Origin of the sequence: Variovorax sucrosi (assembly GCF_051216635.1) — a bacterium.
In the GTDB taxonomy this organism is placed as follows: domain Bacteria; phylum Pseudomonadota; class Gammaproteobacteria; order Burkholderiales; family Burkholderiaceae_C; genus Variovorax.
Window position 1 is genome coordinate 1 of the sequence record NZ_JBPJZU010000010.1, and the last position, 56,605, is coordinate 56,605.

Genomic DNA, 56,605 nt, shown 5'->3' on the forward strand with positions numbered 1-56,605 from the left:
TGGCCGTCAGCTGGGCACTGGCGAACATCGGCAGGGAAGCGAGGGCGACCACGGCCAAGGCCCGGGCGGTTGTACGGTGCATCATCGATTTGGCTCCTGTGCAGGATAGGAATGAAAGGGGGAACCCGTTCAAAGCAGGGAGCGTGCCAAACTGCACGGGTGTGCGGTACGAAGGGTGGATGGACTGCGGCTGTCACGACTTGAAACGTCATCAAAATGGGCGCAGGCGACGGCGCGCACCAATCTGAGCGTTGTCGTGCCAAACGTACAAGATCGCACCGATTTGGTGAGGGGGAGAAAAAATGAGTCTTTCTTTGGTGCAGAGCCGTGCCTTGCTCGGACTGGAGGCGGCCGCTGTCACGGTCGAGGTGCATCTGGCCAATGGCCTGCCCAGCTTCACCCTGGTCGGGCTGGCCGATGTGGAGGTCAAGGAGGCGCGCGAGCGCGTCCGCTCGGCGATTCACAACGCCGGGCTCGAATTTCCCAACAACAAGCGCATCACCGTCAACCTCGCGCCGGCCGATCTGCCAAAGGATTCCGGACGCTTCGACCTGCCGATCGCCCTGGGCATCCTCGCCGCCAGCGGCCAGATCGACCCCGACCGCCTGGCGGGTCACGAGTTTGCAGGTGAGCTTTCACTCTCCGGCCATCTGCGGCCAGTGCGCGGTGCGCTGGCGATGGCGCTCGCGCTGCACACCCGCGGCGTGGCGACGCGGCTGGTGCTGCCGGCCGACAGCGCCCAGGAGGCGGCGCTGGTGCCCGATGCGGTGGTCTATGGCGCCCTGCACCTGCTCGACGTGGTCGGTCAGTTCCTGCACCAACCGGCAGGTGCGCCCGAAGCGCCGCCGGCGGCAGGCTGGGCCCGTGTGGCGCCGGGCTCGGCCGCGGCCGCCGAGCCCTACGCCGACCTGGCCGACGTGAAGGGCCACGCCGGCATCAAGCGCGCGCTGGAGATCGCGGCCGCCGGCCAGCACGGGCTGCTGATGGTCGGCCCGCCGGGCTCGGGCAAGTCGATGCTGGCCCAGCGCTTTGCCGGGCTGCTGCCGCCGATGACCGTCGAGGAGGCGCTCCAAAGCGCGGCCATCGCCAGCCTCGGCGGGCGCTTCACGCTCGACACCTGGATGCGCCGCCCGACGGCGGCGCCCCACCACACGGCCAGCGCGGTGGCGCTCGTGGGCGGTGGCTCGCCGCCGCGTCCGGGCGAGATCTCGCTGGCGCACCAGGGGGTGCTCTTCCTCGACGAATTCCCCGAGTTCGCCCGCGCCGCCCTCGAAGCCCTGCGCGAACCACTCGAGACTGGCACGATCACCATCTCGCGCGCGGCGCGCCGGGCCGAGTTCCCCGCGCGTTTTCAGCTCATCGCGGCCATGAACCCGTGCCCCTGCGGCCACCTGGGCTCGGCGCTCAAGGCCTGCCGCTGCACTCCCGAACAGGTCGCCCGCTACCAGGGCAAGCTCAGTGGCCCGCTGCTCGACCGCATCGACCTGCATGTGGAAGTGCCTGCCATCGCGCCGCGGCAGCTGCTCGACGCGGCGCCGGGCGAGTCGACCGCGCTCATCCGCGAGCGGGTCGTGGCGGCCCGGGGCCGCGCCATCGCCCGCCAAGGCACGCCGAACCAGGCGCTGGCGGGCGCGGCCATCGACCGCCACGCCGCCCTGGAGCCGGCCGCCCTCGCCTTCCTGCACACGGCCGCGTCGCGGCTGGGCTGGTCGGCGCGCAGCACCCACCGTGCGCTCAAGGTGGCCCGCACCATTGCCGACCTCGGCGATGCAGAAACGGTGCAGACGGCGCACGTGGCCGAGGCGGTGCAATACCGGCGCGCCCTGCGCTGAACCGCACCGCACTGGCCTCTGCCACTGTTGGCCTTTCCGCAAACACTGCGTTCAAAACGGCAGGCGCCGGCGACGTGCGGCCGCGACACCATGGCGGTCAGGGCGGCGCATCCGGTGCCGCCTCCATCCACACAAGGAAAACCCCATGACACCATCGCCCGATCGCAAGATCGCCTTCATCACCGGCGGCAACCGCGGCATCGGCTTCGAGACGGCCCGCCAGCTCGGTGCCCTCGGCATCCTGCCGGTGATCGGTGCGCGCAGCGTCGCGACCGGGCGCGATGCGGTCGGGCGACTGCGCGAAGAAGGCATCGAAGCCGAGTCGATCGTCTTCGACGTCACCGACGACGCCGACCACCGGCGCGCCTTCGAGGTCTTCCAGAAGAAGGCCGGCCGTCTCGACATCCTGATCAACAACGCCGGGGTCTACCTGGAAGGCGACGCCGGCGCCGCGCCGCGCTACCTGCCCTCCACCGTGCCCGACAAGGTGCTGCGCGCCACCTTCGACGCCAACTTCTTCGCGCCCATCGCGGTCACCCAGGCGCTGCTGCCGCTGCTGCGCCTGGCGCCGGCCGGCCGCATCGTCAACCTGTCGAGCATCCTCGGCTCGCTGACGCTGCACGGCGACCCCACCTCGCCGATCTACGACGCCAAGGTGACCGCCTACAACGCGTCGAAGACCGCTCTGAACGCCTACACCGTGCACCTGGCCTACGAGCTGAAAGGCAGCAGCACCAAGGTCAATTCGGCCCACCCCGGCTGGGTGCAGACCGCCATGGGCGGCAGCAGTGCACCGATGAACGTGGTCGACGGCGCCAAGACCAGCGTGCAGCTCGCGACGCTGCCGGCCGACGGCCCGAGCGGCGGCTTCTTCCACCTGGGCGAGCCGCTGCCCTGGTGAGAGCGTTCTGGGCTACAGCAGCCCGCGGTGCGCGAGGTTGCGCATCAGCGCGGTGATGCCGAAGCGCCAGCGCGGCGCCTGGTGGGCGTGCACCACGCGGTTGACCAACGCGCCGAGTTCCGGTGCCCAGATGCGCACCTGGTCGCCCACGACGTGGGTGAACCCCTGGCCGGGGCCATGGCGATCTTGCGTGGGCGCGAACATGGTGCCGAGGAAGAGCATCAGGCCGTCGGGGTAATCGTGGTGCTGGTTGATGGCCTGGCCCACCAGATCGAGCGGATCGCGGCTGATCTTCGCGAGCGAGCTCGAGCCTTCGAGCGTGAAGCCTTCGGGGCCGGTGACCTGCAGGCCGACCGTGATGCGGCGCACGTCGTCGATGCCGAAGTCGGCGTCGAACAGGCGGATGAAGGGGCCGATGGCGCACGAGGCGTTGTTGTCCTTGGCCTTGCCCAGCAGCAGCGCGCTGCGGCCTTCGAAGTCGCGCAGGTTCACGTCATTGCCCAGCGCAGCGCCCAGCGTCTGGCCGCGGCTATTGACGGCCAGCACCACCTCGGGCTCCGGGTTGTTCCACACCGAGCCCGAATGAATGCCCACGTCGGCGCCCGTGCCCACCGCCGACAGCACCGGCGCCTTGGTGAAGATCTCGGCGTCGGGGCCGATGCCGACCTCCAGGTACTGCGACCACGCGCCCTGCGCGATCAGCACCTCCTTCACCCGCGCTGCCTCGGGCGAGCCCGGCACGATGTCCGCGAGGTTGTCGCCCAGCACGTCGCCGATGGCCTTGCGCGTGGCCTCGGCCCGCGACGCATCGCCGCGCGCCTGTTCCTCGATCACGCGCTCCAGCAGGCTGGCGACGAAGGTCACGCCGCTGGCCTTCACCGCCTGCAGGTCGCAGGGCGCGAGCAACCAGGGCTGCGTCGTGTCGCGCGCCGTCTCGTCGCTGTTGGCCAGGGTCCCGTCGAGCGATGCGATGCGATGCGCGATGCCGTCCTGCAGCGCCGCGCGCACGGCGGCGGCGGGCGCGTCGCCTTCGAGCAGCTGGCTCATGGTGGGTGCGACCCGCGACAGGTCGTGCAGGTGGTCGCCATGCACCGCAACCAGCACCGGGCCGACGTCCGGCTGCCAGAGGCGGCCGACCAGCGTGGCCTGGGCGGCATCGTGCGGAAGAGAGGAAGAGGCACGGAGGGAGAGGGGCATGGTGTTGTCTCGGCTTTGAATTCTGAAGGGCGCGCCAGCCGCGAAAGGCCGCGCGCCGCAACGATAACGCGCCCGGCCGCCGCGTGCGTGCCGCGGGGATTCCGCACCGGCCTGATCTGGCTCAGGAAGCCCTGAGTCATCTTGTGCGCACAATGGGAGTCTTCGCGCTCATTCGCGCCCTCGCGGCGCCGCCCGTCCCATGCTCGGTTTCCTGCCCCCTGTCGTCCGTGGCGTCATCGCCTTTCTGCTGCTGGTGATCAACACCTTGTTCTGGTGCAGCCTGGTGTTCGTGCTGGCCTTGGTGAAGCTGGTGCTGCCCTTCGCCGCCGTGCGCCGGGGCATCGACCCGGTGCTCAACGGCGTGGCCACCGCCTGGATCGCCTGCAACAGCGGCTGGATGCGCCTCACGCAGCGGACCGTGTGGGACGTGCAGGGCGTCGATGCGCTGACCTACCGCGGCTGGTACCTGGTGAACGCCAACCACCAGTCGTGGGTCGACATCTTCGTGCTCCAGCACACGATGAACCGCCGCATTCCGATGCTGAAGTTTTTTCTCAAGCAGCAGCTCATCTACGTGCCGGTGATCGGCCTGGCCTGGTGGGCGCTCGACTTCCCCTTCATGGCGCGCCATTCGAAGGCCGACCTGCGCAAGAACCCCGCACTGCGTGGCCAGGACCGCGAGACCACGCGCCGCGCCTGCGAGAAGTTCGCCCTGGTGCCCACCAGCGTGATGAACTTCGCCGAGGGCACGCGCTTCACCGCTGCCAAGCACAAGGCGCAGGGCTCGCCCTACCGCCACCTGCTCAAGCCCAAGTCCGGCGCGCTCGCGCTCGCGCTCGAAGCGATGGGCGCCAAGTTCCAGTCGCTGATCGACGTGACGATCGTCTACCCCGACGGCGTGCCGAGCTTCTGGGACTTTCTCTGCGGCCGCACGACGCGCGTGGTCGTGCGGGCGCGCGAAGTGGCGATCCCGGCCGAATTCGCGCAGGGCGACTACGTGGCGGACTCGGTCTTCCGCGGCCAGTTCCACCGCTGGCTGGCCGCTATCTGGGCCGCCAAGGATGCGGAGATCGAGGGGCTTCTAGCGTCGGCCGGGGTGGCACCCGAAGCCGTGAAGACGAAGGCCTAGCCTCCGCCGCCGACCTCAAGCCTCGTCGCGCCGATCGATCGCTTGCCTCACCAAGGACGCCATCCTTGCAGCGTTCTCGGTCCCCTCGGCGACCAGCCCGGTGACGGTGCCCAACCTGTCCTGCAGGGCTTCATCCTGGCTGACCTTGAGCTTGCCGACCAGACGGTCGATCGGAATCTCGATGCCCACCACGGCACGCGCCAACTTGTCGATGAAGTCCGCTGGCGCATCCGTGACCTTCCACGGTAACACCCGCGAGGATTCATTGAATGCGGTGAGCCGGACCAACATCTCGTAGACCCAATCTCGGTCGTCGATGGCCCGAGCCACACCGTGTGCATGCACAACGCCGTAGTTCCAGGTCGGAACCACCTTGCCATCCTCGAGTTTGCTCGGATACCACGCCGGCGTGATGTACGACTGCGGACCTTGAAACATGACGACCGACGGCGCCGAATCCGGAAGCTGCTTCCACACCGGATTGGCCCGTGAGACGTGACCAAGAAGCGTCCCGGACGGGCCACGCGACCTGTCCAGCAGAAAGGGAATGTGATTGGCGAGAAGGCCGCCATCGCTGGGGGTGACCCAGGCGCCCAACGGGTGGGCTTCCATCAATGCATACGCTTCATCGATGTCCGGCATCGCATGGTTTGGGGGTATGTACATGAGAGAACTCCCGTGGTGTGAGTGAGCCGTCGACACGGTGCGCAAGTGCATGACCCGACGATTGCATTTTGTCTTGTCGGCACGTTGCCGATATCGAATCGCTCCCCCTTCAGCGCTCGGCTGCGGCTTCGGCCCGCAGCCGCGCCACATCCTTCGCCAGCGCCGGCCAGGGCGCGGCCTGCGGCGCGAAGCGCGCGCGCATGTAGCCGGCGAGCTCGACGATCTGCGCGTCGTCCAGCGCATCGCCGAAGGCCGGCATGAAGCCGATGTCCTTCGTGGCCGGCTCGCGCACGCCGTCGAGGATGGTGCGCAGCAGGTTGTCGGGCCGGTCGCTCGTGAGGTTGGTGTTGAGCGCGAGCGGCGTGTTCACGCCCAGCAGCGTCGGCCCGTCGCCGTCGTGGTGGCAGGCGGCGCAGGCGTTGTCGAACAGGCGCTGCGGGGCGCCGAGCAGGCGGCCCTTGTTGACGGCGGCCATCTGCACCGCCTGCACGGCTTGCGCGGCCAGCGCCTGCGCGTCCGGCACCGTCGGGTTGAAGGACGCGAGGTAGGTGCTCATCGCGCGGATGTCGGCGTCGGGCACCTGCTGCAGTTCGCGCACCACCTCGGCCATCGGCCCGCCAGCGGTGCCGTGCGACGGCGCATAGCCGTTGCGCAGGTAGCGATAGAGCGCGTTGGCATCCCACGGCACGGCGGACTTCGACAGCGCCGTGAGCGCGGGCGCCTCCCAGCCGTCGACCATTGCGCCCGAGAGGAAGGCGCTGCCGCCCTGCTCCGCCCCCAGCGCGTTGCGCGGCGTGTGGCAGGCGCCGCAATGGCCCAGGCCGTTGACCAGGTAGGCGCCTCGGTTCCACTCGGCGCTCTGCGTGGCGACGGGCGTGTACGGCGCGGGGTCGTGGAACAGCGCGTTCCAGCCGGCCATCAGCGGGCGCACATTGAACGGGAATTTCAGCGCCGACTGCGGCGTCTCGGCCTGCACGGCCGGCAGCGCCATGAAGTACGCGTACAGCGCCTGCAGGTCGTCGTCGCTGGTCTTGGCGAAGGCGGTGTACGGGAAGGCCGGGTACAGGTGATGGCCATCGCGCGAGACGCCTTCGCGCATCGCGCGCTGGAAGGCGCTGAACGACCAGCGGCCCAGGCCGGTCTCAGGGTCGGGCGTGAGGTTGGTCGTGTACAGGGTGCCGAAGGGCGTGTCCATCGCACGGCCGCCGGCGTTGGGTGTGCCGCCTTCCGCCGTATGGCACACCGCACAGTCGCCCATCGCGGCGAGCACGCGGCCGCGCTCGATGGTCGTCGCGCTGTAGACCGGCGCGGTGAGCGACACCGGCGCGATGGCGGAGCGCCAGCCGAGCAGGCCGACCACCACGCCGATGCCGCCGACGAGCAAGGCGCTCGCCGTGCCCCACACGCTTTTGCGCTTCGGCCAGGGCGCTCCAGCCGGCGCCCGCGCGGGCTGCGCGATCGGCACGGCATCGAGGCGCGGCGTGTCGGTGTTCACGTCGCCAGTCGGCGCCGGCAGCGGATTCAGCGCCGCCAGCACCACTTCGGGCGTGAACGGCGGCGAACGGAAGCGCACCCCCGTCGCATCGAAGATCGCGTTCGCAATCGCCGCCGTGCCCGGTACCGACGACGACTCGCCCGCCCCCAGCGGCGCCTCGCCCTGCCGCGGCATGTGCATCACCTCGATCACCGGCACCTGGCGGAAGTTGATGATCGGGTAGCTGCCCCATTCGCGGTTCGCCACCACGCCCGATGCCGGTCGGCCCACCGCGACCTCGCCGGCCGGCGCACCACCCGCCTGCTGCGGCGCGAAGCGCACTTCTTCCATCAGCGCGCGGCTGGTGGTCTGGATCACGTTGCCGTGGATCTGGTGCTCGACGCCCGCGGGGTTGACCATCATCCCCGCGTCGTGGCCGACCACCACGCGGCGCACGTGCACCTCGCCGGTCTTGCGGTTCACCTCGACATCGGCCACCCACGCGGCCCATGCGGCGCCGAAGCCGGGCCACTTGCTGTGCACGTAGCGCGCGTAAGCGAAGCCCTGGCCGAAGAGGATGTCACCTCCCTCTCCAAGGCCGCCATCGGCGTTCTCCTGCGGCCCGGTCCGCATGCGCCAGCCGGCCTTTTGGGCGGTCGCCTGCACCAGTTCGGCGGCGCGCTCGTCGTGCAGATGGCGCAGGCGGAACTGCACCGGGTCGACGCCCGCCGCAGTGGCGAGTTCGTCGATGTACGACTCGTGCGCGAAGGAACTCGGCAGCGCCGACACGCCGCGCAACCACGAGGCGCGCACGATCGGCGCCATGTCGTTGACCTTCACGCGCAGGTTGTCGACCGTGTACGGCGGGCGCGCGGTGCGGTCGCCCATCTCGTAGGCCTGCGCCACCGGTTCGACCGCGCGCGTGAGCAGCAGCGCCAGCGTGGGTGCGCCGTTCGACGGGTACGAGGTCTCGAAGTCGTAGGCGGCGATGCCACCGTTGGCGTCGAGCCCACCGTTGACGTCCATCAATTGCGCGGCGCCCTTGGGCTCCCACGCGTGCTCCTGTTCGCGCGTGAGCTGCACGCGCACCGGCGCACCGACCGCACGCGCCAGCAGCGCCGCATCGGCGGCCACGTCGTCGGCGCCGTTGCGGCCGTAGCAGCCGGCAGCTTCCATGCGGACGACATCGACCTGCACATCCTGCAGATCCATCAGTTGGGCGAGGTCGGCGCGCAGCACGTGCGGGCTTTGCGAACCGGCCCACACCCGCAGCGCAAAACCGTCCGCAGCGTCGGGCTGCCAATCGGCCAGCGCACACGACGGCCCGATCGACGCATGCATTTGATAAGGCCACACGTAGGTGCGCCGCATCGGCTGCGCCGCGCGCGCGATGGCGCCGTCGACATCGCCGTCGTCGATCAACAGGCGCTGGGTCGACGGGTTGTCGCGCAGCGCCTGTTCCACGTCCGACAGGTCGGGCATGCCGGGCCAGGCCTTCCAGGTCACGCGCAATTCGCGCATGGCCTGCTCGGCGTGCTCCTCGCGTTCGGCCACGATGCCGACGAAGTCGCGCAGCACCACCACGGCGCGCACCCCCGGGATGTGCGCGATGGACGACTCGTCCACCGACTCCAGCGTGTTGCCGATGAAGTCGCCATGGTCCGCGCCCGCGTACGGCGGACGCACCACACGGCCGTGCAGCATGCCGGGCACACGCATGTCGTGCACGAAGACGAGTTCTCCTGCGAGCTTGGCCGGGATGTCGACGCGGGGCTGGCGCGTGCCGACGACGCGGTAGTCGGCAGGATTCTTCAGCGCCGCGTCGGGTGCGAGCTCGAGCACGGTGCGCTGGCCCGCGACCAGTTGTGCGTACGTCACCTGGCGCGACACGTCATCGGCCACGCGCACGATGCCGTGGCGCACCTCGAGCGAAGCTATCGGCGCGCCGAGCCGCTCGGCCGCGCGCTCCAGCAGCCAGGCACGCGCCTGTGCCGCGGCCAGCCGCAGCGGCTGCGCGTGGATCTGGATCGATGCACTCGCAATGGTGCCCCCCTGGTTGGGCACGCGCGCGGTGTCCCCGAGCATCACGCGGATGCAGGGCATGCCCAGGTCGAGTTCCTCCGCAACGATCTGCGACAGCGCGGTCTGCAGGCCGGTGCCCAGGTCGACGTGGCCGTTCAGCGCTGAGGCACTGCCGTCGTCCCACACCGCAATCAGGATCTCGTCGCCCTCGGCCGGGTTGCCCGACACTGCAATCGGCTGGCCCGGCGACGGCGGCGGTGCGGGTGGGGTCGACCGGGCGACGAGCAGAACACCCTCGGCCGAGAGGAACTCGGCGCGCGTGCGAGGCGCGTCGGCGCGGCGCGAACTCGTCATGCGTCGGCGGCCAGCCGCGAGGCCGCCAGTTGCACCGCGCGAACGATCTCGACATGCGTTCCGCATCGGCACAGGTTGCCGGACAGTTCAGCGCGGATGCGTTCTTCGCTCGGATGCGGTTCGCGCGCGAGCAAGGCCGCCGCCTGCATCACCATGCCGTTGAGGCAGTAGCCGCACTGCGCCGCCTGGGCTTCCTCGAACGCGGCCTGCACGGGATGCCACTGCGCCCGCATGCCAAGCCCTTCGAGCGTCGTGATGGCGCGCCCCGCCACACCATGCGCCGGGATCACGCAGCTGCGCGCCGCGACACCATCGACCCATACCGTGCAGGCACCGCACTGGCCGAGTCCGCAGCCGTACTTCGGCCCGTTCAGACCGAGCGCATTGCGCAGCACATGGAGCAGCGTCGCCTCGCGCGAGGCATCGACGACGACGACCTGCGCGTTGACGGTCAGCGAGAGTCCAGGCATCTCGGGATCAGAACCTCACGCCGACGCCGGACAGCGTCATGCGCTGAGGATGTCCGCCGACTGGATGCGCTTCACGCCTCTGGCCGCCATCTGCTTCCATGCGGCCGCGAGCGAGCCGTTGAGGTCGATGCCGCGCGTGGCGTCCTCGATCACGTAGGCCTCGAAGCCGGCCTTGCGCGCGTCCATGGCGGTCCACGCGACGCAGAAGTCGGTGGCCAGGCCGGTGATGTACACCGTCTTGATGCCGCGCGCCTTCAGGTAGCCGGCCAGGCCGGTCACCGTCTTGTGGTCGGCTTCCTCGAAGGCCGAGTAGCTGTCGACGCCCTGGTTGTAGCCCTTGCGGATGATGAGCTGCGCGGTCGGCAGCTTCAGGTCCTTGTGCAGCGCCGCGTCGTCGGTGCCCTGCACGCAGTGGTCGGGCCACAGCACCTGCGTGCCGTACTTGAGCGTGGTGGTCTCGAAGGGCTTCTTGCCGGGGTAGGCTGTTGCGAAGGACGCGTGGCCGGGCGTGTGCCAGTCCTGCGTGACCACCACGTTCTGGAACGCGCCGGCCAGCTTGTTGATCACCGGCACCACCTCGGCACCGCCTTTCACCGGCAGCGTGCCGCCTTCGATGAAGCAGTTCTGCACATCCACCACGATCAGCGCGGCATTCGCGGCCGGCTTGCGCTTGCCCGCGGCGAAGAGCTGCGGCGACAACGCAGCAAGCCCGAGGGCGGCACCGGCGTGAAGGAAGGTTCTGCGTTGCATGACGGAGCTCCTGGCGAAGGTTGGGGAAGACCGATGATCAGACGCTGAGATAGGCGCGACGCACGTCGTCGTTGGCAGCGAGCTCGGCCATCGTCGCCTGGTAGCGGATCTGGCCCTTCTCAAGCACATAGGCCCGGTCGGACACCAGCTCAGCGAAGTGCATGTTCTGCTCCGACAGCAGGATGCTCACGCCCTGCGCCTTGAGCTCGAGGATCATGTTGGCCATCTGCTCGACGATGACCGGGGCCACACCTTCGGACGGTTCGTCGAGCAGCACGAGGTAGGGGTTGCCCATCAGCGTGCGCGCGACGGTCAGCATCTGCTGTTCGCCGCCGCTCATGCGGCCACCTGGCCGGTTCGGCATCTCGCCAAGATTGGGGAACAGCTTGAACAGGCGCTCCGGCGTCCACAGCGGCGCCTCGCTGCCGTCGGCCCAGCGGCGCGGCGGCTGCTTGCCGACTTCGAGGTTCTCCATGACCGTGAGGTCCGTGAACACGCGGCGGTCTTCGGGCACGAAGCCCAGGCCCATCTTCGCGGCGTGGTGCGGTTCGCTCTTCGAGATGTCGTGCCCGAGGAAGCTCACCGCGCCCTTGCGCTTGGTCAGCATGCCGATCAGCGCCTTCAGCGTGGTCGACTTGCCGGCGCCGTTGCGGCCCATCAGCGCAACGACTTCGCCGCGGCGCACCTCGAGGTCGACGTCGTACAGGATCTGCGCGGCGCCGTACCAGGCGCACAGCGACTTGGCGGTCAGCAGTGTCTCGTGTGTGCTCATACCCCGGCTCCCACGGCCGCGTTCACTTCCGCGGCCTTCTCTGCAATCTTCTCGAAGGTCTTGCCGCTGCCGAAGTACACCTCCTGCACCTTCGGATGGTCGCGGATCTCCAGCGGCTTGCCCTGCGCGATGAGGCGCCCACGGGCCAGTACGATCATGCGGTCGGCATAGGCGAACACCACGTCCATGCTGTGCTCGGTAAACAGCACGGCCATACCGCGCTGGATCACCAAATCCTTGGTCAGCGCCATGAGCGAATTGCGCTCCTTCGGCGCCATGCCGGCAGTGGGCTCGTCCATCAGCAGCAGCTTGGGTTCGTTGGCCATGGCGATGGCCAGCTCGACCCGCTTCACGTCGCCGTAGGCGAGTTCGCTGCAGGGCCGATCGGCCTGGGCCTTCATGCCGACCTGGTCGAGCAGCGCCAGCGCGTCGTCGCGCCGATGGTCGGCCGCGCGGCGCCACATCGAGAACAGCTTGCCGTCGTGCGACAGCAGCGCCATCTGCACGTTCTCGACCACGGTGAGCGACGCGAAGGTTTCGGCGATCTGGAAGGTGCGGCCCACGCCCAGGCGCCAGATCTCGCGCGGCTTGCGGCCGACGAGCTCGACGCCGTTGAGCTTGATGGACCCCTGGTCGGCCTTGAGCTGGCCGTTGACCATGTTGAAGGTGGTCGACTTGCCGGCGCCGTTGGGGCCGATCAGCGCCAGCAGTTCGCCGGGCGCGAGGTCGAAGCTGATGCCGTCGACGGCCTTCACGCCGCCGAAGGACTTGCCGAGGTTCTCGACCTTCAAAAGAGGTGTCGCGCTCATGCCTTGACCTCCTGCACATCCGCCACTGGCGGCTTGCGTTTGAGCTTGTCGAACAGCTGCTTGGCGAAGCCCGCGATGCCCTGCGGGAACAGCAGCACCAGCAGCAGGATGATCGCACCGAGCATCGCGCGCCAATAGTCGGTGTTGCGCGCCACCGTGTCGTGCAGCCAGCTGAAGGTGACGGCACCGACCACCGGGCCGGCCAGCGTCTGGATGCCGCCGAGCAGCACCATCACGAGGCCGTCGACCGACTTGTCGACGCTCAGGCTCTCCGGCGAGATGCTGCCCTTCGAGAACGCGTAGAGCGAGCCCGCGAGGCCGGCCGCCGCGCCGGCGATGACGAAGGCGGTCCACTGCATGCGCTTGACGTCGATGCCGATCGCATCGGCACGCAGCACCGAGTCGCGGCCCGCACGCAGCGCATAGCCGAAAGGCGAGAACAGCACGCGGCGCAGCAACAGGATGCCGGCCGCGACCAGCACCAGCGTGAGCCAGTAGTAGGCGCGCTTGTCCGAGAGCCATTCCGACGGCCAGACGCCGGTGAGGCCGTTGCTGCCGCCGGTGAACGAATCCCATTGGTAGACGATGGCCCAGGTGATCTGCGCGAACGCCAGCGTGAGCATCGCGAGGTACACGCCCGACAACCGCACCGCGAACCAGCCGTAGACCAGCGCGCCGATGGCGGCGACCAGCGGCGCGACGACGAGTGCGGCTTCCATCGGCAAGCCGCTGGAGCGCACCAGCAACGCGGCGCCGTACGCGCCAAGACCGAAGTACGCCGCATGGCCGAACGAATGCATGCCGGCCGGCCCCATGATGAAGTGCAGGCTGGCCGCGAAGAGCGCCGCAATCAGCAGGTCGATCATCAGCACCGTCGTGTACGGCGAGCTGGCGGTCAGCACCGGCATCGCCATCAGCACCAGGCCGAGCGCACCCACCAGCCACAGGTAGGCCTTGCTCGCGCGGCGCAGCGGTTCTTCGGGCATGCCAACGTAACGGCTCGGCGCCTGCGGGCGACCGAACAGGCCCCACGGGCGCCACACCAGCACGATCGCCATCACGACGAAGTCGGTCACCAGCGTGAGCTTGGAAAAGGAAATGCTCAGGCCGAACACGTCGACGACACCGAGCCAGATGCAGATCGCCTTGATCTGCGACAGCAGCAACGCGGCCACGTAGGCGCCGGGGATGGAGCCCATGCCACCGACCACGACCACGACGAATGCGGCGCCGATGGTGTTGAGGTCGAGTGCCAGCGTGGCCGGTTCACGCGGCAACTGCAGCGCGCCGCCGAGGCCGGCCAGCATCGCACCGAGCGCGAACACCGCCGTGAAGAGCCACGCCTGGTTCACGCCCAGCGCGCTGACCATTTCGCGGTCCTGCGTAGCGGCGCGCACCAGCGTTCCGAAGCGGGTGCGCGTGAGCAGCAGCCACATGAGGAAGAGCACCACCGGCCCGACGACGATGAGGAACAGGTCGTAGGTCGGGAACTGCCGGCCGAGGATTTCGACCGAGCCCGAGAGGCCGGGCGCGCGGGGGCCGAGCAGTTCGTCGGGCCCCCAGAAATAGAGCACCGCGTCCTTGATGACGAGGACGAGGGCGAAGGTCGCCAAGAGCTGGAACAGCTCCGGCGATTTGTAGATGCGGCGCAGCAGCACCATCTCGATCAGCGCGCCGAGCACGCCGACCGACAGCGCCGCGATCACCAGCGCGGGCCAGAAGCCCAGGCCCGTGCCGAGCTTCTCGACCAGCGTGTAGGCGACATAGATGCCGACCATGAAGAAGGAGCCGTGCGCAAAGTTGACGATGCGCGTGACGCCGAAGATCAGCGACAGGCCCGCCCCCACGAGGAACAGCGAAGAAGCCGACGACAGCCCGGTCAGGAACTGCAGCAGCAAGGACGAGAGACTCATGGGTGCAAGCGTTCCGGAAAAGGGTCAGTCGGCTGCGCGCGACTTCTTGACGTCGGCGGCGCTCGGCTGGAACTTGGCGCCGTCGAAGTAGGTGTAGTCGACCATCACGCCCTTGCCGTTGTCGTTCTTCGTCTTGCCGACGAAGGCGCCCATGGTGGACTGATGGTCTTCGGGGCGGTAGGTGATCTTGCCGAACGGCGTGTCGACCACCAGGCCCTTGAAGGCCGCGACCATCTTGGCTGTTTCCGTGCTCTTGGCCTTGGTGGCGCCGGCGGCGACCGACTTGATCATGCTGTAGCCGACCACCGAGCCGAGGCGCGGATAGTCCTTGTACTTCCCGTGGTACGCCAGGAAGAAGGCCTTGTGCTCGGGGGTCTGCACGCCGTACCACGGGTAGCCGGTCACGATCCAGCCGTTGGGCGTTTCGTCCTTGAGCGGGTCGAGGTACTCGGGCTCCCCGGTCAGCACGCTCACCACCGCGCGGTCCTTGAAGAGGCCGCGCGTGTTGCCTTCGCGCACAAACTTCGACAGGTCGGCACCGAACAGCACGTTGAAGATCGCATCGGGCTTGGCATCGGCCAGCGCCTGCGCCACGGCACCGGCATCGACCTTGCCCAGCGGCGGCGCCTGTTCGGCAACGAACTCGACATCGGGCTGCGCGGCCTTCAGCAGCGTCTTGAAGGCGGCCACGGCCGACTGGCCGTATTCGTAGTTGGGGTACACGAAGGCCCAACGCTTCTTCTTCAGCTTCACGGCTTCAGGCACCAGCATCGCGGCCTGCATGTAGGTGCCGGGGCGCAGGCGGAAGGTGTATTCGTTGCCGCCCTGCCAGGTCATCTTGTCGGTGAGTGGTTCGCCGGCCAGGAAGAAGACCTTCTTCTGCTTGGCGAAGTCGGCCACGGCCAGGCCGGTGTTCGACAGGAAGGTGCCGGTCAGCACGTCGATCTTCTCGCGAGCCACCAGCTCTTCAGCCACGCGCACCGCGTCGCCGGGGTTGGCGTTGTCGTCACGCGTGATGAGCTCGACCTTCTTGCCGTTGATGCCGCCCTTGGCATTGATTTCTTCGACGGCCAGTTCCATCCCCTTCTTGTAGGGCTCGAGGAAGGCGGGCTGTGCCTTGTAGCTGTTGACTTCGCCGATCTTGATCACGCCCTGCGCATGCGCGGGAACGAGGGCGGTGGCGAGCGTGGCGACGGCCGCCGCGCTGAAGACATGACGCAATGGGTTCATGGGGAAACTCCTGGAGAGGTCGAACAGAAAAAACACAAGGTGGCAGAGGCGGTCATGGTGCGGTCAGCGCAGACCGTCTTCGCCCTTGATCTCGGAATGCTGGAGGCCACCGATGCGCGGCAGCGGGCGGCCGCTGTCGGTCACGGCGACGGCCACGACGATCTCGTTGGCGCGCGGCGCGTCGGACACGCGGGCTTCGATGGCGTCGAAATGGCTGCGCACGAAGGCGGCGTCCTTGTGGCCCAGCGGCACGTCGATGGCGGTGCCCAGCGTGCCGCGCTTCTTGGCCGACGGCACCAGCGCGGCGCCCTTCTCGACCGCCGCGCGCAGCGGCGCGCCCAGCTTGGGATGCAGGATGGCGGCGGCATGCTCGAGCTCGCCGGCCTCGCCGACGATGGCCGCCTTGCCGTAGCTCTGCGCATCGCCCGGCGCGATGCCGAGTGCCGCGACCGCCTTCTGGCCCAGCAGCGCGCCCAACTCCTCGCCGATGGCGATGAGTTCGTCGAGCGATTCGCTGTAGCGGCCGGCGTAGGGGTTCTCGATGACGGCGATGGCCACGGCACGGCGTGTGGGCGGCGTGATGTCCCGGCCCATTTCCTTGCGGGTCTCGTCGACCTGCACGATCAACTTGCGAATGTTGGCAGTCATTGGCTCACCCCCAGGTCGCTGCGCACTTCGTGTCGCGACTCCCACCCCCTACCGGGGGCAACACCAGTGGCCTGGCAAAGCCAGTTCCACGGTGTTTCTGGATTTGAAACGTTGGCGTTCGTTTGCATGGTGTTGTTCATCGGAGTCCGTCCCACTTGGAAATGTTTTCAGCGAGCAGCCCGCCGACGCGGGCGTGCACGCGGTAGCCGGTGCTCATCGCGAGGATGAAGACGATCTCATCGGCGGCCGGCGCGCCGGGCACGCGCACCTCGATGGCGTCGAACTGGCCGCGCACGTAGCTGGCGTTGATGTTGGTCAGCGGCACGTCGAGCGCGGCACCGGGCGGGCCGACCTTCTTGGTCGACGGCACGATCGACAGCGCGTTGGCTGGCTGGCCCGTCTTCTCCTCGGCCTTGCCGGCGGTGTAGGCGCCGCGGTCACCCTTCCAGCCGAGCAGCTCGCGCATCGCGTAGCCGCCGGGCACATGCCACAGCGCGCCGTGCTCCAGCTCGCCGGCCGCGCCGACGATGGCGCCCTTGCCGTAGGTGGCGATCTGATCGAGCGGCACGTCCATGGCGGCGTGCAGCCGGTGCGCCATGTCGACGCCCACCGGGTCGAGCAAGGCCATCATCGGCAGGATGTCGGGCTCGTAGCGGCCCGCGAAAGGGTTGGTCATCACCACGCCGATGGCGCCACGCACCAACGGCGTTGCGGCGCGGGGGCCGAACTCGTGGTGGATGTGCTCGACATGGGTGAAGACGCGGCGGATATCGATCATGGAATGAGGCTCGCCATTCGTTAAGCAAATACTGAACCAACTGCATCCCGCGGGCTCGCCGCGGTGATGGAGCATAAGGGCTCGACAAGACGCCACTGCCCCTGGCAAACCAGCATCGCGGCCCAAGCGTTTCCGCTGTGCTGAAGCGCGCGCGCGCGGGCCGCGCCCGCATCGAGTGCACGGCGCACCGTCGCGGGCGCGAGCGGCGGCACGTCGACGGTGACCGGGATGTCGCCGAGGTCGCTGTCGTCCTTGCACTGGCTGGCCGGCAACCGGCGGATCGCGGCGTCGTCGACGTTGACCGCGTTGGCGATGACGGTGGCTGCCGCATCGGCCTGCGCGGCCGTGGCGGCCAGCACCGTCACGCTGTCGGCGATGCCCAGCGAGAAGCTGCGGCCGCGCCAGCCGCTGGTGGCGACGCCGCGCACCGGCGCGGCCGCATCGATGACGAACTGGCCGTCGGTCGTGAGCGGGCCGGCGTCGGCCAGGTCGAAGCGTGCGATGTCGGCGAACAGGCCGACACGCGCCGAGCGCCCGGCGGCCAGGTGCAACGCGATGTCACCGCCGTTGTTGACCCAGGCGCGCTCGACGCCGGCGCGGCGGTAGAAGGCAATGATCTCGTCGGCCACCGACCCGGCCACGGCCGCCATCGGCGTGATGAAGGCCGGGCGGAACGGCGCGCAGGCATTCCACATGCGACGCGCGATCGGGCCTTGCAGCGCGCAGTGCGCGCCCACCGATTGCCGCAACAGCGGCAGCTCGCCCACCAGCTCGGCGAGCAGCGATTCGAAGCGCGCCCACGCCGCCGCATGCGCCGACGCCACGGCCGCGGCATCGCCCTCGGCCTCGATCAACAGATCGATCGGTCCGTGGTGCAGGTGCCAACGCTGGGCGTCGAGCAGATGGCGTTCGGCGTGCAAGGTTCAGCCCAGCATGGGTGGCTGGCCGAGCGGCCAGGGGTTGGCGTCATCGATGCGCAGCCACTGGCGCGTGACCGGCGCGCCGTCGTCCTGCCACGCACCGCGGGCCAGGGCTTCCTGCAGCGGGAACACATGCTCGACATGGCCGCCGAGCGCGGCGTAGTCCTCGAGCCGCATGCTGAATTCGATCGGCGCGACGATGGCCGGCGTGGGCACGGTGCCGAAGCTGTTGTCGGGCATGCGCATAACGTCGACCATCACTGTGATGCCGCCCCCCGGCCACACGTAAGCCGGCGCACCGCCGCAGGTCACGTTGACCAGCGCGCGCTTGATGGCGCGGGTGAGCAGCACCGGGTTCTCCGTGACGCCCGCGCGCAGGCTACCGCCGGCACCGCCGAGGAAGAGCACCGTGCACAGCGAAGGCTCGCAGTTCTCGCCGATGCGCTCGACGATGCGCTTCACTTCCTCGGGCATCGGCTGCTCGACCGGCGTCAGCGCGTCGTCGAGCACGTACCACTGCGCATGCTCGCCGGTGGTGGAGGTCATCAGCAGGCGCAGGCCCGGCTTGGCCACGCCCTCTTCCCAGCCCTCGATGATCGAGAGCGGGTCGGCGATGTCGGTGCCGCCCCAGCCGTTGCCGGGGTTCGCCACCTGGAAATAGCGCCCGGGCGTCGATTTGCGGCCCAGCATCTTGATGCCCGATTCGGGCATGTCGAGGCAGCGCCCGGCTTGGTGCTGCGTGAGCACGCCGGTGATGTGGTCGTCGACCACCACCACTTCGTCGGCCACGCCGGCGAACTGGCGCGCGAAGATGCCCACCGCAGCCGAGCCGCAGCCCACGCGCATGCGCTGTTCTTCCACGCCGTTGACGATGGGCGCACGGCCCGCCTGGATGACGAGGCTGGAACCGCCGTCGATGGTGCATTCGGCCGGCTGCTTGTTGCCGAGCTTCTGCATCAGTTCCAGCGCCATGCGCCCTTCCTTCTTGCTGCCGCCGGTGAGGTGGTGCACGCCGCCGAGCGACAGCATCTGCGACCCGTACTCGGCCGTGGTGACGTGGCCGACCACCTCGCCCTTGTAGCGGACGTTGGCCTGCTCGGCACCGAGGAAGCGGTCGGTGTCGATCTTCACCTTCAGGCTGCAGTAGCTGAAGATGCCTTCGGTCACGACCGTGACCATGTCGACGCCACGCGCCTTCGAGCCCACGATGAAGGGCGCGGGCTTGTAGTCGGGGTAGGTGGTGGACGAGCCGACGCCGGTGACGAAGACCTCGTCGGCATGGAGCAGGTCGCCGTTCCAGTCGGGTTCGACCCCTTCAGCGGCCGGCTCGGCGCCGTCACGGGCGAAGGGCACGAGCGCCGGCGACGGGTTCTTCAGCTCGCGGCGCAGCAGCACGACGGGGTCGACGCGCACCAGCACGCCGTCGCGGTTGGCGTAGCGGTCGCAGGCGCCGGTGCGGCCGTCGGAAATCTGGCAGAGCACCGGGCAGGCGTTGCACTCGACCTTGGCCGTGCTCATGCGGTCGTTGCGCAGCGGTGCCTTGCCGAAACCGGCGGCGTCGGGGATCACCGGCACGTCCATGCCCGGCAATCCATCTGTCTTCGTGTGTTCAGTCATCGTGGCGATCTCTCAGATAGCGTGCTGCAACCGCGTGCAACAAACATGCCGGTTTCACGCTTGCGCGCAATTTGTCATTTGTGTAGCATCTACTCCACGTTCATGTGGTGTTCACTACATCAATGCTTCGGAATCTACCGATCCGGCTCGATGTTTGCATGGGTGTTTTCCAGGGCTCCCCGGCAGGGTGCATACGGTGAACGACAATTGGGAGGCCTCAGCCGGCGTCTGCGGGTTGAGGCCGCCAGCCCCGTTTGCAAGCCTTTGTCGCCCGCCATTTCGTTCACCTTTCATCGAGTCATTCATGAGTGCATTCAGCGAAGAACGCGTCCTCTCGGTCCACCACTGGACCGACCGCCTGTTCACCTTCACCACCACGCGCGACCCGGCACTGCGCTTCTCGAACGGCCACTTCACCATGATCGGCCTCAAGGTGAACAACAAGCCGCTGCTGCGTGCTTACTCCATCGCCAGCGCCAACTACGAGGAATACCTCGAGTTCCTGAGCATCAAGGTCGACGACGGCCCGCTCACCTCGAAGCTGCAGCACATCCAGGTTGGCGACACCATCATCGTGGGCCGCAAGCCCACCGGCACGCTGCTGATCGACTACACGCTGCCGGGCAAGCGCCTGTACCTGTTCGGCACCGGCACCGGCCTGGCGCCGTTCATGAGCATCATCCGCGACCCGGAAACGTACGAGAAGTTCGAGAAGGTCATCCTGGTGCACGGCGTGCGCCAGATCGACGAACTGGCCTACCACGACCTCGTGCTCGACCACCTGCCCAAGCACGAGTTCCTGGGCGAGCTGATCGCCAATCAGCTGCTCTATTACCCGACGGTCACGCGCGAGGAATTCCGCAACATGGGCCGCATCACCGAATTGGTCGAAAGCGGCAAGCTCACCGATGACCTCGGCCTGCCGCCGATCAACGCCGCCGAAGACCGCGTGATGCTGTGCGGCAGCCCCGGCATGCTGGTCGACCTCAAGCACATGCTCGAAGGCCGCGGCTTCAAGGAAGGCAACACCTCGACGCCCGGCGACTTCGTCGTCGAACGCGCCTTCGCAGAAAAGTAAGCGATGGCCACGAGCCGCACCGCCGCCAAGCCCCAGCGCAAGACGGGCGTGCGCGAGGCTGCGGCGCAGGCCACGCGCGATGCGATCCTGAAGGCGGCCACCAAGGTGTTCGCCAAGTACGGCTACGACGGCGGCAGCGTCGAGAAGATCTCGAAGGCCGCGAAGTCGTACGACCGGATGATCTACTACTACTTCGGCAGCAAGGAAGGGCTCTTCATCGCGGTGCTCGAAGGCATCTACCAGCGCATGGACGATGCCGAGGCGGCGCTCGACCTCGACACCACGCGCCCGGTCGACGCGCTCACCGCGGTCATCCGCTTCGTGCTCGGCTACTACCGCAAGAACCCCGAGTTCGTCACGCTGCTGAACACCGAGAACCTGCACAAGGGCCGGCACATCTCGAAGTCTCTGCGGGCGCGCGAGTACTCGTCGCGTGCGGTCGCGATCGTTGCCGAGATCCTCCAAAGCGGTGCGGCACAGGGCCTGTTCCGCACCGACCTGGTGGCGCGCGATGTCTACCTGCTGATCGCATCCACCGGTTATTTCTACACGGCCAACCGCCACACGCTCACCGCCTTCCTCGGCGAGCCGATGGAGCTGCCTGCTGCGGTCACGCACTGGGAAGACTTCGTGATCGAGACCGTGCTGCGCACCGTGCGGGCAGACGAAATACAAGACACAACCCACGAGGACATCAAATGGCAGAAATCGCAGCCGGCGGCAAGTCGGGCAAGGTCGTCATCCAGAACATAGGGCTGCTGCTCTCGGGCGACATCGACAAGCCCATCCTCGACGCCGACACCATCGTGGTGGTCGACGGCCTGATCACCGCGGTCGGCAAGTACAAGGACTGCGACGTCGAAGGCGCGAAGACCGTCATCGACTGCAGGAAGACCACCGTCGCGCCGGGCCTGATCGACAGCCACGTGCACCCGGTGTTCGGCGACTGGACGCCGCGCCAGAGCCAGCTCGGCTGGATCGATTCGTCGATGAACGGCGGCGTGACCACCATGATCTCCGCCGGCGAAGTGCACCTGCCCGGTCGGCCGAAAGACATCGTCGGCCTCAAGGCCTTGGCCATCACTGCACAGCGCGCCTACGACAACTTCCGCCCCAGCGGCGTGAAGGTGCTGGCCGGTGCGCCGGTCATCGAGAAGGGCATGGTCGAGAGCGACTTCAAGGAGCTGGCCGAGGCCGGCGTGGGCCTGCTGGGCGAGGTGGGCCTGGGCACGGTGAAGGCCGGCTACGAGGCCAAGGAGATGGTGGCGTGGGCGCGCAAGTACGGCATCCAGAGCACCATCCACACCGGCGGCCCGTCGGTGCCGGGCTCGGGTTACATCGACAAGGACGTGGTGCTGGAAGCCGACGCCGACGTCATCGGCCACATCAACGGCGGCCACACCTCGCTGCCCGAGGCGCATGTCTGCGAGCTGTGCGAGAAGTCGACGCGCGCGATCGAGATCGTGCACAACGGCAACGAGAAGACGGCGATCGCCGCGGCCCGCGCAGCCATCGAACTGAAGTGCCCGCACCGCGTGATCCTCGGCACCGACGGCCCCGCCGGCTCGGGCGTGCAGCCGCTGGGCATCCTGCGCATGGTGTCGTTCATCACGGCCTTCGCGGCCATTCCGGCCGAGCAGGTGTTCTGCTTCGCGACGGGCAACACGGCGCGCATCCGCAACCTGAACTGCGGCCTGATCGAGGTGGGCCGCGACGCCGACTTCGTCTTCATGGACCGTGCGCAGCATTCGCCGGCCGCCGGCCTGCTCGAGAGCGTGGCGCTGGGCGACATCCCGGGCGTGGGCATGGTGATGATCGACGGCATCGTGCGCAGCGGCCGCAGCCGCAACACGCCGCCGGCGACCGAAGTGCCGGTGGTGCTCTGAGCCGTCTGCGCTAGCGGCCGGCGGCTCTCGGTGTCGAGTAGTCGTAGTGCGGGCCGGGACCGGCCGCGACCGGTGGGCCCAGGTCGCCCCCGCCCGCTGCGCGGGGGCCCACCGCCGGTGCAGCCGGTGCAGCCGGTGCCGCGGTCGCGAACGGTTCGCTCGGCCGGGGGCCCGGCACGATGGGCGGGCCGGCATCCTGGTAGTCCGGCGCCGAGGTCATGGCGGGCGGACGCATCGGCGCCACCCAACCGCCGAAATCGCCCGACCGGACCTCTGGGGGCGGTGGCCGCAGACGTTCCCGGTACGTGGTGGCTTGGCGTTGCGTCGCGGCGCCCCGCGTTTCCGTCTCCCGGGCCGCGAGCGGCGCGGGGGCCTGAGCGGCCGGCGCCATGGGAGCCGGCGCCACTTGCGGGGGCGGGGCGGTTGGTGCCGCAGGCACGGTGGGGGCCGTTGATACGGCCGTCGATGCGACCGGTGCCGCAACCGGGGGCGTCGTGCCCATCGTCGCCGAGGCCGCCGGCCTGAGAGAAATGGGCACGGTGGCCGCCGGCGCTGCGTCGGCCCCGCTGCCCACCGCCACCGGCATCTGCGTGGGGACCTTGCTGCCGGTCAGGATGTACAGACTCCAGGCGATGAAGCCGATCATCACGATCACCCCGCCGATGCCCAGCTTGATCCAGAAGCCGGCGGTGTCGATGGGTGCCGATTGCAGCGGCAGCGGCCGCGAGTGGGTGGTCCGCGGCGCGTCGAAACGGCTGTCCCCGCGCTGGGCCAGCGAAGCGGGGGTCGACAATTCCGCCGGCGCAGACGCGATGGCCGGCTCTGCACCCAACCGCGCCGCGCACGCCACGCAAAAGCGGGCTGCTGCGCGGTTGCGCTTGCCACATTCGGGGCAATCGATCATCGAGGACTTCGCATTGAACATAGCCCTTGACTGTGCATGAAAGTGAGGCCTTTGGTTGTCGGTGGACGCCGGAAGCACGTTTCCACATGTCACCGCCCCCCCGCCGCCGCCGCCGCCGCCGACGACGGTGTGCGCCCGCCCGCTCAGCAGGCGCGAGGCTCCGATGCCAGCGCCGGAGTCGCGGGGGTGGCCGGCTGCGTCTCGCCCCGCAGGAAGCTGAACACCGCCAGCGCCGTCAGCACGGTGACGGCCGCCAGCACGCACAGCAGCGTTGCGAAGGCTGCACCGTAGGCGTGCAGCAGCGCCTCGCGGCCCAACCCTGGCAGCAGCGCCATGGCCTGTGTCAGGTCGCCGGTCGTCACGCGCTGCGCGGCCTGGGATGCGCCCAGCGCCGTGCGCCCCGGCAGGCGGGCGAGCTGCAGCGCGACGAGCGCCGTCAGCCCGGCGCCGACCAGCGCCAGCGCGATGCCCTCTCCGGCCACGCGCACGGTGTTGAAGATGCCCGAGGCCATGCCGGCCCGTTCGCGCGGCACCACGCTCACGGCCAAGCCGTCCATCAGTCCCCAGGGCAGGCCGATGCCCGCGCCGATCAGCAGCAGGGGCCACACCATGTCGTGCAAGGGCGTGCCGGGCGCGCAGTGGCTGAGCCAGAACAGGCCCGCTGCGCACACCAGCAGGCCCAGCGCCGACAAGGCGCCGGCCGGGTAGCGCTGCGCCAGCCAGGCCGCCAGCGTCGGCACGACGAGGATCGGCCCCGAGAGCGCGAACATGAAACCGCCTGCCTCCAGCGCGCTGCGCCCTTCGAGCCCGACGAAGCGCAGCGGCAGCAGCACCAGCAGCACGACGAAGCCATAGGCCGGTGCGGCGGCCAGCAATTGCACGCCGACGAAACGCGGGAAGCGGAACAGCGACAGGTCGAGCATCGGATGCGCGGCGCGGCGCTCGATGGCGATGAAGGCCGCGCCCATCAGTGCCGCACCGGCGAGCGCAGCGATCACCCACGGGCTGCCCCAGCCGCTGTCGGGCGCCTGCAGCACACCCAGCGTGAGCAGGCTCAGCGCGGCGGTGAAGCTCAACGCGCCGGGCAGATCCAGCCCCTGCGCCTGCGGGTTGCGTGATTCGCGCATGGCGGGCACGGCGATGCCCAGCGCCAGCAGGCACACCGCGCCCGGGCTCAGCATCACGGCCTGCCAGCCGAAGGTCTGGGCCAGCCAGCCCGAGAGCATCGCGCCGCAGGACAGTCCCACGCCGAAGGAGGTGCCGATCAGGCTGAAGGCCCGCGTGCGCGCCGCGCCGTCGAACAGCTGGGCCAGCGCGGCGGTGCCGGCGGCAAATGCGGCGGCCGACCCCAGCCCCTGCAGCGCGCGCACCATGTCGAACGTCACGATGCCCGGCGCCCACACCAGCATCGCGCAGCTCAGTGCCACCACGGCCAGCCCGAGCAGGAAGACGCGCTTGCGCCCCCAGGCATCGGCGAGCGCACCGGCTGCCAGAAGCGTGGCGCCGAAGCTCAGCATGAAGGCGTTCGTGATCCAGTTGAGCTGCACCGGGTTGCCGCCCAGTGCGTCGCGAATCGCGGGCAGCACCACGGCGGGCCCGGTGAAGCTCAGCGGCATGCCCAGCGCCGCCAGGCAGACGGCGGCCAGCAGCCAGTTCTTGGAGACGGGAGGGGAGGGAGGGGACATCGCGATGGCTTTCACACGGGAAGGGGATGGAGGAACAGAAGATAAAAAGGATTCAATGGAATGAGAATGGCGGACAAATTCCTAGCACCCCCAACCTCAGGTTGCCAATCCCCATGGACAGTTTCAGCGGACTCGAATCCTTCGCGCGGGCAGCCGACCTGCTGAGCTTTGCCGCCGCCGGCCGGCACCTAGGCATCTCGGCGTCCGCCGTGGGCAAGAACGTCGCGCGGCTCGAGGCGCAACTGGGCTTGCGCCTGTTTAACCGCACCACGCGCCAGGTGCGGCTCACGGCGGAAGGCGTGATGTTCCATGAGCGCTGCCGCCGCATCCTCGACGAGCTCGACGATGCGCGCGCGATGATGCAAGACGCCGCGGCCACGCCGCGCGGCCGACTGCGCGTGAGCCTGCCGACCATCGGCTACCGCTTCCTGCTGCCGGTGCTGCCGGACTTCAAGGCGCGCTTCCCCGAGATCGAACTCGACCTCGACTTCAACGACGGCCTGGTCGACGTGATCGCCGACAACGTGGACGTGGCGATCCGCAGCGGCGACCTGGCGGACTCGCGGCTGGTGGCCCGGCGGCTGGGGCCCTTCGACTTCGTGCTGGTGGCCTCGCCGGCCTACCTGGCACGCCACGGGGTGCCGCAAATACCGGCCGACCTTGCTCACCACGCCTGCCTGCGCTACAAGTTCGTGACCGGCGGCAGGATCGAGGATTGGGACCTGCCCGGCCTGCCGACGCAGCTGCCGCCGGGCCTGCTCTCGAACAACATGGAAGCCATGCTCGGTGCCGCGGTGGCCGGGCTCGGTGTCGCCTACATGCCCGACTTTCTCGCGCGCGATGCGCTGTGCCGCGGCGAACTGCAGCGCGTGCTGGCCGCGCACCTGGTGCGCCAGGGCCAGTTCTCCGCGCTCTGGCCGTCGAGCCGCCAGCTGTCGCCCAAGGTGCGCGCCTTCGTCGATTTCGCGAGCGAACGGATGTTCAAGCAAGGCGATCTGCCGGCACAGGGTACTCAGGCGGTGGCGTAGTCGGTCGATGCCGCCAGCTCGACCCATTCGGCAGTCTCGCGCTGCAGCTCATCGATGTGGTCGCGGATCACCTGCAGCGTGTCGGTGCCCAGGGGCAGGCGCATCGGCGGCTTCGGCGACTCGACGAGGCGGATCACCGCCTGTGCCAACTTCACCGGGTCGCCCGGCTGGTTGAGGCTGATGCTCCGTGCGGCGATGCGCACCTGGCCGGACGTGCCTTCGTAGTCGGCGATGAACTTTGGCGAGACGGCCAGCGAATTGCCTTCGAGGAACTCGGTGCGGAAGTAGCCCGGTTCGACCGCCGTGACGTGAATGCCCAACGGCGCCAGTTCCTTGTGCAGCGCCTGGTTGATGCCTTCGACCGCGAACTTGGTCGAGCAGTACAGCCCGAAGCCGGGTCCGGACTGATGGCCGCCCAGCGACGAGAGGTTGAGCACGTGGCCGCTGCGGCGCGCGCGCATCGACGGCAACACGGCGCGCGTCACGTTCAGCAGGCCGAACACGTTGGTCTCGTAGAGCTTGCGCACCTCGTCGGCCGTGGCTTCTTCCACCGCGCCGAGCAGGCCGAAGCCGGCGTTGTTGATCAGCACGTCGATGCGGCCGAAGCGGGCGATGGCCGCCTCGACGGCGCGCGCGGCCTGGGCCTCGTCCGTCACGTCGAGCGACACGCCCAGCAACGCCGGATGGTTGCCGAAGCGTTGGGCCACGTCGGCCGCATTGCGGGCGGTCGCGACCACCGCGTCGCCGTGGGCGAGTGCGGCTTCGGCCATGCGGGCACCGAGGCCGCGGGATGCGCCGGTGATCAGCCAGACGCGTTGGAATTCGTTCGTTGCAGTCATGTCGGTTTCCTTTGAAAGCAGGTAATGAAGGGATGCGATGGAGGAAATGTAGGTTTTGCATCCGCAACGGAATAGCCCACATTCACTCGCTTCATCCACAAGTCAATCGTGATAATCCGTCCATGGCCTTCAACGAACTCCGCGCGATCACCACCTTCATCCAGGCCGCCGAGCTGGGCAGCCTGCGGCAGGCCGCCGCCTCGCAGGCGATCACGCCGCAGGCGGCCAGCCAGGCGCTGGCGCAGCTCGAATCGCACCTGGGCGTGCGGCTGTTCCATCGCACCACGCGGCGGCTGAGCCTCACCGAGGAAGGCAGCCAGTTCCTCGAGGCTGCGCAGCCCGGCCTGAGCACGCTGCAGCGCGCGTTGCGCAACGCGCGCCGAGGGCGCGAAGAGATCGCCGGGCCGCTGCGCATCGTGGCGCCGCGCGCGACCATGCTGCAGGTCCTCTGGCCGGTGCTCGAAGCCTTCTGCGCGCAGCATCCGCAGATCGAACCCGACGTGCAGTTGGACGACCGCGTCGGCAACTGGGTCGAAGAACGCGTCGATGTCGGATTCCGCAGCGGCCTCGCGCCGCAAGACGGATTGATCGCGCGGCGGCTGATGCCGGTACAGCTGGTGGTGTGCGCTGCGCCGGCCTACATCGCGCGCTTCGGGGCGCCACACCACATCGACGACCTGGCACAGCACCGCTGCAGCTGCTTCCGGCACCCGACCAGCGGCAAGCTGATGCCGTGGGAATTCAAGGTCGACGACCAGATCGTTGCGCGCGACATCGCGCCGGCGCTGTGCACCAACGACGTCGACCTGGAAATTCGTGCGGTGCTGGCAGGCCAGGTGATCGGCCAGTTGATCGGTGCCACGGCGGCACCGCTGCTGCGCAGCGGGCAACTGGTGCCGTTGCTGACGCCGCATGTAACGGACCACCTGGGTCTGTACGTCTACTACGGCAGTCGGGTGGCGCAACCGCTGCGGGTGCGCGCCTTCATCGATCTCGCGGTCGAGATGCTGACGGGCAACAGCGATTTCGTGCTGCAGCCGCACGAGTTGAAGCCGATGCCGACACGCAAGCGCGCAGCGGCTCACGGCAAATCACGCTAGGCGCTCAGACGCGGCCGTCGGCCGGCCCAGGCTTGTCGATGGGCGGCGCTTGCTCGTGTGCTACAGGTTCGGTGCCAGCAGGCGTTCGAGTTCGCTCTCCGGCAGCCGACGGCGTGCCGCCTGGTCGGCCAACTGGTCGTGCCCGATCTTGCCGACGTTGAAGTAGGTCGATGCCGGATGGCTCAGGTGGAAGCCGCTCACACTGGCCGCCGGCGTCATCGCGAGGCTCTCGGTCAGCGTCATGCCGATGTCGGTGCACTGCATGACCTCGAACATCTCGCGCTTCACGCTGTGGTCGGGGCACGCCGGGTAGCCGGGCGCGGGGCGGATGCCGTGGTACTTCTCGGCAATCATGTCTTCGTTGCTCAAGGCTTCGTCCGCGGCGTAGCCCCACAGGTCGGTGCGCACGCGGTGGTGCAGCGATTCGGCGAAGGCCTCGGCCAGCCGGTCGGCCAGCGCCTTGAACATGATGGCCGAGTAGTCGTCGAGGTCGTCGATGAAGAACTTCTCACGCTTCTCGACGCCCAGGCCGGCGGTGACCGCGAACATGCCGACATAGTCCTTCACGCCGCTGTCCTTGGGCGCGACGAAGTCGGCCAGGCAGCGGCTCGGTCGCATCACGCCGTCGATCGCCTGCTTTTCGGTCTGCTGGCGCATGCCGTACCAAGTCATCGCGACTTCGCTGCGCGTCTCGTCGGTGTAGAGCTCGATGTCGTCGTCGTTCACCGTGTTGGCCGGCCAGAAGCCGACGATGCCGCTCGCGCTGAGCCAGCGGCCTTCGATCAGGCGCTGCAGCATGCGTTTCGCGTCAGCGTAGACGCGTACCGCTTCGGTACCCACGACCTCGTCCTTCAGGATCGAGGGGAACGGCCCGGCCAAGTCCCAGGTCTGGAAGAACGGCCCCCAGTCGATGTACCTGGCCAACTCGGTCAGGTCGAAGTTCTTGAACACGCGGCGGCCGATGAACTTCGGTACCGGCGGCGTGTAGCTCGTCCAGTCGATCGGCGTCTTGTTGGCCCGCGCCTTGGCCAGCGGCCACAGCGGCACCTGCTTCTTGTTGGCGTGCTGCAGCCGCACCTTGTCGTAGTCGGCGTTGAGTTCGTCGATGTACTTCGTCGCCTGGTCGGAGAGCAGCGACTGCGCCACGCTCACGCTGCGCGACGCATCGGGCACGTAGACGACGGGGCCTTCGTAATGCGGCGCGATCTTCACGGCCGTGTGCACGCGGCTGGTGGTGGCGCCGCCGATCATCAGCGGGATCTTCTTGATGCGGAAATGGTCGTCGCGCTGCATCTCGCCCGCCACGTACTGCATCTCTTCCAGGCTCGGCGTGATGAGGCCGGAGAGGCCCACAATGTCCGCGCCCTCGACCTTGGCGCGCGCGAGGATCTCGTGGCACGGGACCATCACGCCCATGTTCACCACTTCGAAGTTGTTGCACTGGAGCACGACGGTGACGATGTTCTTGCCGATGTCGTGCACGTCGCCCTTCACCGTGGCGATGATGATCTTGCCCTTGGTGCGCACGTCGCGGCCCGCCGCCTCGTCGCGCAGCTTCTCTTCCTCGATGTAGGGCAGCAGGTGCGCCACCGCCTGCTTCATCACGCGGGCCGACTTCACCACCTGCGGCAGGAACATCTTGCCGGCACCGAACAGGTCGCCGACCACGTTCATGCCGTCCATCAGCGGGCCTTCGATGACGTGCAGCGGCCGGCCGCCCTTGGCGAGGATGCCCTGGTAAGCCTCTTCGGTGTCCTCGACGATGAACTCGGTGATGCCGTGCACCAGCGCGTGGCTGAGCCGGTCGCCCACGCTCACCGGCGCATCGGCCGTGCCGCGCCAGTCGTTGCGCTTGCTCTCGTCCTTGGCGCCGCTCTTGGCGGTCTCGGCGACTTCGACCAGGCGCTCACCCGCATCGGGGCGGCGGTTGAGCACCACGTCTTCGACGCGCTCGCGCAGCACCGGCTCGAGGTCGTCGTACACACCGACCATGCCGGCGTTGACGATGCCCATGTCCATGCCGGCCTTGATCGCGTGGTACAGGAACACGGTGTGGATGGCTTCACGCACCGGGTCGTTGCCGCGGAAGCTGAAGCTCACGTTCGACACGCCGCCCGACACCTTGGCGCCGGGCAGGTTCTGCTTGATCCAGCGCGTCGCCTCGATGAAGTCGACCGCGTAGTTGTTGTGCTCCTCGATGCCGGTGGCCACCGCGAAGATGTTCGGGTCGAAGATGATGTCCTCGGCCGGAAAGCCGATCTCGTCGACCAGGATGCGGTAGGCGCGCTGGCAGATCTCGACCTTGCGCTCGTAGGTGTCGGCCTGGCCCTTCTCGTCGAAGGCCATGACCACCGCGGCGGCACCGTAGCGGCGCAAGAGCTTGGCATGGTGGCGGAATTGGTCTTCGCCTTCCTTCATGCTGATCGAGTTGACGATGCCCTTGCCCTGAATGCAGCGGAGACCTGCCTCGATGACGTCCCACTTCGAGCTGTCGACCATGATCGGCACGCGCGCGATGTCGGGCTCCGACGCGATCAGGTTCAGGAAGCGCACCATCGCCGCCTTGCTGTCGAGCATGGCCTCGTCCATGTTGATGTCGATCACCTGCGCGCCGTTCTCGACCTGCTGGCGCGCGACGGCCAGCGCTTCCTCGAACTGGCCGTTCAGGATCATCCGCGCGAAGGCCTTGGAGCCGGTGACGTTGGTGCGCTCGCCGATGTTGACGAACAGCGTGCCGTCGCCGATGCGCACGGGCTCGAGGCCCGACAGCTTCATCGGGGGAACGGACGTGACGGCTGGGGAAGACGGTTCGGACATGGGCTCACCTGGATTCGCGATGGTCAGGTGAGCGTCGTTGCGGGGAAGGACCCGAGCCTGGCGGGGGTGCCGCTGCAACGCTCCTCGGGGTCGTCGATTTTAGTAGGCTTTGTTTGGAGTGAGGGTTTCGGTGTGGCGTGGGGCGTCGGCGCGCGGTGCATCCTTCTCCGGCGAGCGCAATCGTCGCGCGCCCCCAAGCCCGGCAGGCAGTGCGGGCCGGGCGATCCCCTGTGCGCCGCCGAGGAGCGCAGCGCCATCGGCTGCGCGCGCAGCGCGCTTCAACATCTGACTCGTCGCAGCTGTTTGAGCGAAGAGAACGAAGTGAGCGCAGCGAGTTCTGCGACGCAGCCGATGGCGCGAGCACCGCAGGGAAGCCGCGAAGCGGCCGGCGCACCGGGCTCGCCCGGCCCGCACCGCCTGCCGGGCGCTCTACGCAGTGACCCCATCCCCCACCCGCACCGTAGAAAAAGAAAACGGCGGCAATCCCTTCAACAACCGCTGCCCATACGAAGTCCGCACCAGCCGCCGGTCGTAGCAGTACACAGAGGCCCGGTCCTCCTCGCTGCGAATCGCCCGCCCCACCCACTGCGCCAGCCGAATGGCCGTTGCCGGCACCACCAGCTCGGTGAACGGATCGCGCCCCACCGTTCGCAGCCACTCGGCCCGCGCCTCGCCGACCGGATCGTCCGGCGGCGCGAAGGGCAGCTTGGCGATGAAGACCGATTCGCAGAGCTTGCCCGGCAGGTCGAGCCCTTCGCCGAAGGACTGCATGCCGAAGACGATCGACGGCAACCCCTCGGCCACGCGATGGCGGTGCGTGGCGAGCAGTTGCTGGCGCGGCATGGCGGTCTGCAGCAGCACGCGCGGCTTGAGCGTGGCGGGCAGCGCCTCGACGGCCTGGCGCAGTTGATCGCGCGAGGTGAACAACACCAGCGCGCCGTGCCGCACCTCGGCCAGGTCGCGCACCAGCGATTGCACCATCTCGGCGACGTAGCCGGCCGCATCGCGCGGGTCGGCCCGGGTCTCGACGGCGATCAGCCGGCCCTGGGCGGCGTAGTCGAAGGGGCTGGGCACTTCCAGCGTCGTCGCGGCATCGTCGCCATGCAGGCCCGACTCGCGCAGGAAGAAATCGAAGTGGCCGCAGCTGGTGAGCGTGGCGGATGTCAGCACCGCGCCGCGCACCTTGTTCCACAGGTGGTGGCGCAGCGTCGCGCCGGGCAGCAGCGGGCTGGCGTGCGCCTGCAGCGTGGCCTGGTCGCCGTCGACCTGCAGCGTGAACCACTTGGCGGCCGGCACCGCGTCGGGCGCGGCGTCGCGCAGCAGCAGCTGGGCGGTGTCGAGCGTCTGCTCCAGCCGCGGGGCGAGCGCGCCGAGCTGGGCGTACATGGTCGACAGCTTGCGGGCCATCGCGGGCTGCTCGCGCATCTCGGTGCGCAGGGCGCTGGCGATCACGCGCAGGGCGTCGAGGAAGCCCGACGCGTGGTGCGCCACCCGGCCCAGCGGACCCTGCAGCGCTTCGGGCAATGCGCCCAGCGGCAGGCGCGCACGCGCGGGGCCGCGGCCGGGCAGGCCCGCCGGGCCGGCAAGGTCGGACTTCAGGCCGTCGCCGTACAGATCCATCACCAGGCGCTCGGTCTCCTGCAGCGCCTGGCGCATCTGCGCGGCGTGCATCGGCACGTCGGCCACCTCGGTGACCTCGAAGCGCACGCCCACCCGCACCGCGCGCTGCGCCAGGCGTTCGACCCAGCCGTGGCGGCCCAGGTCCATGCGGCAGCCGAACTGCGCGAGCGCGGTGGCCGGCAGGTGGTGCGCTTCGTCGAGCACCAGCAGGCAGTTGTCCAGCTCGGGCAACTGGCGGTTGCCGATGGAGGCCAGCAGCAGGTCGTGGTTGACCACGACCACCTGCGCGCCGACCAGCGTCTTGCGGCGCTCGTAGTAGACGCACTGGTTGAACGATGGGCAATGCTTGCCGGTACAGGACGCGGCGTCGGCCGCCATCGGTAGCCAGGCGTCGGCGGCCGGCGGGGTGTCGAGGGTGTCCCGGTCGCCGTCCCACGCGCCGCTCGACAGCGTCTGCGCGACGCCCGTGTAGAACCGGAGGCGAGCCTCCACTTCGTGCGCAGGCCGCGCGGGACGGGCCTGTGTGACCGCGTCGTCGTCGGCGAACAGGTCGTCCTCGCCCTCTTCCTCGTCGCCGTCGGGCTCGGCCATCATCCCGGTCAGGCGTTCCAGCTTCAACTGGCAGACGTAGCGCCCGCGGCCCTTGGCCAGGGCGAAGCGGAAGGGTTGCGGCATCAGCTTGGCGAGCGCCGGCAGGTCCTTGTGGACCAGTTGCTCCTGCAGCGCCACGGTGGCGGTGGAGATCACGACGCGGGTGTTGCGCGCCAGCGCCAGCGCGATGGCCGGCGCGCAGTAGGCGAGCGATTTGCCGACGCCGGTGCCGGCCTGGATCACCGCGATGGCGCGCACCGGCGGGTCGGCCGGACCGTCGCCCTCATCGCTGTCGGTCTTGCCGAGGGTGGCGGCCGCCAGTGTGCCGGCCACCTGCTCGGCCATGCGCCGCTGACCGTCGCGGCTGCGGAAACCGGCGCTGGCCTGGACCACCCCGTCGAACGCCTGCAGGGCGGACGCGGCCCATTCCAAAGAAGACATGCGCCGAGTGTTGCACGGCCGCCCGCCGGGCCGCGTGTCGGGCGCGTCAGGCGGGCTGGGCGGCGCCTGTCGCGGAGGCCGGCAGGCCGAAGATGGCGTCGAAGGCCCAGTTGAAGACGAAGGTGTAGACGAGGAAGAACACCACGAGGCCCAGATCCATCACCAGCGCGTCCCACAGGCTCACACCCAGCCACCAGGCGAAGGTCGGCACCAGGAACGCGACCAGGCCGCCCTCGAAGCCGATGGCGTGTGCGACACGGCGCCACACACTGCGCCCGCGCACCGCCTGGCGCGACTCCCAACGCTCGAAAAGCCAGTTGAAGCTCAAATTCCACAGCACGGCGATCACGGACGCGATCATGGCCAGCACGCCCGAATGCCCCAGCCCCTGGCCCGACATCAACGCCAGCCCCGCGCTCGCCGCGACGATGGCAATACCTTCGTAAAGCGTGATGTAGACGACACGGCGCTTGAGCCCTTGCATGGAAATCCCGGAAAACAGTGAACACGCGGTGGACTTTATGTGTCATGAGCTGATATAAAAAGTCATCTTCTTTCAACCAAGCTGATAGATCGGGCGCATGGCCTTCTCCACCGACAACCTGCAGGTCTTTCTCGCCGTGCTCGACCACGGCTCGTTCTCGGCGGCGGCGCGCTCGCTGGGGCGTGTGCCATCGGCCGTGAGCATGGCGATCGCCGGGCTGGAGGCCGAACTCGACCTCCCGTTGTTCGACCGCAGCGGCCGTGAGCCCAAGCCCACCGCCGCCGCGCGCTCGCTCGAACCCCAGGCGCGCCTGCTGGCGGCGCAGTTCAAGCAGCTCGAAGTGCAGGCGCTGGCCCTCACCCAAGGACTGGAGAACCGGTTGACGCTGGCCATCGCCCCCGAGCTGCTGGCGGCACCCTGGAGCGGCGCCCTCGCGGCACTGGCGGCCGAGTACCCCCTGCTCGAAGTGGAGGTGCTCGCCGCGCCGCAGGCCGACGCGCTGGCGCTGCTGCACGCCGGGCGCGCGCAACTTGCGCTGGTGTTCGAGCGGCCCAGCCTCGACGGCCGCGAGGGATTTCAGGAAGTGGCGAGCGACACCATGGTCGCCGTGATGGCGCCGGCGCACCCGGTGCTGGCCGCCGCCGGCGGGCGCCTGCGCGAGGAGCATCTGCACAACACGCGGCAGATCGTGGTGGCCGGGCGCGATCTGGCGACCAGCGACCCGCGCTTCGTCTTCGGCCGGCATGTCTGGCGCACCGACAACGCGCTCGCCGCACTGAGCCTGATCACCGCCGGCCTCGGCTGGGGCTGGCTGCCGCGCGCCTTCGCCAAGCCGCACGTGGCGGCGGGGGCGTTGCTGGAGATTCCGTTCGAGAACCTCAGCAACGGGCTCGACCTGTGGGTCGACGTGGTGTGGTCGCGCGAGCGTCCGCTCGGGCTGGGCGCACAGCGTTTCGTGGCGCTGATCGCGCGGGACAAATCGGCCGCGATCGCGGCCTGAATCCGTCCTGAAGCCTGCCGCTATTCCTTCTGGCGCCCGTCCCGCGTGAAGCCGTCGCGGCCGTTCTCGCGCTGGCCGCGCTCGACCTGACGCCCCAGGTCCTGGCGCTGCTGCTGAAAGTCGGGGCGGCCCTGCGGATGAGGACGGTAGCCGGGCTGTGGCTGCTGCTCCTGCTGCCGCTGCTGCCGTTCCTGCTGCGCCTGTTGCTGTTGCTGCTGCCGTTGCTGCTGCGCCTGTTGCTGCTGCTGTTGCCGTTCCTGCTGTTGCCGCTGCTGCTCCTGCTGGTGGCGCTGCTGCTCGACCCGCTGTTGCTGTTGCTGTTGCTGTTGCTGTTGCTGTTGCTGACGCCCGCGTTCTTCGTCGCGCCGCCAGTCCCGACGGTCGCGGTCATCGCGGCGGTCGCGGTCATCGCGACGGTCACGGTCCGGGCGGTAGTCGTTGCCCCCGGCCGGCCGGTACGGATTCGGCCGCCACTCGGCACGCGGCGGCGGCGGACGCTGCCAGTTGTCGCGGGGCGGCGGCGGCCGGTTGCCCCAGTAGCGGCGGTCGTCGTAGAACGAGCGGTCGCGGTAGTTGTTGCCCCAGTAGCTGCCGATCGCGAAGGTCACGAGCGGAATGCCGATGGCCGCGCCGTAGGTGGCGATCGGCACGCGCCGCTGCTCGTAGGCATAGTCGACGCTCTGCGCATAGACCCAGCCGCGCAGGCCGTCGGGCATCACCACGTCGCACCAGCTGTAGCCGCTGGTGCAGCCCAGCACGTCGAAGGGCTGGCCGGCGCCGATGGTCGCAATCAACGGGTAGTTGCCCGCCGGCCCGGCCCGCAGGTTCACCGTGCTGCGTGCAAAGGCCTGCTGGGCCGAGGCCACGACCGGCAGGACGAAGGCCAGAGCGCCGATGCCGATCCAGCGCAAGACGATCTTGTTGTTCATGGGGTTCCTTCCGGCTGCGTCTTCATCGCCTCACGGTGTTCGCGCGAGGCCGGCTTGTCAATCAGCCGGGGCGCCGCTCAAGCGGCTTCGGCGTAGAAAGGCTGCCGCTGAACGCGCCGGCCTGCAATCGGCGCCACGGTGCGGCCGATGGCCGCGATGTGGTCGGGCGTGGTGCCGCAGCAGCCCCCCACGATGTTCACCAGCCCGTCGGCCGCGAACTCGTGCAGCAGGCGCGCCGTGACGTCGGGCGTCTCATCGAAGCCGGTGTCGCTCATCGGGTTGGGCAGGCCGGCGTTCGGGTAGCAGCTGATGAAGGTGTCTTCCGCCACCCGGGCAAGTTCCTGGATGTAGGGGCGCATCAGCGCCGCGCCCAGCGCACAGTTCAGGCCGATGGCCAGCGGCTGCGCGTGGCGCACGCTGTGCCAGAAGGCAGTCACGGTCTGGCCGCTCAGGATGCGGCCCGAGGCGTCGGTCACGGTGCCGCTGATGATGAGCGGCAGGCGCTCGCCCGAGGCCTCGAAGTACTCGTCGACCGCGAACAGCGCCGCCTTGGCGTTGAGCGTGTCGAAGATGGTCTCGACCAGGATCACGTCGGCACCGCCCTCGACCAGCGCCTCGGTCTGTTCGTAGTACGCCGCGCGCAAGGTTTCGAAGTCGACGTTGCGGGCGCCGGGGTCGTTCACGTCGGGGCTGATGCTGGCCGTCTTCGGCGTCGGGCCGAGGGCGCCGGCGACGAAGCGCGGCTTGTCCGGCGTGCTGTACTTGTCGCAGGCCGCACGCGCGAGCTTCGCGGATTCGAGGTTCATCTCGCGCGCCAGGTGCGCCATCTTGTAGTCCTCCTGCGCGACGGTGGTGGCGCCGAAGGTATTGGTCTCGATCAGGTCCGCGCCGGCGGCGAGGTACTTTTCGTGGATGTCGCGGATCACGTCGGGACGCGTCAGCGACAGCAACTCGTTGTTGCCCTTCACGTCGCGCTCGAAGTCCTTGAAGCGCTCGCCGCGGTACTGCTCTTCCGTGAGCTTGAAGCGCTGGATCATCGTGCCCATGGCGCCGTCGAGCACGGCGATGCGTTGGGCGAGGATGCCAGGCAGGGCCTGACCGCGGGTGTAGACGATGGGCTTCATAGCCCACGATTGTAGGAAGCGGCCAAAGGGCTTGCCGTGGTGGGTGATCGCGGTGCCACGCCGCGCATCCTCAGACGCGGTCGAAGAGCTTGCCGGGGTTCATGAGGTGGTGTGGGTCCAGCGCCTGCTTGATGGCGCGCATCGCAGCCAGCTCGGCCGGCGTGCGGCTGGCGCCGAGGTAGGGCTTCTTGTGCGTGCCGATGCCATGCTCGGCCGACACGCTGCCGCCGAACGCGGCGACCTGGCCGTACACGAGCCTCTCGACGCCGGGCTCATCGCCACCGACGGTGCTGGCGTCGACGGAGAGGTGCAGGTTGCTGTCGCCCACATGGCCGAAGAAGACGGCGATGTTGCCGGGCCAGCGCGCGTCGAGCGCCGCGCGGCAGGTGTCGGCGAAGCGGCCGATGTCGCCCATCGGCAGGCTCACGTCGAAATTGATCGGCGGGTGCATGTTGGCCGGCAGTTCAGCCGTGGCCTCGCGGATCTTCCACAGCGTGCGGGCCTGCGCCTGCGATTGCGCGATGACGGCGTCGAGCGCCTCGCCGGCTTCCATCGATTCGCCGAGCAGTTCCTCGATCGCGGCGCGCAGTTCGTCTTCGTCGCCGCCCGTCACGTCGACCAGCGCGGCGAACGGGTGCGGCACGTCGAAGGGTTCGCGCAGCGACTGCCATTGCAGCGACGCGGCGACGAAGTCGCGCCACATGAGCTCGAAGGCCGCCACCGCGCCGGGAAAGCGTGCCTGCAGCCGGCCGAGCAGTGCCAGCGATTGCTCAAAGCTGCCGACCGCGACCAGCACCGTCGCCTTGGCGCGCGGTGCCGGGTGCAGCCGCAGCACGGCGCGCGTGATCACGCCGAGCGTGCCCTCGGCGCCGATGAAGAACTGCTTGAGGTCGTAGCCGGTGTTGTTCTTGATCATCGGCCGCAGCATCGGCAGCACCGTGCCGTCGGCCAGCACCACCTCGAGCCCGAGCGCCTGCTCGCGCATCATCCCGAACTGCAGCACGCCGTTGCCGCCGGCATTGGTCGCGAGGTTGCCGCCGATCTGGCAGGAGCCACGCGCGCCGAGGTCGACGCCGAACTGCAGGCCCCGCTCGGCCGCGGCTTCCTGCACCGCCTGCAGCGTGACGCCGGCCTGCACGGTGAGGGTCGAGGCCGCCACGTCGAGCGACTCGATGGCGTTCATGCGGTCGAGCGACAGCGCGATCGCCCCGGCGACCGGCACCGCCCCGCCCGCCATGCCGGTGAGGCCGCCCTGCGGCACGACCGACACGCGGAATTCGCTGCACACGCGCAGCACGGCCGCGACAGCGTCGGTGCTGCGCGGGCGCACGAGCGCGACGGGCTGCACCGGCGTGACGCCGCTCCAGTCGGTGCGATGGCGGGGCGGCACGGCGTCGCCGGTCTGCACGGCGTCGGCGCCGGCCGCGGCCACGAGCGCCTCGATGAAGCCAGGCTCAGCCACGCCGCCTCTCGACGAACTGCAGCACGGCTTCCAGCATGCGGCGCACATGCGGCTGCACGCCCGCCGCGACCTCGGGCAGGTAGTCGAAGGGCAGCGCCTCCTGCATGTAGCTCGACTGGGTCATCTCAAGTTGCACCGCATGCACGTTCTGCGCGGGCTGGCCGTGGTGGCGCGTGATGTAGCCGCCGGTGAAGCGGCCGTTGAGCACGCCGGTGTAGCCGGGCGCGTTCTCGGCGATGCCCCGCAGCGTCTGCGCCAGCACGCGGTCGCAACTCTCGCCCTTGGCGGTGCCGAGGTTCAGGTCGGGCAGCTTGCCCTCGAAGAAGCGCGGCAGCATCGAACGGATCGAGTGCGCGTCCCACAGCGCGGCGATGCCGTGCTGCGCCTTGAGACGCGCGAGTTCTTCGGCAAGCTTGGCGTGATACGGGTGCCAGATCGCGTCGCGTCGCGCGGCGATCTCGGCGTCTTCGGGCACATCGCCGGCTTCGTAGATCGGCGTGTTGTCGAAGGTATCGACCGGGCACAGGCCGGTGACGCTCTGGCCGGGGTACAGGCTGGCGCCGTCCGGCGGGCGGTTGAGGTCGATGACGTAGCGCGAGTGGGTGGCCACCAGCACCGACGCGCCGAGCTCGTCGGCGAAGTCGTAGAGGCGTTCGAGGTGCCAGTCGGTGTCGGGCACCTGCCGCGCCTCGGCGGTGAAGCGCGCGGCCAGTGCGGGGGGCACGTGCGTGCCGACATGCGGCATGGAGATCAACAGGGGTCGCGTGCCCTGGCGGAAGCGAAACGGGGGCTCGGTGGTTTGAAAGCTCATGGCGAATCCTCCAGCAGTTGGCGGCGCGCGGCAACAAGGCCGGCCGACGCCGCATCGTGAAGGGCATGGCGACCCGCCTTCACGCGCGGCTGCCCGGCGACCCACACGGCGTCGATCGCGCTGGTGCGGTGGCTCGCGAAGATGTGCGACGACAGCATGTCGGGCGCGTCGAGCCCGGCGAGCGCGGGGTGCGTGGCATCGAGCACGGTGAAGTCCGCCTGCTGCCCGACAACCAGCCCGCCGGCGGAACGCCCGGACGCCTGCGCGCCGCCCTGCACCGCCGCCAGCGTCATCGCGCTCGCGACGTTCGGCTGCGACGCATCGGCACCCACGTTGCGCTGGCGCGTGGCCAGGCGCTGGCTGTACTCCAGCATCAGCAGCTCCTCGGCGGCGTTCACGCAGATGTGGCTGTCGGAGCCGATGCCCCACACGCCACCGGCCGCGCGCCACGCCGGCAAATCGAAGATGCCATCGCCGAGGTTCGCCTCGGTGGTCGGGCACAGGCCAGCCACGGCACCGGTCGCGGCGGCGCGCCGGTACTCGTCGGCGTCCATGTGCGTCGCATGCACCAGGCACCAGCGCGCGTCGACCGGCGCGTGGTCGAGCAACCATGCGACCGGGCGCTGGCCGCTCCATGCCACGCAGTCGTCGACCTCCTGCGTCTGCTCGGCGATGTGGATGTGCACCGGCGCGGTCGCGTCGATGGCGTCGAGCCCGGCGAGCGCGTCGCGCAGCGCATCGGGCGGTACGGCGCGCAGGGAATGGGGTGCGAGGCCGAGGCGTGCGCCTTGCGCATCGCACAAGGGCTTGAGGCCATCGAGCAGGCGCAGCATCGACTCGGTCGAGCGGATGAAGCGGCGTTGCCCGTCGCTCGGCGGCTTGGCGCCGAAGCCGCTGGTCTGGTACAGCACCGGCAGCAGCGTGAGCCCGATGCCAGCGCGTTGCGCCGCACGCATCAGCGCATGCGCCAGCTCGGCGTCGTCGGCATACGGTTGCCCATCGCCCTGGTGATGCACGTAGTGGAACTCGCACACCGACGTGTAGCCCGCTTCCAGCATCTCGACGTACAGGCCCAGCGCGATCGCCTCGAGCTGCGCCGGGTCGAGCCGCAGCGCGAAGCGGTACATCAGCGTGCGCCAGCTCCAGAAGCTGTCGCTCGCCTCGCCACGGTATTCGGTCAGGCCCGCGATGGCGCGCTGGAAGGCGTGGGAGTGGAGGTTGGGGGTGCCGGGGATGACCGGGCCTTGTGTCGCTGCCGGCGCTGTCGTGTTGGGTTCGACATGGGTCAGCTGGCCGTTGTCGTTCCATTCGAGGCGGACGTTCTTTTGCCAGCCTGTGGGGAGCAATGCGTAGCTTGCGATGAGGGTCTTTGTCATACGCTGATCGTGCGGGTCGTGAGGCGTCGGAGGGCGGTAGGCCTGTGGGCGGCAGACGCCTGCGGCCCTTCGGGCTTCGCTGCTGCTCCTCGCGAAAGACGGGGTCCGCAGAACTCGCTTCGCTCAAACAGCTGCGGCCCTGATCCGCCTTTCGCTGCGGTGCTCGCCGCAGGCTCCACAGCCGCCCACAGGCCTACCGCCCTCCGACGGGGACGCGATCGTGGCGCACCCTTTTCCGGCGGGCGCAATCGTCGCGCACCCACCAAGCCCGGCAGGCGGTGCGGGCCGGGCGAGCCCTGTGCGCCGCCGAGGAGCGCAGCGCCATCGGCTGCGCGCGCAGCGCGCTTCAACCACTGACTCGTCGCAGCTGTCTGAGCGAAGAGAACGAAGTGAGCGCAGCGAGTTCTGCGACGCAGCCGATGGCGCGAGCACTGCAGGGAAGCCGCGAAGCGGCCGGCGCACCGGGGTCGATCGGCCCGCACCGCCTGCCGGGCGATCTCCTCAAGCCAAGCGGAAACGATCACAGCACCACCCTTCCCTGCCGAACCACAGAACGCACCGGCCGCTGACCGAACCAGTAAGCGAGCTCCGCCAGCTCCCGCACATCCCACAGCACAAAGTTGGCGGGCATGCCGACCGCGATCGCGCCGTGCGTGTCCTGCAGGCCGAGCGCACGCGCCGCATGCACCGTCACCGCATCGATGGCCTCCGGCACCGTCAGCCGGAACAGGGTGCACGCCATGTTCACCATCAGCAGCAGGCTCAGCGCGGGCGAGGTACCGGGGTTGTGATCGGTCGACACCGCCATCGGCACGCCCGCCGCACGCAACGCGGCGATGGGCGGCACCGTCGTGTCGCGCAGCGTGTAGAACGCGCCCGGCAGCAGCACCGCCACCGTGCCCGCGTCGCGCATTGCGTCGATGCCGGCCTGCGACAGGTGTTCGATGTGGTCGCACGACAGCGCGCCATAGCGCGCGGCCAAGGCCGCGCCACCCATGTCCGACAGTTGCTCGGCGTGCAGCTTGACTGGCAGGTTGAGTTGCTTCGCCGCCTGGAAGACGCGCTCGGTTTCTTCCAGCGAAAAAGCGATGCGCTCGCAGAACACGTCGACTGCATCGACCAGCCCTTCGGCCGCGAGCGCGGGCAGCATCTCGTCGCACACGAGGTCGATGTACGCGCCGCTGCCGTTTTCACGACCTGCATATTCGGGCGGCAGCGCATGCGCGCCGAGGAAAGTGGTGCGCACCGTCACGCCATACGCGGTGCCGAGGCGGCGCGCCACGCGCAACTGCTTGCGCTCGTGCTCCAGGGACAGGCCGTAGCCCGACTTGATCTCGATCGCGCAGACGCCTTCGGCCAGCAGCGACTCGAGGCGCTTGCCGGCGCTCGCGAAGAGCTCGCCTTCGCTCGCCTCGCGCGTGGCGCGCACGCTCGACACGATGCCGCCGCCGGCCTTCGCCACCTCTTCGTAGCTTGCGCCGGCCAGCCGCATCGCGAATTCGTTCGCGCGCTGGCCGCCGTAAACCAGGTGCGTGTGGCAGTCGACCAGGCCCGGCGTGACGAGCGCGTCGCCACCGTCGTGCCGTGGCAGCGCATGGAACTCGGCTGGAACACCGGCCTGCGGCCCGACCCAGCGGACCACGCCCTCCATGACCGCGATGGCGGCGGCCACCGTCGGCGCCGATGCCGATGCCGCATCAGCGAGCCGCAGGCCAGTCCAAAGACCGTCGGCGGAAGGGCAGGTGTCGAAGGGTTTCATCGTCATAGCTGGAAGTCCTCGCCGGGAGGTGCAGCGTCGGCGGGCAGCCACTGCACCACCGCCAGGCGTGCGCCGCGGCTGGCCGGCTTGACGGTCCAGGTCTGGGGCTCGTCGGCCCACCAGACGCCCTGGCCCTCCGTCAGCATGCCGCCACCCACGCGCCACTGGCCGTCCAGCGTCATCAGCAGGCCGTGGGCACTGCGTTCCAGCATGGCCATCTCGGAGATCACGCGCAACGTGGCCTGGCCGCCCGCGCGCCGCACCATCAGGTTGAAGTCGGTCGAGATGCCACCGCGCAGGCTGCACTCGACCGCCGTTTCGCCGTCGAAGGTGAAAGGCTCGTGCGGGGCAACGAGCGCGTGATCGAAGCCGGCGGCTCGCAGGCGCACGCCGTCGCCTTCGAGCAGCATGATCGTGCGGTCCACCCCCGGAAATACCGAGAAGGGCCCGCCCATGGCGATGGTGGCGATGCTCACACGCCAATCGAAGTCGTCGAGCCCGGCACCTGGCGGAAAGCAAACGACCTCCTGCGTGGTGCCCCCGCCGTTTTTCCAAGGCGTCACCGCCAGCGCCGAACGCGAGAAACGCTCCAGGCTCATCGAATCAATCCTCCTTGTCCAAGTTTCCGCTCCCAATGTCGCAGCACGAGCGTCACCGCACCTGTCAACAGGAAGTAAACAAGGGCAATGGCCAGATACACCTCGAGCGAGCGGTATGACACGCTGATGATTTTCTGGCCTTCATGCATCACGTCGTGGATGGTGAGCAGCGATACCAAGGCTGAATTCTTGATGAGCGCGATGAACTCGTTGCCGAGTGGGGGAATCATGCGCACCACCGCCTGCGGCAGCACGATCTGCCGCATCGCGACCGCGGGCGTCATGCCCAGCGACTGCGCCGCCAGCGTCTGGCCGCGGTCGATCGACTGGATGGCGCCGCGCACGATTTCCGACACGTACGCGCCCGAGTACACGCCCAGCCCCAGCACGCCGCACAGGAATGCGGGCAACAGGAGGCCGAAGTGCGGCAGGCCGAAGAAGAGAATGAAGAGTTGCACGAGCAACGGCGTTCCACGGATGAGCGACACGTACGCGGTGCACACAGCGTAGACCCAACGACGCTTCGGGTTGAGTCGGCCGATGCCGACAAGCAACCCCAGCATGCATCCCAAAGTCAGCGCGCACGCGGTGATCTCGACCGTGACGAGGGCACCGCGCAGCAGCTCGGCCCAGCCGGCCCAGACCGGCGTGAAATCCAGATCCATCAGGCGCGCCGCGTCACTTCGCCGTCGCGTTGCTGAAGTACTTCTTGGCGATGGCCGCGTAGGTGCCGTCGGTCTTCAGTTTCTCCAGCGCGGCGTTCACCGCCTTGGTGAGCTCGGGCGTGTCCTTGCGGATCGCCATGCCGTATTCCTCGGTGGTCAGCTGTTCTTCGAGCACCTTCAGGCCAGGGCGCGTGCGCACGTACTGGTAGGCGGCGGGCTTGCCGGTCACGGCCGCGTCGCTGCGGCCAATGTCGACCAGGTTGAACATCTCCTGGTTCTTCTCGACTTCCATCAGCTGCACCTGCGGGTACTTCTCCTTCACGAAGCTGACCGACTTGGTGCCGACCTGCACGCTGACCTTCTTCCCGTTGAGGTCGGCCGGCGACTTGATCGTCGTGTTGTCGGCCTTGACCATGGCCACCAGGCCGCCCGCGTAGTAGGGCACCGTGAAGTCGACCACCTTCTTGCGCTCGTCAGTGATGTAGATGGCTGACACGGCCATGTCGAAGCGCTTGGAGATCAGGCCGGGGATCAGCCCCTTGAAGTCGATGTCGACCCATTCCACCTTGCGCCCCATGGCCTTGCCGACGGCTTCCACCATCTCGATGTCGAAGCCGGTGCGCTTGCCGTTTTCGACAAACTCCATCGGCGGGAAGGTGGCGTCGGTGCCGACCGTAAGAACGGCCTGGGCCTGTGCCTGGGCGCTGACGCCGAAGGCCAATGCGGCGGAGGCGGTGGCAAGAAGGAACTGGCGGCGGATCTGCATGGTGACTTTCGTTGGAGAAGAGGAAGAAGAAGGAGGGTTACTTGAGCATCGGCAGTTGAAGCCCCTGCTTCTTCGCCGTGGCGATCGCGATGTCATAGCCCGCGTCGGCGTGGCGCATCACGCCGCTGGCCGGGTCGTTCCACAGCACGTTGCCGATGCGTTGGGCGGCGGCGTCGGTGCCGTCGCACACGATCACCATGCCGGCATGCTGCGAGTAGCCCATGCCGACGCCGCCGCCGTGGTGCAGGCTGACCCATGTCGCGCCGCCGGCGGTGTTGAGCAGCGCGTTGAGCAGCGGCCAGTCGCTGACGGCATCGGTGCCGTCCTTCATGGCTTCGGTCTCGCGGTTGGGGCTGGCGACCGAGCCGGTGTCGAGGTGGTCGCGGCCGATGACGACGGGCGCCTTCAGCTCGCCGTTCTTCACCATCTCGTTGAACGCGAGTCCCGCGATGTGGCGCTCGCCCAGGCCCAGCCAGCAGATGCGCGCCGGCAGGCCCTGGAAGGCGATGCGCTCGCGCGCCATGTCGAGCCAGCGGTGGGTGTGCTTGTTGTCGGGGAACAGTTCCTTGATCTTCGCGTCGGTCTTGTAGATGTCTTCCGGGTCGCCCGAAAGCGCGACCCAGCGGAACGGGCCCTTGCCTTCGCAGAACAGCGGACGGATGTACGCGGGCACGAAGCCGGGGAAGTCGAAGGCGTTCTTGACGCCTTCGTCGAACGCGACCTGGCGGATGTTGTTGCCGTAGTCGACCGTCGGCACGCCCATGGCCTGGAAGTCGAGCATCGCCTGCACGTGCACCACGCAGGACTTGGCGGCCGCGGCGGTGAGCGTCGCGTGCTGCGATGCATCCTTCATCGCGGCCTGCCACTGCGGCACGGTCCAGCCGGCCGGCAGGTAGCCGTGGATCAGATCGTGCGCGGAGGTCTGGTCGGTCACCAGGTCGGGACGGATCGCGGTGCCGGCCTTCGCGCGCTTCACCAGCTCCGGCACGATCTCGGCCGCATTGCCGAGCAGCGCGATCGACACGGCTTCCTTCTTCGCCGTGTGGTGCGCGATGAGCGCCAGCGCGTCGTCGAGGTCCTTGGCCTGCTTGTCGACATAGCGCGTGCGCAAGCGAAAGTCGATGCTCGACTGCTGGCACTCGATGGCCAGCACGCAGGCGCCGGCCAGCACGCCCGCCAGCGGCTGCGCACCACCCATGCCGCCGAGGCCGGCGGTGAGAATCCACTTGCCCGACAAGTCGTTGCCGTAGTGCTGACGACCCGCTTCGACAAAGGTCTCGAAGGTGCCCTGCACGATGCCCTGCGCACCGATGTAGATCCAACTGCCGGCCGTCATCTGTCCGTACATGAAGAGGCCGGCGCGGTCGAGTTCGTTGAACTTTTCCCAGGTCGCCCACTTGGGCACGAGGTTCGAGTTGGCGATCAGCACGCGCGGCGCGTTGGTGTGCGTCTTGAACACACCCACCGGCTTGCCCGACTGGATCAGCAGCGACTCGTCGTCTTCCAGCACCTTGAGCGATTCGAGGATCTGGTCGTAGCAGGCCCAGTTGCGCGCGGCGCGGCCGATACCGCCGTACACCACCAGGTCCTGCGGCCGCTCGGCGACCTCGGCGTCGAGGTTGTTCTGCAGCATGCGGAACGGCGCTTCGGTGAGCCAGCTCTTGCAGGTGAGTTCGCTGCCGCGCGGGGCGCGGATCACGCGGCTCGGGTCGTGGCGGGGGTCGGCGTTGAATTTGTCGGGTGCATTCATGGAACAGGGTCCTTTCAATGGCTGGGCAGGATGTTCAACAGGACGTCGGGCAGATCCGCCACCAGCGCCCACTGCCGCATGGCTTCGATGTCGGGGGCGAGGTAGCGGTCGCGATCGAGGAACGCGACCTTGCTTCGGATGGCGCGCAGTTCGGCCTCGACGAGTGCCGAGCTTTCCAGCACCGCGGCGGGGTCGCGCTTCAGTTCGATGCCTTGCGCTGCACACATGGCCTCGATGCCGACGACCACCGCCGTGTTCTCGACCATGTCGCCCAATCGCCGCGCGGCGAAGGTCGCCATCGACACATGGTCTTCCTGGTTGGCCGAGGTCGGCAGGCTGTCGACGCTGGCCGGGTGCGCCAGCGACTTGTTTTCCGACGCCAGCGCCGCCGCCGTCACCTGCGCGATCATGAAGCCGGAGTTGAGGCCGCCATCACGCACCAGGAAGGGCGGCAGGCCCGACAGGCCGGTGTCGAGCAGCAGCGCGATACGGCGCTCGGCCATGGCGCCGATCTCGCTCACCGCCAGCGCGATGATGTCCGCCGCGAACGCGACCGGCTCGGCGTGGAAGTTGCCGCCGCTGATGACCTCACCCGTGTCCGTAAAGACCAGCGGGTTGTCCGACGCGGCATTGGCCTCGATGGCCAGCACCCGCGCCGCATGCTGCAGGTTGTCGAGGCAGGCGCCCATCACCTGCGGAATGCAGCGGATCGAGTACGGGTCCTGCACCCGGCCGCAATCGGCATGCGAAGGCACGATGGCGCTGCCGTCGAGCAGCGCCCGCACCGCGGCGGCCACGGCGATCTGCCCCGGCTGGCCGCGCGCCGCATGGATGCGCGCGTCGAAGGGCTTGATGGACCCCTGGATGGCTTCGAGCGACAGCGCGCCCGACATCAGGCCGGCCGCGAAGACGTTCTCCGCGCCGAACAGGCCGGCCAGCGCGAGGGCGGTCGACACCTGTGTGCCGTTGAGCAACGCCAGGCCCTCCTTCGGTCCGAGCACGAAGGGATCGAGGCCGACGAAGCGCATCGCCTCGGCACCATCGACGACGCGACCGTCGGGCAGCGTCGCCTCGCCTTCGCCGATCAGCACGCAGGCCAGGTGCGCCAGCGGCGCCAGGTCGCCGGACGCGCCGACCGAGCCCTTGGCCGGAATGCGCGGCACGACGCCGGCGTTGAACAGCGCGAGCAAGGCATCGACCAGGGCCGGACGCACGCCCGAATGCCCGCGCGCCAGGCTCACCGCCTTGGTCGCGAGCACCAGTCGGACCACCTCGGCGCCGAGCGGCTCGCCGGTGCCGACGCTGTGCGACAGCACCAGGTTGCGCTGCAGCTCGGCCAGATGGTCGTTGCCGATGCGGGTGCTGGCCAGCTTGCCGAAGCCGGTGTTGATGCCGTAGACCACCTGGTCGTTCTCGACGATGTGCGCCACGGCCGCCTGCGCCGCGCGCATGCCTGGCGCGGTCGCGGGGTCGAGCGCGAGCGTCACGCCGCCGGCATGGATGCGGCGGAGCATCGGCAGGTCGACGGCGCCGGGTGAGAGGACGAGGGGTTCGGAGGCGTGCGATGTCGAAGGCGTCATGGCAACTTGTCTAGACAGGTGGATCGGTGCGAAGGCGGGGGCGTGGGGGCGTGCGGCGCACGCGTCAGCCGAAGCTGGGGTTGCCGTCGGCGCGAAAGCGGCTGCCGAGGCGGTAGCGTGATGCCGGGTGCAGGCAGCGCACCCAGGTCACCGGAATGCTGCGCGTCCAGGTGCGACGGGTCAGCAGCAGGCAGGGGTCGGCCACCGGCATCGCGAGCCGGGCGGCCTGCTCGGCGGTCGGCAGCACCGCGTCGACCAGGTGCTCGATCTGGTCGAAGGGCACGTGGCGCACCAGATACTCGCTGGGCGGCGTCGCGACGAAGTCCTGCGCGAGGTAGGTCGGCACCACCAGCGGGTTCACATAGCGTTCCTCGAGCTGCACCGGCGTCTCGTTCTCCAGGTGAAGGCAGACGCTGTGGAACACCGACTCACCGGCGCGCAGGCCGAGCCAGGCGGCCACGTCGGCCGCGGCGGCGCGGCGCTCCACCGTCAGCATCTGGCAGCGGTAGTCGTGGCCGCGCTGGCGGATCTCGCTGGCGATGTTGGCGATCTGCAGCAGTGTCGACTGCGGCTTGTCCTCGGCTACGAAGCTGCCGACGCCGGCCACGCGCACGATGCGGCCCTGCTCGACCAGCTCGCGCAGCGCACGGTTGACCGTCATGCGGGCGACGCCGAACTGCGCCACCAGCTCGTGCTCCGACGGCAGGCGGTGGCCGGCCGGCCAGGTGCCGTCCTGGATCTTGCGCGAGATGAATTCCTTCACCTGCTCGTAGAGCGCGAGGGCCGGCAGGTCGCGTTTCATCGGTGTGCGGCTCAGTGCTCTGCGGTGGCCATCGACTCGGCGCGGATCTCTTCGGTGAGCCGCGCCTTGATCGCCATGAACTCGGGCGAGGTCTTGATGGTGTAGTGCCGCGGATGCGGGAAGTCGACCGCGATCTCGGTCTTGATGCGGCCCGGCCGTGCGCTGAACACCGCGACGCGGTTCGCCATGAAGATGGCCTCGTCGATGTCGTGGGTGACGAACAGCACCGTCTTCTGCGCCGATTCCCAGATGCCGAGCAGCAGTTCCTGCATCAGCACGCGGGTCTGGTTGTCGAGCGCGCCGAAGGGCTCGTCGAGCAGCAGCATCTTGGGGTCGTTGGCGAGCGCCCGCGCGATGGCGGTGCGTTGCTGCATGCCGCCCGACAGCTGCTTGGGAAAGTGGTTCTCGAAGCCGCGCAGCCCGACCTTGGCGATGAAGAAGTCGCTGCGCTCCTGCTGCTCGGCTTCGGACATGCCGCGCTCGCGCAGACCGAAGCGGATGTTCTGCGCGATCGTCAGCCACGGGAACAGCGTGTAGCTCTGGAACACCACGCCGCGGTCGGCGCCCGGGCCTTCGACGGCCTGGCCGTCGAGCAGCACCTGGCCGGTGGTGGGGAAGTCGAGGCCGGCGACGATGCGCAGCAGGGTCGACTTGCCGCAGCCCGAGGGGCCGAGGATGGTGACGAAGTCGTTTTCCTTGACCTCGAAGTCGATGGGTTGCAGCGCCTGCGTGCGCTGGCCCTTGGTGCCCTCGAACACCCGCGACACGCCCTGGATGGACAACTGGTTGCGGCTCATCAGAGGGTGCTCCAGGCAAACAGCTTGCGGTTGACCGCCTTGAAGGCGAAGTCCGACACCAGCCCGATGATGCCGATGACGATGATGCCGAAGATGATCTGGCCGGTGTTCAGCAGCGCCTGGCTGTCGGTGATCATGTGGCCGATGCCGGACGAGGAGCCGATGAGTTCGGCCACGATGACGTAGGTCCAGGCCCAGCCGAGCACCAGGCGCAGCGTCTCGGCGATGCCGGGTGCGGCACCGGGAATGAGCACCCGCTTGACGATGCCGGCGCCGTCCGCGCCGAGCGTGTAGGCGGCTTCGACCAGGTCCTTGCGGGCGCCGCCGACGATCACCGCGACCATCAGGATGATCTGGAACACCGAGCCGATGAAGATGACCAGCAGCTTCTGCGTTTCGCCGATGCCGGCCCACAGGATCAGCAGCGGGATGAAGGCCGAGGCCGGCAGGTAGCGGCAGAAGGACACGAAGGGCTCGAGGAAGGCTTCGATCGGTTTGTAGGCACCCATCGCGATGCCCAGCGGCACGGCGATGAACGTGGCCAGCACGAAGCCGCCGAGCACCCGCCACACGGTCATGCCGATGTCGCGGAGGAAGTTGTATTTGGTGAAGAGCAGCCAGGCCTCCTTCACCATCGTGACCGGGCTGGCCAGGAAGGTCGGCGACACGAAGCCGCCGAGGGTGAAGAAGGACCAGGCGGCGACGAACAGCACGAAGAAGCCGATGCCGAGCAGCCAGCGGGCGCGGGCGCTTACCGGCTCCAGCGGCGCCATGCGGCGGGGCCGGGCCCGCACCCGCGCGACGACCGGCACCGCCGCCGGCGATGAAGAGGCCGCCGGCGCGGCGGGCATCGGAATGCTTCGCGTGCTCGCCATCGTCTTACTTGATGAAGGACGGGTCGAAGGTGACGGCGAGGTTCTCCGGCGCCTTGCGGATCACGCCGGCCTCCAGCAGGATCTTCTCGGCCTCCTTCATGAAGGCGGTGAGTTCGCCGGCGAAGAACTTCTGGTTGGCCGCCTTGTCCTGCCAGCGCAGGTAGGCCGACGACTTGGCGAACTGCTCGCCGGTCTGCTTGACCGCCGAGCCCATGATCTCGTTGGCCTTGGCCGGGTCGTTCTTGATCATCTCGAGCGCCTCGAAGTACGAGTTCGTGAGCGCCTGCGCGGCCTTCGCGTTGGCCTTGAGCCAGCTCGGCGCGCAGCCGACGGTGTCCATCACCATCGGGTAGTCGAGCGTGGTCGCGAGGATCTTGCCGGACTGCGGCGCGCTGCGAACCGTCGACAGGTAGGGCTCGTAGGTCATGGCGGCGTCGTTCTGGCCGGCCACGAAGGCTTGCGCGGCGGCTTGCGGCGACAGGGTCGTGGTCTTCACATCCTTGAGCGTCATGCCGTTCTTGTTGAGCATCCAGGCCAGGCCGAAGTACGGCGCGGTGCCCGGCGCGTCGACGCCGATGGTCTTGCCCTTGAGGTCGGCAAAGCTCTTGATGTCGCCACGCACCGCGATGCCGTCGGCGCCGTAGGACTTGTCCATCTGGAAGATCTGCACGATCGGCACGCCGTTGGCGTTCCAGGCCACATGCGTCTCGACCGTGGTGGCGGCGCACTGGATGGCTTCGGACGCCAGCGCCAGGTGGCGGTCCTTCTGCGGAATCATCTTCAGTTCGACCTCGAGGCCGTTCTTCTTGAAGATGCCCGCCTTGTCGGCCAGCGTGAGCGGCGCGAAGCCGGTCCAGCCGGACATGCCGAGCGCGATCTTGGTGTCCTGGGCCGAAGCCGTGGTGACCACGCCCGCCGCGCACAGGCCGGCTGCGAGCAGCGAAGCGACTTTGACAACCATCTTGACCATGGGTACTCCTGGATTCCGTTCGTGTTTGAAAGCAAGGCCGGCCGACGGCACGGGCGCTGCCCGCTGGCGTCGTGCGCCGGATTCTGGCCGCATGCCCCAACTTGTCTATACAGGGTTACCCCAGCGCCTTCTTCCGGTGCATGTTGCGAGTCAACATGCACCAAAGTGCTGTCTAGACAGGTTGACACCCTGCGGCCACGACAGGTGTTGCAAAGCGCATGCCAGACGGCGCCAGGCGATCGGGGAGAATGCCCCGGTGTCTTCTGTCCCCCTCCCCCACGCCGACGACCGTCAGGCCAGCGCCGCGCCCGCGGACATCCTCCACGAGGTCTTCGGCTACGAACAGTTCCGCGGCGCCCAGGCCGCCATCGTCGACCACGTGGTCGGCGGCGGCGACGCACTGGTGCTGATGCCCACCGGCGGCGGCAAATCGCTGTGCTACCAGATCCCGGCCATCGCGCGGCAACGGGCGGGCCACGGCGTGGCCATCGTCGTGTCGCCGCTGATCGCGCTGATGCACGACCAGGTCGGCGCGCTGCACGAGGCCGGCGTCGACGCCGCCTTCCTCAATTCCACGCTCGACTGGCAGCAGACGCAGGACGTCGAGCGCCGCATGCTCAGCGGCGAGATCACGCTGCTGTACGCCGCGCCCGAACGGGTGAACACGCCGCGCTTCCTGCAGCAGCTCGACACGCTGAAGGAGCGTGGCAAGCTGAGCCTCTTCGCCATCGACGAGGCGCACTGCGTGAGCCAGTGGGGCCACGACTTCCGCCCCGAGTACCGCGCGCTCACCGTGCTGCACGAGCGCTATGCCGGCGTGCCGCGCATCGCGCTGACCGCCACCGCCGACGACCTGACGCGGGCCGACATCGTCGAGCGCCTGCAGCTCGAAGAGGCGCGCCAGTTCGTCAGCAGCTTCGACCGGCCGAACATCCGCTACACCATCGTCGAGAAGAAGGACGCCGCCACGCAGCTGCTGCGCTTCATCCAGCGCGAGCACGAAGGCGATGCGGGCGTCGTGTACTGCCAGTCGCGCAAGCGGGTGGAAGACACCGCCGTCATGCTGCAGGACGCGGGCATCAACGCCCTGCCCTACCACGCGGGCCTGGACGCGGCGGTGCGCCAGCGCCACCAGGACCGCTTCCTGCGCGAGGAAGGCATCGTGATGTGCGCGACCATCGCCTTCGGCATGGGCATCGACAAGCCCGACGTGCGCTTCGTCGGCCACCTCGACATGCCCAAGAACATCGAGGGCTACTACCAGGAAACCGGCCGCGCCGGCCGCGACGGCGCGCCCGCCGATGCCTGGATGACCTACGGTCTGCAAGATGTGGTGAACCAGCGCCGCATGATCGACGAGAGCCCCGCCGGCGAAGAATTCAAGCAGGTGATGCGCGGCAAGCTCGACGCGCTGCTGTCGCTGGCCGAGGCGAGCGACTGCCGGCGCGTGCGGCTGCTGGGCTACTTCGGCGAAGCGTCGACACCCTGCGGCAACTGCGACAACTGCCTGAACCCGCCGCAGGTGTGGGATGGGACGGACGCCGCGCGCAAGCTGCTCAGCACCATCTACCGCGTGAGCCAGCACAGCGGCATCAGCTTCGGCGCCGGCCACATCATGGACATCCTGCGCGGCAAGGCGACCGAGAAGGTCAAGCAGTTCGGGCATGAGCGCATCAGCACCTTCGGCATCGGCGCGGAGTTCAGCGAGGTGCAGTTGCGCGGCGTGCTGCGGCAACTGATCGCGACCGGCGCGCTGGCCGTCAATTCGGAAGCCTTCAACACGCTGCAGCTGACCGACGGCTCGCGCGCGGTGCTCAAGGGCGAGACCACGGTGCGCCTGCGCGAATCGGTGTCGTCGCCCGCCGAACGCAAGCCGCGCCGCGAGCGGGCGGTGCGCGGTGCGCCCTCACCCGCTGCGGCCACGCTGGACACGGACGCGCAGAAGCGCTTCGAGGCGCTCAAGGCCTGGCGCGGCGAGGTGGCGCGCGAGCACAACCTGCCGGCCTACGTGATCTTCCACGACGCGACGCTCGCCGCCATCGCCGAGCGCGCACCCGCCACGCTGGAAGACCTGCAGGGCATCAGCGGCATCGGCACCAAGAAGCTCGAGGCCTATGGGAGCGATGTGCTGCGGGTGTGTAGCTGACCGGTCGACGGTACCGGCCTCAGCTCATCAGTTCAACAGATCGGCCGGCCGCACGATGCGGCTGGCGCGCAGGGCGCTGCGGTTCAGGTACGGCGTGCCGGCCCCTTCGGCCTTCTGCAGGCCGGCGGTCAGGCTCTTCGACGACGGCGCCGCCGGGCAGGCGCCGGTGCTGCGGTACTGCAGGGCGGCCGCCAGCCGCGCTTCGGCCGGATCGCCGAGTACATGCTCGAAGTCGTCGGCCACAGTGCAGGTGGGCACGAGCCCGTCGCCGTAGTCGCCGAAGCCCTGCGCGTTCACGCCCTGGAACTGGATCGCGAAGTAGGTGGTGCCGCAGTTGTCCTCGGGATAGAAGCCGTAAGGCTTGCCGCAGGTGGCGCCGCCGATCAGGTTGACCGTGACGCCGACGCCGCGCAGACCGTTGACCACCGACTCGCTGGCCGAACAGGTGTCCGGGCCGCTCAGCACGGTGACGCGTGGAAGGTTCAGCCGCGGCAAGGCTTGGCCGGAGGCGACCGACAAGCCGCGCCCCGTGGCATAGAACGGCAGCGTGGCCTGCGACGCGCTCAAGCCGAACGGGTTCTTCGCGTTGAAAACCAGCCGCTCGAAGGCCGTGCCCTGGGTGGACGCCGCCGGCGCCACCATGGTAGCCAGCTCGCTCGCTACCGCCAGCAGGCCGCCGCCGTTGTAGCGCATGTCGAGCACCAGGTCGGCGATGCCGGCGGCCTGCAACTGGTTCACCGCATCGACCAGTTGAACCTCAGCCTTCTCCACATGGTCGTTGAACTGCAGGTAGCCGACGTTGCCGGTGGGTGTGGGGATGGTGCGCACCGCCTGCACCGGCGAACGCAGCACGCTGGCCGAGGTGAGCTTGACCGTCGACTCGCTGCCGTCGGCCGCGCGCAGCCGGAAGTCGTGCGCCTGTCCGTTGGTCGATGGCGCCAGCGCCGCGTTGAGGCGGTCCACGTCGGCCTGGCTGCCGGCGTTGACCGCGTCGATGCCGTCGATGGCGAGCAAGGTCATGCCGCGCACCAGGCCGGTCTGCGCCGCCGGCGACCCGGGCTCGGTGTAGGCCACGCGGATCTGCCGCGGGGGCGTGCGGGCGAGGTAGGCGAACTCGACGCCGTAGCCCGATTCGGTGCTCTGCAGGATGCCGCGGTACTGCGCGGTGTCGTAGCTGAAGTGGAAGCGGTCCTTGGCGCGGCCGGAAGGTGCGAGCGCCGTGCTCTTCAGGTCGGCGAAGTAGGCGACCGGCGTGGGGTAGGCGGCGGGCTGCAGAGTGGTCGGTACCTCGTCGTACCAGAGGTAGGTTTCGTCGATCCAGCTGCGCACCCAGGTTTTCTCGTCGTCGAGGGTGCCGGTGCGCGATGCGGCACAGCGCTCGGCCACGGTGGCCGACGGCACGATCGCCGGGACGGTGCCGCCATCGGCCGGCGCTGGCGACGCCACCGTGGTGGTGCCGTCACCACCGCCACCGCCACCGCCACCGCCACCACCACCGCCGCCGCCGCAACCCGCGAGCGCCAACGATGCGGCCGCAGCACAGCTCCACAGCGCGCGATCGAGTCGTTGCAGCACCAGGTACGCGGCCGTGAAACTACTGAACGAAGCCCATGCCGCGGGATTCGCGGACCTCGGGCTTGATGCGGTGCTCGGCTTCGAGCTGGTCGAGGAACTCCGACGCGCTGAACTCGGCCGCGAGGATGTCGGTCTGCCGCTTCACCGCGGCGAAATCGCCCGGGCACAGCTGCGGCAGGCGCTGCAGCCGCTGGCGCAGGTCGGACGTCATGAGCACCACGTCGCCGGCCAGCGCCTCGGTCACGAACATGCGCTCACGCTGCGCATCGGTCAGCGGCATGAACTTGATCTTGAAGGTGAAGCGACGCAGCGCCGCCTGGTCGAGCCGGTCGAGCAGGTTGGTGGTGCAGACGAAGATGCCGCCGAAGCGCTCCATGCCCTGCAGCATCTCGTTGACCTCGGTGACCTCGTAGGTGCGCTGCGCACCGCGCCGGTCCTGCAGAAAGCTGTCGGCCTCGTCGAGCAGCAGCACGGCTTTTTCGGCCTCGGCTTCCTTGAACATGGCGGCCATGTTCTGCTCGGTCTCGCCGACGTACTTGCTCATCAGGTCGCTGGCCTGCTTGACGATCAACGGCCGGCCGATGGCCTTGGCGATGTGCTCGGCCAGCGCGGTCTTGCCGGTGCCGGGCGCCCCATAGAAGCACAGCGTGCCGTGGCCGCGCACGCGCAGGGCCTCGACGATGCGCGGCACCTCGAAGCGGGTCTCGACGTTGAGCATGTCGAGGTCGTAGGTGGTCACGGAGCGGCGCGTGCCGTGCTCGCTGTCGACCGTGCCCAGCGCCAGGTCGGCGTTCTTCAGCTGCCGCTCGATGAGCCCTTCGACGGAGGCCTCATCGGTCTTCGCCAGTTGTGCGAAGCGCACCGCGGTGCGGATCTGCGCCGGCGTCAGGCCCTTGCGCCCGGCCAGCTTGGCGGTGAAGGCGTCGGACACGGTCACGCCTTCGAGCGTCTTGCGCACCAGCTGCTCGCGCGCGCCGGGCGGCGGCGACTTCAGCTCGAGGTGGTAGGCGAAGCGGCGACGGAAGGCCGGGTCGATCTGCTCGATGCGGTTGGTCACCCACAGCGTGGGCACCGCGTTCGACTCGAGGATCTGGTTGACCCAGGCCTTGCCGCTGACGCTGCCGCTGGCGGGCGACGGCATCTGCTCGGCGCGCGACATGAACTGCGCCGCCTCGGTGCTGATGGGCGGGAACACGTCCTCGACCTCGTCGAACAGCAGCGCGGCCTGCGCACTGCCCTTCAGGAAGACCTGTGCGATCTGCAGCGAGCGGTAGCGGTCGCGGCCCGAGAGCGAGTTGCCGTCGCGGTCGGCGTATTCGACCTCGAACAGTTCGAGCCCCGCGGCCTGCGCCACCACCTTGGCCAGCTCGGTCTTGCCGGTGCCGGGCGGGCCGTAGAGCAGCACGTTGACGCCGGGCTCCTTGCGTTGCACGGCCGCGCGCAGCAGCGTGATCAGCATCTGCGTGTCGTCCGCGGCGAAGGAGAAATCGTCGACGCTGAGCGCACTCTTCGCCGACGGCCGGGTGAACACCGCCATCAGCTCGTTGTGGTCGCGGTATTCGCGCATCAGCACCGGCGGCAGCTTCTCGCTGACCTTCATCAGGTCGGCCAGGTCGGTGATGTTGTGCTCGGAAATCAGGTTTTCGACCAGACCGATGCGCTCC

47 protein-coding genes and 1 riboswitch (1 of these 48 cut by a window edge) are annotated in these 56,605 nt (G+C 68.8%); of the genes, 11 read left to right on the top strand and 36 right to left on the bottom strand.

The features are described 5' to 3' along the window. Positions 1-302: 302 nt before the first annotated feature. Together ACSFBE_RS19180 and ACSFBE_RS19185 are read left to right on the top strand one after the other, a co-directional pair. Positions 303-1,832 carry a YifB family Mg chelatase-like AAA ATPase gene (locus ACSFBE_RS19180; RefSeq protein ID WP_435492012.1) on the top strand — a complete coding sequence of 510 codons (1,530 nt, stop codon included), beginning with the start codon at positions 303-305 and terminating at the stop codon, positions 1,830-1,832. A 145-nt stretch (positions 1,833-1,977) separates the two neighbouring features. Continuing rightward, positions 1,978-2,733 carry an SDR family oxidoreductase gene (locus tag ACSFBE_RS19185; protein WP_435492013.1) on the top strand — a complete coding sequence of 252 codons (756 nt, stop codon included), beginning with the start codon at positions 1,978-1,980 and terminating at the stop codon, positions 2,731-2,733. 12 nt (positions 2,734-2,745) lie between these two features. Here ACSFBE_RS19185 and ACSFBE_RS19190 read toward each other — a convergent pair whose 3' ends face one another. Then, the gene (locus ACSFBE_RS19190; protein ID WP_435492014.1) at positions 2,746-3,930 is read right to left on the bottom strand and encodes a fumarylacetoacetate hydrolase family protein; all 1,185 of its coding nucleotides are present in this window, start codon (positions 3,928-3,930) and stop codon (positions 2,746-2,748) included. A 199-nt stretch (positions 3,931-4,129) separates the two neighbouring features. Between ACSFBE_RS19190 and ACSFBE_RS19195 the strand changes: the two genes are divergently transcribed. Next, positions 4,130-5,059, top strand: coding sequence for an acyltransferase (locus ACSFBE_RS19195; RefSeq protein ID WP_435492015.1), 930 nt, complete (start codon positions 4,130-4,132; stop codon positions 5,057-5,059). Positions 5,060-5,074: 15 nt separating this feature from the next. Here the strand turns inward: ACSFBE_RS19195 and ACSFBE_RS19200 are convergent, their stop codons facing one another. The 12 genes from ACSFBE_RS19200 to ACSFBE_RS19255 form a co-directional block, all read right to left on the bottom strand. After that, positions 5,075-5,725, bottom strand: coding sequence for an FMN-binding negative transcriptional regulator (locus ACSFBE_RS19200; RefSeq protein ID WP_435492016.1), 651 nt, complete (start codon positions 5,723-5,725; stop codon positions 5,075-5,077). Between the two features lie 109 nt (positions 5,726-5,834). Next, complete coding sequence (locus ACSFBE_RS19205; protein WP_435492017.1) at positions 5,835-9,575, bottom strand: molybdopterin cofactor-binding domain-containing protein; 3,741 nt, start codon at positions 9,573-9,575, stop codon at positions 5,835-5,837. After that, positions 9,572-10,045 carry a (2Fe-2S)-binding protein gene (locus ACSFBE_RS19210; RefSeq protein WP_435492018.1) on the bottom strand — a complete coding sequence of 158 codons (474 nt, stop codon included), beginning with the start codon at positions 10,043-10,045 and terminating at the stop codon, positions 9,572-9,574. The genes ACSFBE_RS19205 and ACSFBE_RS19210 overlap by 4 nt, the downstream gene beginning before the upstream one ends. A 36-nt stretch (positions 10,046-10,081) precedes the next feature. Next, on the bottom strand, positions 10,082-10,795 hold the full coding sequence (gene pncA, locus ACSFBE_RS19215) for a bifunctional nicotinamidase/pyrazinamidase (RefSeq protein ID WP_435492019.1): 714 nt from the start codon (positions 10,793-10,795) through the stop codon (positions 10,082-10,084). A 37-nt stretch (positions 10,796-10,832) separates the two neighbouring features. Continuing rightward, positions 10,833-11,567, bottom strand: coding sequence for an ABC transporter ATP-binding protein (locus ACSFBE_RS19220; RefSeq protein WP_435492020.1), 735 nt, complete (start codon positions 11,565-11,567; stop codon positions 10,833-10,835). Further along, positions 11,564-12,376 carry an ABC transporter ATP-binding protein gene (locus tag ACSFBE_RS19225; RefSeq protein WP_435492021.1) on the bottom strand — a complete coding sequence of 271 codons (813 nt, stop codon included), beginning with the start codon at positions 12,374-12,376 and terminating at the stop codon, positions 11,564-11,566. Before ACSFBE_RS19225 ends, ACSFBE_RS19220 begins: the two co-directional genes overlap by 4 nt. Further along, positions 12,373-14,289, bottom strand: coding sequence for an ABC transporter permease (locus ACSFBE_RS19230; RefSeq protein WP_435492022.1), 1,917 nt, complete (start codon positions 14,287-14,289; stop codon positions 12,373-12,375). The genes ACSFBE_RS19225 and ACSFBE_RS19230 overlap by 4 nt, the downstream gene beginning before the upstream one ends. Positions 14,290-14,313: 24 nt before the next feature. Beyond that, on the bottom strand, positions 14,314-15,519 hold the full coding sequence (locus ACSFBE_RS19235) for an ABC transporter substrate-binding protein (protein WP_435492023.1): 1,206 nt from the start codon (positions 15,517-15,519) through the stop codon (positions 14,314-14,316). 63 nt (positions 15,520-15,582) lie between these two features. After that, positions 15,583-16,167 carry an amino acid synthesis family protein gene (locus tag ACSFBE_RS19240; RefSeq protein ID WP_435492024.1) on the bottom strand — a complete coding sequence of 195 codons (585 nt, stop codon included), beginning with the start codon at positions 16,165-16,167 and terminating at the stop codon, positions 15,583-15,585. Positions 16,168-16,303: 136 nt separating this feature from the next. Further along, positions 16,304-16,945: an amino acid synthesis family protein gene (locus ACSFBE_RS19245; protein ID WP_435492025.1), complete on the bottom strand. Its 642-nt coding sequence runs from the start codon at positions 16,943-16,945 to the stop codon at positions 16,304-16,306. A 20-nt stretch (positions 16,946-16,965) separates the two neighbouring features. Continuing rightward, complete coding sequence (locus ACSFBE_RS19250) at positions 16,966-17,865, bottom strand: UPF0280 family protein (RefSeq protein ID WP_435492026.1); 900 nt, start codon at positions 17,863-17,865, stop codon at positions 16,966-16,968. Between the two features lie 3 nt (positions 17,866-17,868). Further along, positions 17,869-19,482 (bottom strand): 6-hydroxynicotinate reductase, encoded by a 1,614-nt coding sequence (locus tag ACSFBE_RS19255; RefSeq protein WP_435492027.1) that lies wholly within the window; start codon positions 19,480-19,482, stop codon positions 17,869-17,871. Between the two features lie 304 nt (positions 19,483-19,786). Between ACSFBE_RS19255 and ACSFBE_RS19260 the strand changes: the two genes are divergently transcribed. Genes ACSFBE_RS19260 through ACSFBE_RS19270 form a run of 3 tightly spaced genes read left to right on the top strand, consistent with a single transcriptional unit; the run spans position 19,787 to position 22,446 of the window. Next, a complete protein-coding gene (locus ACSFBE_RS19260) occupies positions 19,787-20,560 on the top strand; it encodes a ferredoxin--NADP reductase (protein WP_435492028.1) in 774 nt (257 codons plus the stop codon). A 3-nt stretch (positions 20,561-20,563) separates the two neighbouring features. Next, positions 20,564-21,313, top strand: coding sequence for a TetR/AcrR family transcriptional regulator (locus ACSFBE_RS19265; RefSeq protein ID WP_435492029.1), 750 nt, complete (start codon positions 20,564-20,566; stop codon positions 21,311-21,313). Next, on the top strand, positions 21,259-22,446 hold the full coding sequence (locus ACSFBE_RS19270) for an amidohydrolase family protein (protein WP_435492030.1): 1,188 nt from the start codon (positions 21,259-21,261) through the stop codon (positions 22,444-22,446). Before ACSFBE_RS19265 ends, ACSFBE_RS19270 begins: the two co-directional genes overlap by 55 nt. A 10-nt stretch (positions 22,447-22,456) precedes the next feature. On the opposite strand, the gene ACSFBE_RS19275 is transcribed toward ACSFBE_RS19270, so the two are convergent. Further along, entirely contained in the window at positions 22,457-22,666 is a 210-nt protein-coding gene (locus tag ACSFBE_RS19275; RefSeq protein WP_435492031.1) for a hypothetical protein, read from the bottom strand. 169 nt (positions 22,667-22,835) lie between these two features. On the opposite strand from ACSFBE_RS19275, the gene ACSFBE_RS19280 reads away from it, so the two are divergent. Beyond that, entirely contained in the window at positions 22,836-23,390 is a 555-nt protein-coding gene (locus ACSFBE_RS19280) for a hypothetical protein (RefSeq protein ID WP_435492032.1), read from the top strand. A gap of 103 nt (positions 23,391-23,493) precedes the next feature. Here ACSFBE_RS19280 and ACSFBE_RS19285 read toward each other — a convergent pair whose 3' ends face one another. Further along, positions 23,494-25,035, bottom strand: a complete 1,542-nt coding sequence (locus ACSFBE_RS19285; RefSeq protein ID WP_435492033.1) for an MFS transporter — start codon at positions 25,033-25,035, stop codon at positions 23,494-23,496. Positions 25,036-25,148: 113 nt separating this feature from the next. On the opposite strand from ACSFBE_RS19285, the gene ACSFBE_RS19290 reads away from it, so the two are divergent. Continuing rightward, the gene (locus tag ACSFBE_RS19290; RefSeq protein ID WP_435492034.1) at positions 25,149-26,063 is read left to right on the top strand and encodes a LysR family transcriptional regulator; all 915 of its coding nucleotides are present in this window, start codon (positions 25,149-25,151) and stop codon (positions 26,061-26,063) included. On the opposite strand, the gene ACSFBE_RS19295 is transcribed toward ACSFBE_RS19290, so the two are convergent. Then, positions 26,048-26,902 carry an oxidoreductase gene (locus ACSFBE_RS19295; protein ID WP_435492035.1) on the bottom strand — a complete coding sequence of 285 codons (855 nt, stop codon included), beginning with the start codon at positions 26,900-26,902 and terminating at the stop codon, positions 26,048-26,050. The genes ACSFBE_RS19290 and ACSFBE_RS19295 overlap by 16 nt on opposite strands. A gap of 122 nt (positions 26,903-27,024) precedes the next feature. Here ACSFBE_RS19295 and ACSFBE_RS19300 point away from each other — a divergent pair, with 122 nt between their 5' ends. After that, positions 27,025-28,002, top strand: a complete 978-nt coding sequence (locus ACSFBE_RS19300; RefSeq protein ID WP_435492036.1) for a LysR family transcriptional regulator — start codon at positions 27,025-27,027, stop codon at positions 28,000-28,002. A gap of 60 nt (positions 28,003-28,062) precedes the next feature. Here ACSFBE_RS19300 and metH read toward each other — a convergent pair whose 3' ends face one another. The 3 genes from metH to ACSFBE_RS19315 all read right to left on the bottom strand — a co-directional run bounded on the left by metH (position 28,063) and on the right by ACSFBE_RS19315 (position 33,955). Continuing rightward, on the bottom strand, positions 28,063-30,777 hold the full coding sequence (metH, locus tag ACSFBE_RS19305) for a methionine synthase (RefSeq protein WP_435492267.1): 2,715 nt from the start codon (positions 30,775-30,777) through the stop codon (positions 28,063-28,065). A 64-nt stretch (positions 30,778-30,841) separates the two neighbouring features. Further along, positions 30,842-30,909, bottom strand: a riboswitch (S-adenosyl-L-homocysteine riboswitch). A 339-nt stretch (positions 30,910-31,248) separates the two neighbouring features. Continuing rightward, positions 31,249-33,471 (bottom strand): ATP-dependent DNA helicase DinG, encoded by a 2,223-nt coding sequence (gene dinG / locus ACSFBE_RS19310; RefSeq protein WP_435492037.1) that lies wholly within the window; start codon positions 33,469-33,471, stop codon positions 31,249-31,251. A 46-nt stretch (positions 33,472-33,517) separates the two neighbouring features. Then, positions 33,518-33,955, bottom strand: coding sequence for a PACE efflux transporter (locus tag ACSFBE_RS19315; protein ID WP_435492038.1), 438 nt, complete (start codon positions 33,953-33,955; stop codon positions 33,518-33,520). A gap of 97 nt (positions 33,956-34,052) precedes the next feature. Between ACSFBE_RS19315 and ACSFBE_RS19320 the strand changes: the two genes are divergently transcribed. After that, positions 34,053-34,955, top strand: a complete 903-nt coding sequence (locus ACSFBE_RS19320; RefSeq protein WP_435492039.1) for a LysR family transcriptional regulator — start codon at positions 34,053-34,055, stop codon at positions 34,953-34,955. A 20-nt stretch (positions 34,956-34,975) separates the two neighbouring features. Here the strand turns inward: ACSFBE_RS19320 and ACSFBE_RS19325 are convergent, their stop codons facing one another. The 15 genes from ACSFBE_RS19325 to ACSFBE_RS19395 form a co-directional block, all read right to left on the bottom strand. Beyond that, positions 34,976-35,884, bottom strand: a complete 909-nt coding sequence (locus tag ACSFBE_RS19325) for an SH3 domain-containing protein (protein ID WP_435492040.1) — start codon at positions 35,882-35,884, stop codon at positions 34,976-34,978. Between the two features lie 77 nt (positions 35,885-35,961). Then, positions 35,962-37,008, bottom strand: a complete 1,047-nt coding sequence (locus tag ACSFBE_RS19330) for a homocysteine S-methyltransferase family protein (RefSeq protein ID WP_435492041.1) — start codon at positions 37,006-37,008, stop codon at positions 35,962-35,964. Between the two features lie 70 nt (positions 37,009-37,078). Then, positions 37,079-38,470 carry an FAD-binding oxidoreductase gene (locus tag ACSFBE_RS19335; protein WP_435492042.1) on the bottom strand — a complete coding sequence of 464 codons (1,392 nt, stop codon included), beginning with the start codon at positions 38,468-38,470 and terminating at the stop codon, positions 37,079-37,081. Further along, positions 38,463-39,281, bottom strand: coding sequence for an N-formylglutamate deformylase (gene hutG, locus ACSFBE_RS19340; RefSeq protein ID WP_435492043.1), 819 nt, complete (start codon positions 39,279-39,281; stop codon positions 38,463-38,465). The genes ACSFBE_RS19335 and hutG overlap by 8 nt, the downstream gene beginning before the upstream one ends. Further along, positions 39,278-40,657 carry a formimidoylglutamate deiminase gene (locus ACSFBE_RS19345; protein ID WP_435492044.1) on the bottom strand — a complete coding sequence of 460 codons (1,380 nt, stop codon included), beginning with the start codon at positions 40,655-40,657 and terminating at the stop codon, positions 39,278-39,280. The genes hutG and ACSFBE_RS19345 overlap by 4 nt, the downstream gene beginning before the upstream one ends. A 520-nt stretch (positions 40,658-41,177) precedes the next feature. Next, positions 41,178-42,416, bottom strand: a complete 1,239-nt coding sequence (hutI, locus tag ACSFBE_RS19350) for an imidazolonepropionase (RefSeq protein WP_435492268.1) — start codon at positions 42,414-42,416, stop codon at positions 41,178-41,180. 2 nt (positions 42,417-42,418) lie between these two features. Continuing rightward, entirely contained in the window at positions 42,419-43,015 is a 597-nt protein-coding gene (locus ACSFBE_RS19355) for a HutD/Ves family protein (protein WP_435492045.1), read from the bottom strand. Beyond that, a complete protein-coding gene (locus ACSFBE_RS19360; protein WP_435492046.1) occupies positions 43,012-43,680 on the bottom strand; it encodes an amino acid ABC transporter permease in 669 nt (222 codons plus the stop codon). Before ACSFBE_RS19360 ends, ACSFBE_RS19355 begins: the two co-directional genes overlap by 4 nt. Before the next feature lie 13 nt (positions 43,681-43,693). Next, the gene (locus tag ACSFBE_RS19365; protein WP_435492047.1) at positions 43,694-44,446 is read right to left on the bottom strand and encodes a transporter substrate-binding domain-containing protein; all 753 of its coding nucleotides are present in this window, start codon (positions 44,444-44,446) and stop codon (positions 43,694-43,696) included. A gap of 37 nt (positions 44,447-44,483) precedes the next feature. Then, positions 44,484-46,196 carry a urocanate hydratase gene (gene hutU / locus ACSFBE_RS19370; protein WP_435492048.1) on the bottom strand — a complete coding sequence of 571 codons (1,713 nt, stop codon included), beginning with the start codon at positions 46,194-46,196 and terminating at the stop codon, positions 44,484-44,486. Positions 46,197-46,210: 14 nt separating this feature from the next. Further along, a complete protein-coding gene (gene hutH / locus ACSFBE_RS19375) occupies positions 46,211-47,776 on the bottom strand; it encodes a histidine ammonia-lyase (protein ID WP_435492049.1) in 1,566 nt (521 codons plus the stop codon). A 64-nt stretch (positions 47,777-47,840) separates the two neighbouring features. After that, on the bottom strand, positions 47,841-48,578 hold the full coding sequence (gene hutC / locus ACSFBE_RS19380; protein ID WP_435492050.1) for a histidine utilization repressor: 738 nt from the start codon (positions 48,576-48,578) through the stop codon (positions 47,841-47,843). Positions 48,579-48,589: 11 nt separating this feature from the next. Then, on the bottom strand, positions 48,590-49,375 hold the full coding sequence (locus ACSFBE_RS19385) for an ABC transporter ATP-binding protein (protein ID WP_435492051.1): 786 nt from the start codon (positions 49,373-49,375) through the stop codon (positions 48,590-48,592). Beyond that, positions 49,375-50,148: an ABC transporter permease gene (locus ACSFBE_RS19390; RefSeq protein WP_435492269.1), complete on the bottom strand. Its 774-nt coding sequence runs from the start codon at positions 50,146-50,148 to the stop codon at positions 49,375-49,377. Before ACSFBE_RS19390 ends, ACSFBE_RS19385 begins: the two co-directional genes overlap by 1 nt. Before the next feature lie 106 nt (positions 50,149-50,254). Beyond that, complete coding sequence (locus tag ACSFBE_RS19395) at positions 50,255-51,220, bottom strand: ABC transporter substrate-binding protein (RefSeq protein WP_435492052.1); 966 nt, start codon at positions 51,218-51,220, stop codon at positions 50,255-50,257. Positions 51,221-51,476: 256 nt separating this feature from the next. Between ACSFBE_RS19395 and recQ the strand changes: the two genes are divergently transcribed. Beyond that, a complete protein-coding gene (gene recQ, locus ACSFBE_RS19400; protein WP_435492053.1) occupies positions 51,477-53,366 on the top strand; it encodes a DNA helicase RecQ in 1,890 nt (629 codons plus the stop codon). A gap of 27 nt (positions 53,367-53,393) precedes the next feature. On the opposite strand, the gene ACSFBE_RS19405 is transcribed toward recQ, so the two are convergent. Together ACSFBE_RS19405 and ACSFBE_RS19410 are read right to left on the bottom strand one after the other, a co-directional pair. Beyond that, positions 53,394-54,941 carry a S41 family peptidase gene (locus ACSFBE_RS19405; RefSeq protein ID WP_435492054.1) on the bottom strand — a complete coding sequence of 516 codons (1,548 nt, stop codon included), beginning with the start codon at positions 54,939-54,941 and terminating at the stop codon, positions 53,394-53,396. Between the two features lie 19 nt (positions 54,942-54,960). Then, positions 54,961-56,605 carry the 3' portion of an ATP-binding protein gene (locus tag ACSFBE_RS19410; protein WP_435492055.1) on the bottom strand. The gene runs 680 nt beyond the window's last position, so only the last 1,645 of its 2,325 coding nucleotides appear in the window; the start codon falls outside the window, past its right edge; its stop codon occupies positions 54,961-54,963.

What these genes read in the sequence shown, in the direction of transcription:
- ACSFBE_RS19180 (WP_435492012.1), top strand. Translation starts at nt 303, where the DNA reads ATGAGTCTTTCTTTGGTGCAGAGCCGTGCCTTGCTCGGACTGGAGGCG.
- ACSFBE_RS19185 (WP_435492013.1), top strand. Translation starts at nt 1,978, where the DNA reads ATGACACCATCGCCCGATCGCAAGATCGCCTTCATCACCGGCGGCAAC.
- ACSFBE_RS19190 (WP_435492014.1), bottom strand. Translation starts at nt 3,930, where the DNA reads ATGCCCCTCTCCCTCCGTGCCTCTTCCTCTCTTCCGCACGATGCCGCC.
- ACSFBE_RS19195 (WP_435492015.1), top strand. Translation starts at nt 4,130, where the DNA reads ATGCTCGGTTTCCTGCCCCCTGTCGTCCGTGGCGTCATCGCCTTTCTG.
- ACSFBE_RS19200 (WP_435492016.1), bottom strand. Translation starts at nt 5,725, where the DNA reads ATGTACATACCCCCAAACCATGCGATGCCGGACATCGATGAAGCGTAT.
- ACSFBE_RS19205 (WP_435492017.1), bottom strand. Translation starts at nt 9,575, where the DNA reads ATGACGAGTTCGCGCCGCGCCGACGCGCCTCGCACGCGCGCCGAGTTC.
- ACSFBE_RS19210 (WP_435492018.1), bottom strand. Translation starts at nt 10,045, where the DNA reads ATGCCTGGACTCTCGCTGACCGTCAACGCGCAGGTCGTCGTCGTCGAT.
- pncA (WP_435492019.1), bottom strand. Translation starts at nt 10,795, where the DNA reads ATGCAACGCAGAACCTTCCTTCACGCCGGTGCCGCCCTCGGGCTTGCT.
- ACSFBE_RS19220 (WP_435492020.1), bottom strand. Translation starts at nt 11,567, where the DNA reads ATGAGCACACACGAGACACTGCTGACCGCCAAGTCGCTGTGCGCCTGG.
- ACSFBE_RS19225 (WP_435492021.1), bottom strand. Translation starts at nt 12,376, where the DNA reads ATGAGCGCGACACCTCTTTTGAAGGTCGAGAACCTCGGCAAGTCCTTC.
- ACSFBE_RS19230 (WP_435492022.1), bottom strand. Translation starts at nt 14,289, where the DNA reads ATGAGTCTCTCGTCCTTGCTGCTGCAGTTCCTGACCGGGCTGTCGTCG.
- ACSFBE_RS19235 (WP_435492023.1), bottom strand. Translation starts at nt 15,519, where the DNA reads ATGAACCCATTGCGTCATGTCTTCAGCGCGGCGGCCGTCGCCACGCTC.
- ACSFBE_RS19240 (WP_435492024.1), bottom strand. Translation starts at nt 16,167, where the DNA reads ATGACTGCCAACATTCGCAAGTTGATCGTGCAGGTCGACGAGACCCGC.
- ACSFBE_RS19245 (WP_435492025.1), bottom strand. Translation starts at nt 16,945, where the DNA reads ATGATCGATATCCGCCGCGTCTTCACCCATGTCGAGCACATCCACCAC.
- ACSFBE_RS19255 (WP_435492027.1), bottom strand. Translation starts at nt 19,482, where the DNA reads ATGACTGAACACACGAAGACAGATGGATTGCCGGGCATGGACGTGCCG.
- ACSFBE_RS19260 (WP_435492028.1), top strand. Translation starts at nt 19,787, where the DNA reads ATGAGTGCATTCAGCGAAGAACGCGTCCTCTCGGTCCACCACTGGACC.
- ACSFBE_RS19265 (WP_435492029.1), top strand. Translation starts at nt 20,564, where the DNA reads ATGGCCACGAGCCGCACCGCCGCCAAGCCCCAGCGCAAGACGGGCGTG.
- ACSFBE_RS19270 (WP_435492030.1), top strand. Translation starts at nt 21,259, where the DNA reads ATGGCAGAAATCGCAGCCGGCGGCAAGTCGGGCAAGGTCGTCATCCAG.
- ACSFBE_RS19275 (WP_435492031.1), bottom strand. Translation starts at nt 22,666, where the DNA reads ATGACCTCGGCGCCGGACTACCAGGATGCCGGCCCGCCCATCGTGCCG.
- ACSFBE_RS19280 (WP_435492032.1), top strand. Translation starts at nt 22,836, where the DNA reads ATGGGAGCCGGCGCCACTTGCGGGGGCGGGGCGGTTGGTGCCGCAGGC.
- ACSFBE_RS19285 (WP_435492033.1), bottom strand. Translation starts at nt 25,035, where the DNA reads ATGTCCCCTCCCTCCCCTCCCGTCTCCAAGAACTGGCTGCTGGCCGCC.
- ACSFBE_RS19290 (WP_435492034.1), top strand. Translation starts at nt 25,149, where the DNA reads ATGGACAGTTTCAGCGGACTCGAATCCTTCGCGCGGGCAGCCGACCTG.
- ACSFBE_RS19295 (WP_435492035.1), bottom strand. Translation starts at nt 26,902, where the DNA reads ATGACTGCAACGAACGAATTCCAACGCGTCTGGCTGATCACCGGCGCA.
- ACSFBE_RS19300 (WP_435492036.1), top strand. Translation starts at nt 27,025, where the DNA reads ATGGCCTTCAACGAACTCCGCGCGATCACCACCTTCATCCAGGCCGCC.
- metH (WP_435492267.1), bottom strand. Translation starts at nt 30,777, where the DNA reads ATGAAGCTGTCGGGCCTCGAGCCCGTGCGCATCGGCGACGGCACGCTG.
- dinG (WP_435492037.1), bottom strand. Translation starts at nt 33,471, where the DNA reads ATGTCTTCTTTGGAATGGGCCGCGTCCGCCCTGCAGGCGTTCGACGGG.
- ACSFBE_RS19315 (WP_435492038.1), bottom strand. Translation starts at nt 33,955, where the DNA reads ATGCAAGGGCTCAAGCGCCGTGTCGTCTACATCACGCTTTACGAAGGT.
- ACSFBE_RS19320 (WP_435492039.1), top strand. Translation starts at nt 34,053, where the DNA reads ATGGCCTTCTCCACCGACAACCTGCAGGTCTTTCTCGCCGTGCTCGAC.
- ACSFBE_RS19325 (WP_435492040.1), bottom strand. Translation starts at nt 35,884, where the DNA reads ATGAACAACAAGATCGTCTTGCGCTGGATCGGCATCGGCGCTCTGGCC.
- ACSFBE_RS19330 (WP_435492041.1), bottom strand. Translation starts at nt 37,008, where the DNA reads ATGAAGCCCATCGTCTACACCCGCGGTCAGGCCCTGCCTGGCATCCTC.
- hutG (WP_435492043.1), bottom strand. Translation starts at nt 39,281, where the DNA reads ATGAGCTTTCAAACCACCGAGCCCCCGTTTCGCTTCCGCCAGGGCACG.
- ACSFBE_RS19345 (WP_435492044.1), bottom strand. Translation starts at nt 40,657, where the DNA reads ATGACAAAGACCCTCATCGCAAGCTACGCATTGCTCCCCACAGGCTGG.
- hutI (WP_435492268.1), bottom strand. Translation starts at nt 42,416, where the DNA reads ATGAAACCCTTCGACACCTGCCCTTCCGCCGACGGTCTTTGGACTGGC.
- ACSFBE_RS19355 (WP_435492045.1), bottom strand. Translation starts at nt 43,015, where the DNA reads ATGAGCCTGGAGCGTTTCTCGCGTTCGGCGCTGGCGGTGACGCCTTGG.
- ACSFBE_RS19360 (WP_435492046.1), bottom strand. Translation starts at nt 43,680, where the DNA reads ATGGATCTGGATTTCACGCCGGTCTGGGCCGGCTGGGCCGAGCTGCTG.
- ACSFBE_RS19365 (WP_435492047.1), bottom strand. Translation starts at nt 44,446, where the DNA reads ATGCAGATCCGCCGCCAGTTCCTTCTTGCCACCGCCTCCGCCGCATTG.
- hutU (WP_435492048.1), bottom strand. Translation starts at nt 46,196, where the DNA reads ATGAATGCACCCGACAAATTCAACGCCGACCCCCGCCACGACCCGAGC.
- hutH (WP_435492049.1), bottom strand. Translation starts at nt 47,776, where the DNA reads ATGACGCCTTCGACATCGCACGCCTCCGAACCCCTCGTCCTCTCACCC.
- hutC (WP_435492050.1), bottom strand. Translation starts at nt 48,578, where the DNA reads ATGAAACGCGACCTGCCGGCCCTCGCGCTCTACGAGCAGGTGAAGGAA.
- ACSFBE_RS19385 (WP_435492051.1), bottom strand. Translation starts at nt 49,375, where the DNA reads ATGAGCCGCAACCAGTTGTCCATCCAGGGCGTGTCGCGGGTGTTCGAG.
- ACSFBE_RS19390 (WP_435492269.1), bottom strand. Translation starts at nt 50,148, where the DNA reads ATGGCGCCGCTGGAGCCGGTAAGCGCCCGCGCCCGCTGGCTGCTCGGC.
- ACSFBE_RS19395 (WP_435492052.1), bottom strand. Translation starts at nt 51,220, where the DNA reads ATGGTCAAGATGGTTGTCAAAGTCGCTTCGCTGCTCGCAGCCGGCCTG.